The organism is Candidatus Thalassolituus haligoni, from assembly GCF_041222825.1.
GTDB classification, from domain to species: domain Bacteria; phylum Pseudomonadota; class Gammaproteobacteria; order Pseudomonadales; family Oceanobacteraceae; genus Oceanobacter; species Oceanobacter antarcticus.
The window spans coordinates 3,177,453-3,235,123 of sequence record NZ_CP139482.1 but is presented as its reverse complement, the minus strand read 5'-3'; the positions used below and the strand labels follow the sequence as shown (position 1 = coordinate 3,235,123).

Annotated in this window: 49 protein-coding genes, 1 pseudogene and 1 riboswitch (2 of these 51 cut by a window edge); of the genes and pseudogenes, 19 read left to right on the top strand and 31 right to left on the bottom strand. The window is 54.1% G+C overall.

Annotation, left to right across the window (positions count from 1 at the left end; translation table 11 throughout):
- From rplU to ispH, 12 genes are all read left to right on the top strand, one after another.
- Positions 1-116, top strand: the 3' end of a protein-coding gene (gene rplU, locus SOJ49_RS14430) for a 50S ribosomal protein L21 (RefSeq protein WP_369855195.1). Its footprint begins 196 nt before the window's first position; the window shows 116 of its 312 coding nt (coding positions 197-312); the start codon falls outside the window, past its left edge; the stop codon is at positions 114-116.
- 91 nt (positions 117-207) lie between these two features.
- The gene (rpmA, locus tag SOJ49_RS14425; RefSeq protein ID WP_369855194.1) at positions 208-465 is read left to right on the top strand and encodes a 50S ribosomal protein L27; all 258 of its coding nucleotides are present in this window, start codon (positions 208-210) and stop codon (positions 463-465) included.
- A gap of 99 nt (positions 466-564) precedes the next feature.
- Complete coding sequence (gene cgtA, locus SOJ49_RS14420; protein WP_369855193.1) at positions 565-1,767, top strand: Obg family GTPase CgtA; 1,203 nt, start codon at positions 565-567, stop codon at positions 1,765-1,767.
- A gap of 134 nt (positions 1,768-1,901) precedes the next feature.
- Entirely contained in the window at positions 1,902-3,050 is a 1,149-nt protein-coding gene (proB, locus tag SOJ49_RS14415) for a glutamate 5-kinase (protein ID WP_369855192.1), read from the top strand.
- Between the two features lie 88 nt (positions 3,051-3,138).
- Positions 3,139-3,978 carry a 3-deoxy-8-phosphooctulonate synthase gene (gene kdsA, locus SOJ49_RS14410; protein WP_369855191.1) on the top strand — a complete coding sequence of 280 codons (840 nt, stop codon included), beginning with the start codon at positions 3,139-3,141 and terminating at the stop codon, positions 3,976-3,978.
- 120 nt (positions 3,979-4,098) lie between these two features.
- Positions 4,099-4,365, top strand: a complete 267-nt coding sequence (rpsT, locus tag SOJ49_RS14405; protein ID WP_369855190.1) for a 30S ribosomal protein S20 — start codon at positions 4,099-4,101, stop codon at positions 4,363-4,365.
- A gap of 131 nt (positions 4,366-4,496) precedes the next feature.
- Entirely contained in the window at positions 4,497-6,092 is a 1,596-nt protein-coding gene (gene murJ, locus SOJ49_RS14400) for a murein biosynthesis integral membrane protein MurJ (protein ID WP_369855189.1), read from the top strand.
- Between the two features lie 152 nt (positions 6,093-6,244).
- Positions 6,245-7,261 carry a bifunctional riboflavin kinase/FAD synthetase gene (ribF, locus tag SOJ49_RS14395; RefSeq protein ID WP_369855188.1) on the top strand — a complete coding sequence of 339 codons (1,017 nt, stop codon included), beginning with the start codon at positions 6,245-6,247 and terminating at the stop codon, positions 7,259-7,261.
- On the top strand, positions 7,251-10,157 hold the full coding sequence (ileS, locus tag SOJ49_RS14390) for an isoleucine--tRNA ligase (protein WP_369855187.1): 2,907 nt from the start codon (positions 7,251-7,253) through the stop codon (positions 10,155-10,157). The genes ribF and ileS overlap by 11 nt, the downstream gene beginning before the upstream one ends.
- Positions 10,157-10,678, top strand: a complete 522-nt coding sequence (gene lspA / locus SOJ49_RS14385; RefSeq protein ID WP_369855186.1) for a signal peptidase II — start codon at positions 10,157-10,159, stop codon at positions 10,676-10,678. The genes ileS and lspA overlap by 1 nt, the downstream gene beginning before the upstream one ends.
- Before the next feature lie 65 nt (positions 10,679-10,743).
- Positions 10,744-11,202 (top strand): FKBP-type peptidyl-prolyl cis-trans isomerase, encoded by a 459-nt coding sequence (gene fkpB, locus SOJ49_RS14380; protein WP_369855185.1) that lies wholly within the window; start codon positions 10,744-10,746, stop codon positions 11,200-11,202.
- The gene (gene ispH, locus SOJ49_RS14375; protein WP_369855184.1) at positions 11,192-12,136 is read left to right on the top strand and encodes a 4-hydroxy-3-methylbut-2-enyl diphosphate reductase; all 945 of its coding nucleotides are present in this window, start codon (positions 11,192-11,194) and stop codon (positions 12,134-12,136) included. Before fkpB ends, ispH begins: the two co-directional genes overlap by 11 nt.
- Before the next feature lie 127 nt (positions 12,137-12,263).
- Here the strand turns inward: ispH and SOJ49_RS14370 are convergent, their stop codons facing one another.
- The 10 genes from SOJ49_RS14370 to SOJ49_RS14325 all read right to left on the bottom strand — a co-directional run bounded on the left by SOJ49_RS14370 (position 12,264) and on the right by SOJ49_RS14325 (position 23,150).
- Positions 12,264-12,710 (bottom strand): type IV pilin protein, encoded by a 447-nt coding sequence (locus SOJ49_RS14370; RefSeq protein ID WP_369855183.1) that lies wholly within the window; start codon positions 12,708-12,710, stop codon positions 12,264-12,266.
- Between the two features lie 39 nt (positions 12,711-12,749).
- Positions 12,750-13,589, bottom strand: a complete 840-nt coding sequence (locus tag SOJ49_RS14365; protein WP_369855182.1) for a PilW family protein — start codon at positions 13,587-13,589, stop codon at positions 12,750-12,752.
- A complete protein-coding gene (locus SOJ49_RS14360) occupies positions 13,586-14,194 on the bottom strand; it encodes a prepilin-type N-terminal cleavage/methylation domain-containing protein (protein WP_369855181.1) in 609 nt (202 codons plus the stop codon). Before SOJ49_RS14360 ends, SOJ49_RS14365 begins: the two co-directional genes overlap by 4 nt.
- The gene (locus SOJ49_RS14355) at positions 14,187-14,690 is read right to left on the bottom strand and encodes a GspH/FimT family pseudopilin (protein WP_369855180.1); all 504 of its coding nucleotides are present in this window, start codon (positions 14,688-14,690) and stop codon (positions 14,187-14,189) included. Before SOJ49_RS14355 ends, SOJ49_RS14360 begins: the two co-directional genes overlap by 8 nt.
- Positions 14,687-18,337: a PilC/PilY family type IV pilus protein gene (locus SOJ49_RS14350; protein ID WP_369855179.1), complete on the bottom strand. Its 3,651-nt coding sequence runs from the start codon at positions 18,335-18,337 to the stop codon at positions 14,687-14,689. Before SOJ49_RS14350 ends, SOJ49_RS14355 begins: the two co-directional genes overlap by 4 nt.
- A gap of 14 nt (positions 18,338-18,351) precedes the next feature.
- Positions 18,352-18,705, bottom strand: a complete 354-nt coding sequence (locus SOJ49_RS14345; protein WP_369855178.1) for a hypothetical protein — start codon at positions 18,703-18,705, stop codon at positions 18,352-18,354.
- Between the two features lie 20 nt (positions 18,706-18,725).
- Positions 18,726-19,175, bottom strand: coding sequence for a hypothetical protein (locus SOJ49_RS14340; protein WP_369855177.1), 450 nt, complete (start codon positions 19,173-19,175; stop codon positions 18,726-18,728).
- 365 nt (positions 19,176-19,540) lie between these two features.
- The gene (locus tag SOJ49_RS14335) at positions 19,541-20,095 is read right to left on the bottom strand and encodes a GspH/FimT family pseudopilin (RefSeq protein ID WP_369855176.1); all 555 of its coding nucleotides are present in this window, start codon (positions 20,093-20,095) and stop codon (positions 19,541-19,543) included.
- A gap of 155 nt (positions 20,096-20,250) precedes the next feature.
- Complete coding sequence (locus SOJ49_RS14330) at positions 20,251-21,615, bottom strand: sigma-54-dependent transcriptional regulator (protein ID WP_369855175.1); 1,365 nt, start codon at positions 21,613-21,615, stop codon at positions 20,251-20,253.
- Complete coding sequence (locus SOJ49_RS14325; protein ID WP_369855174.1) at positions 21,612-23,150, bottom strand: PAS domain-containing sensor histidine kinase; 1,539 nt, start codon at positions 23,148-23,150, stop codon at positions 21,612-21,614. The genes SOJ49_RS14330 and SOJ49_RS14325 overlap by 4 nt, the downstream gene beginning before the upstream one ends.
- 114 nt (positions 23,151-23,264) lie before the next feature.
- On the opposite strand from SOJ49_RS14325, the gene SOJ49_RS14320 reads away from it, so the two are divergent.
- Positions 23,265-24,899, top strand: a complete 1,635-nt coding sequence (locus SOJ49_RS14320) for an NAD+ synthase (protein WP_369855173.1) — start codon at positions 23,265-23,267, stop codon at positions 24,897-24,899.
- A gap of 132 nt (positions 24,900-25,031) precedes the next feature.
- On the opposite strand, the gene SOJ49_RS14315 is transcribed toward SOJ49_RS14320, so the two are convergent.
- Positions 25,032-25,853, bottom strand: a complete 822-nt coding sequence (locus tag SOJ49_RS14315) for an outer membrane protein assembly factor BamD (RefSeq protein WP_369855172.1) — start codon at positions 25,851-25,853, stop codon at positions 25,032-25,034.
- A gap of 128 nt (positions 25,854-25,981) precedes the next feature.
- Here SOJ49_RS14315 and rluD point away from each other — a divergent pair, with 128 nt between their 5' ends.
- Positions 25,982-26,947, top strand: coding sequence for a 23S rRNA pseudouridine(1911/1915/1917) synthase RluD (gene rluD, locus SOJ49_RS14310; RefSeq protein ID WP_369855171.1), 966 nt, complete (start codon positions 25,982-25,984; stop codon positions 26,945-26,947).
- Entirely contained in the window at positions 26,928-27,662 is a 735-nt protein-coding gene (gene pgeF, locus SOJ49_RS14305; RefSeq protein WP_369855170.1) for a peptidoglycan editing factor PgeF, read from the top strand. Before rluD ends, pgeF begins: the two co-directional genes overlap by 20 nt.
- A gap of 9 nt (positions 27,663-27,671) precedes the next feature.
- On the opposite strand, the gene SOJ49_RS14300 is transcribed toward pgeF, so the two are convergent.
- Positions 27,672-28,130 (bottom strand): DUF4124 domain-containing protein, encoded by a 459-nt coding sequence (locus SOJ49_RS14300; RefSeq protein WP_369855169.1) that lies wholly within the window; start codon positions 28,128-28,130, stop codon positions 27,672-27,674.
- Between the two features lie 388 nt (positions 28,131-28,518).
- Between SOJ49_RS14300 and SOJ49_RS14295 the strand changes: the two genes are divergently transcribed.
- Together SOJ49_RS14295 and ilvN are read left to right on the top strand one after the other, a co-directional pair.
- Positions 28,519-30,243 (top strand): acetolactate synthase 3 large subunit, encoded by a 1,725-nt coding sequence (locus SOJ49_RS14295; RefSeq protein WP_369855168.1) that lies wholly within the window; start codon positions 28,519-28,521, stop codon positions 30,241-30,243.
- Between the two features lie 4 nt (positions 30,244-30,247).
- Positions 30,248-30,739 (top strand): acetolactate synthase small subunit, encoded by a 492-nt coding sequence (ilvN, locus tag SOJ49_RS14290; RefSeq protein ID WP_369858076.1) that lies wholly within the window; start codon positions 30,248-30,250, stop codon positions 30,737-30,739.
- A gap of 99 nt (positions 30,740-30,838) precedes the next feature.
- On the opposite strand, the gene coq7 is transcribed toward ilvN, so the two are convergent.
- A complete protein-coding gene (coq7, locus tag SOJ49_RS14285; protein WP_369855167.1) occupies positions 30,839-31,492 on the bottom strand; it encodes a 2-polyprenyl-3-methyl-6-methoxy-1,4-benzoquinone monooxygenase in 654 nt (217 codons plus the stop codon).
- A 163-nt stretch (positions 31,493-31,655) separates the two neighbouring features.
- Between coq7 and SOJ49_RS14280 the strand changes: the two genes are divergently transcribed.
- Positions 31,656-33,143 carry an AAA family ATPase gene (locus tag SOJ49_RS14280; RefSeq protein WP_369855166.1) on the top strand — a complete coding sequence of 496 codons (1,488 nt, stop codon included), beginning with the start codon at positions 31,656-31,658 and terminating at the stop codon, positions 33,141-33,143.
- A gap of 9 nt (positions 33,144-33,152) precedes the next feature.
- On the opposite strand, the gene SOJ49_RS14275 is transcribed toward SOJ49_RS14280, so the two are convergent.
- The 7 genes from SOJ49_RS14275 to prmA form a co-directional block, all read right to left on the bottom strand.
- Complete coding sequence (locus SOJ49_RS14275) at positions 33,153-35,507, bottom strand: 7TM-DISM domain-containing protein (RefSeq protein ID WP_369855165.1); 2,355 nt, start codon at positions 35,505-35,507, stop codon at positions 33,153-33,155.
- Between the two features lie 94 nt (positions 35,508-35,601).
- Complete coding sequence (gene purD, locus SOJ49_RS14270; protein ID WP_369855164.1) at positions 35,602-36,903, bottom strand: phosphoribosylamine--glycine ligase; 1,302 nt, start codon at positions 36,901-36,903, stop codon at positions 35,602-35,604.
- Between the two features lie 95 nt (positions 36,904-36,998).
- Positions 36,999-38,627, bottom strand: a complete 1,629-nt coding sequence (purH, locus tag SOJ49_RS14265) for a bifunctional phosphoribosylaminoimidazolecarboxamide formyltransferase/IMP cyclohydrolase (protein ID WP_369855163.1) — start codon at positions 38,625-38,627, stop codon at positions 36,999-37,001.
- Between the two features lie 90 nt (positions 38,628-38,717).
- On the bottom strand, positions 38,718-39,032 hold the full coding sequence (fis, locus tag SOJ49_RS14260; RefSeq protein ID WP_369855162.1) for a DNA-binding transcriptional regulator Fis: 315 nt from the start codon (positions 39,030-39,032) through the stop codon (positions 38,718-38,720).
- Entirely contained in the window at positions 39,029-40,018 is a 990-nt protein-coding gene (gene dusB / locus SOJ49_RS14255) for a tRNA dihydrouridine synthase DusB (protein WP_369855161.1), read from the bottom strand. The genes fis and dusB overlap by 4 nt, the downstream gene beginning before the upstream one ends.
- Positions 40,019-40,149: 131 nt before the next feature.
- Complete coding sequence (locus tag SOJ49_RS14250; RefSeq protein WP_369855160.1) at positions 40,150-41,712, bottom strand: DUF3426 domain-containing protein; 1,563 nt, start codon at positions 41,710-41,712, stop codon at positions 40,150-40,152.
- A 47-nt stretch (positions 41,713-41,759) separates the two neighbouring features.
- Positions 41,760-42,653: a 50S ribosomal protein L11 methyltransferase gene (gene prmA, locus SOJ49_RS14245; RefSeq protein ID WP_369855159.1), complete on the bottom strand. Its 894-nt coding sequence runs from the start codon at positions 42,651-42,653 to the stop codon at positions 41,760-41,762.
- A gap of 263 nt (positions 42,654-42,916) precedes the next feature.
- Here prmA and SOJ49_RS14240 point away from each other — a divergent pair, with 263 nt between their 5' ends.
- A complete protein-coding gene (locus SOJ49_RS14240; RefSeq protein WP_369855158.1) occupies positions 42,917-43,468 on the top strand; it encodes a copper chaperone PCu(A)C in 552 nt (183 codons plus the stop codon).
- A 794-nt stretch (positions 43,469-44,262) separates the two neighbouring features.
- On the opposite strand, the gene yacG is transcribed toward SOJ49_RS14240, so the two are convergent.
- From yacG to SOJ49_RS14185, 11 genes and pseudogenes are all read right to left on the bottom strand, one after another.
- Entirely contained in the window at positions 44,263-44,496 is a 234-nt protein-coding gene (gene yacG, locus SOJ49_RS14235; protein WP_369855157.1) for a DNA gyrase inhibitor YacG, read from the bottom strand.
- A gap of 61 nt (positions 44,497-44,557) precedes the next feature.
- Entirely contained in the window at positions 44,558-45,214 is a 657-nt protein-coding gene (coaE, locus tag SOJ49_RS14230) for a dephospho-CoA kinase (RefSeq protein ID WP_369855156.1), read from the bottom strand.
- A gap of 112 nt (positions 45,215-45,326) precedes the next feature.
- Positions 45,327-46,214, bottom strand: coding sequence for an A24 family peptidase (locus SOJ49_RS14225; protein ID WP_369855155.1), 888 nt, complete (start codon positions 46,212-46,214; stop codon positions 45,327-45,329).
- A gap of 2 nt (positions 46,215-46,216) precedes the next feature.
- Positions 46,217-47,446 (bottom strand): type II secretion system F family protein, encoded by a 1,230-nt coding sequence (locus SOJ49_RS14220; protein WP_369855154.1) that lies wholly within the window; start codon positions 47,444-47,446, stop codon positions 46,217-46,219.
- Positions 47,447-47,498: 52 nt separating this feature from the next.
- Positions 47,499-49,196: a type IV-A pilus assembly ATPase PilB gene (gene pilB, locus SOJ49_RS14215; protein WP_369855153.1), complete on the bottom strand. Its 1,698-nt coding sequence runs from the start codon at positions 49,194-49,196 to the stop codon at positions 47,499-47,501.
- A 525-nt stretch (positions 49,197-49,721) separates the two neighbouring features.
- Positions 49,722-49,839: pseudogene (locus SOJ49_RS14210) on the bottom strand (prepilin-type N-terminal cleavage/methylation domain-containing protein); the annotation flags it as partial.
- A 316-nt stretch (positions 49,840-50,155) separates the two neighbouring features.
- Positions 50,156-50,647 carry a DUF1720 domain-containing protein gene (locus SOJ49_RS14205; RefSeq protein ID WP_369858075.1) on the bottom strand — a complete coding sequence of 164 codons (492 nt, stop codon included), beginning with the start codon at positions 50,645-50,647 and terminating at the stop codon, positions 50,156-50,158.
- A 77-nt stretch (positions 50,648-50,724) separates the two neighbouring features.
- The gene (locus tag SOJ49_RS14200) at positions 50,725-52,026 is read right to left on the bottom strand and encodes a hypothetical protein (protein ID WP_369855152.1); all 1,302 of its coding nucleotides are present in this window, start codon (positions 52,024-52,026) and stop codon (positions 50,725-50,727) included.
- A gap of 54 nt (positions 52,027-52,080) precedes the next feature.
- Positions 52,081-54,423: a TonB-dependent receptor plug domain-containing protein gene (locus tag SOJ49_RS14195; protein WP_369855151.1), complete on the bottom strand. Its 2,343-nt coding sequence runs from the start codon at positions 54,421-54,423 to the stop codon at positions 52,081-52,083.
- A gap of 145 nt (positions 54,424-54,568) precedes the next feature.
- Positions 54,569-54,826, bottom strand: a riboswitch (cobalamin riboswitch).
- Between the two features lie 152 nt (positions 54,827-54,978).
- Positions 54,979-56,934: a nitrogen regulation protein NR(II) gene (locus SOJ49_RS14190; RefSeq protein ID WP_369855150.1), complete on the bottom strand. Its 1,956-nt coding sequence runs from the start codon at positions 56,932-56,934 to the stop codon at positions 54,979-54,981.
- Positions 56,903-57,671, bottom strand: partial view of a ketopantoate reductase family protein gene (locus SOJ49_RS14185; RefSeq protein WP_369855149.1) — the 3' portion only. The gene runs 182 nt beyond the window's last position; 769 of the gene's 951 nt are visible here — the last part of the coding sequence; its start codon lies off the right edge, out of view — the gene reads right to left on this strand; its stop codon occupies positions 56,903-56,905. The genes SOJ49_RS14190 and SOJ49_RS14185 overlap by 32 nt, the downstream gene beginning before the upstream one ends.

Here is a 57,671-nt window from a genome sequence, read left to right as displayed (position 1 = left end):
ATGGTCGTCACAAGAAAGTGAAGATCATGAAGTTCAAGCGTCGTAAGCACCACATGAAGCAAATGGGCCACCGTCAGTGGTTCACCGAACTGAAAATCACCAGCATCGCTGGCTAATTTTTTTAAATTCAATTTGGGCCCGGGTGACTGTGAATGACGGTCACCGCATCCGCAGTGTTGTAGTGGTCCCTCAGAAGGAGAAAGAAGCATGGCTCACAAAAAAGCTGGTGGTTCTACCAAAAACGGTCGCGATTCCGAAAGTAAACGCCTTGGCGTCAAACTGTACGGCGGCCAAGCTGCAAAAGCAGGCGCTATCATTATTCGTCAGCGTGGTACTCGTGTACACGCCGGTGACAATGTGCGTGTTGCTCGTGATCACACTTTGTTTGCAACTGCCGAAGGCGTTGTCAAATTTGAAGTGAAAGGTCCAAAGAACCGCAAGACTGTTAGCGTCGTTCCTGCCTGATCGACAACCCTTTCGGGTTGTCGGCGGTTGGTTTGCCGTAAAAAGCGCCCCAGCTGCTTGCAGTTGGGGCGTTTTTGTATGTTTTTTTGAGGTATCGATATGAAGTTCGTTGACGAAGCACGAATTACAGTTGAAGCGGGAAAGGGCGGCAACGGCTGTTTGAGCTTTCGTCGCGAAAAATTCATCCCCAAGGGTGGGCCGGACGGTGGCGATGGTGGCGATGGTGGCTCGGTTTACCTTGAAGCCAACGACTCGATCAATACACTGGTGGATTATCGTTATACCCGCCGTCATCGCGCTCAGAATGGTCAGGGCGGCGCCAGCCGTAACTGTACCGGAGCCAAGGGTGAAGATACGGTGCTGCTGGTGCCGGTGGGCACGACAGCGATTGATGAAGATACCGGCGAGACCCTGGGTGATCTGACGGAAATCGGTCAGCGCCTGATGGTTGCTCGCGGTGGTTTCCACGGACTGGGTAATACCCGGTACAAGTCCAGCACCAATCAGGCACCACGTCAGACCAAGCCGGGGCAAATGGGGGAGTCGCGTAACCTCAAGCTGGAGTTGAAGGTATTGGCCGACGTTGGTCTGTTGGGGTTGCCAAATGCAGGCAAGTCGACCTTTATTCGCTCTGTCTCGGCGGCCCGTCCCAAGGTGGCAGACTACCCGTTTACAACGCTGGTGCCTAACCTGGGTGTGGTCTCTATTGAGCAACATCGCAGTTTTGTTATTGCCGATATTCCTGGTCTGATTGAAGGGGCATCGGAAGGTGCTGGCCTTGGCGTTCGCTTCCTGAAGCACCTGGTGCGCACTCATCTGCTGCTGCATATTGTTGATATGGTGCCGCCGGATGGTGCTGATCCTGCTGAGCGCGCCCGTGCGATTATCAACGAGTTGGAATACTTTTCTCCGGGCCTGGCCAAGCGTGATCGCTGGTTGATATTGAACAAGCTGGATTTGCTGCCGGAAGGCGAACGCGCAGCTGCTTGTCAGGATGTACTGGACAAGCTTGACTGGCAGGGGCCGGTTTACCAGATTGCCGCGATTAACAAGGAGGGTACCTTCCCGCTGAGTTGCGACATTATGGAATACATCGAAGCTCGCCGTCTGCGCGCCCAAGAAGATGAAGAGTTTGCCGATCAGATTAACCGCGAACGTGAAGTTGTGGAAGAAGAAGCGCGTGAGCGTATTGAAGAGCTGGAAGAGCGGTATCGGGCCGAGCGGGCTGCGATCAGGGCTGCTTCAAATGGTAACGACGATGACGATGACTACGATGTCGAAGTCGTTTATCTTAACGAATAGTCTTTTTCGTAACAGGCGTTAGGCTTCCCCGTCGCTGGTCGACGGCTCTACTGGTGTGATGTCAACACTGCAGAGTTGCTACCAGAATTCCAGTCACCGCTTCTGGCCGTGACATTGTATCAAGAGCTTTCGGAATGGCTTTGGACTCACAACAGCAAATTCAGCAGCATCGTACTCGTCTGGCGGGTAAAAAACGCTGGGTGATCAAGATCGGCAGCGCCTTGCTGACCAATGACGGTCAGGGTCTTAATCGTGAAGGGATGCAATCCTGGGTCGATCAAATGGCCGAGTTGCAGCGCCAAGGGCATGACATTGTGTTGGTGTCGTCCGGTTCGGTCGCGGAAGGCATGACACGTCTCGGCTGGAGTAAGCGCCCTGAAGAGCTACACCAGTTGCAGGCAGCAGCTGCGGTAGGGCAGATGGGTCTGGTACAAGCCTACGAAACGGCGTTTGGCAAGCATGATCGCCTGACTGCTCAGGTGTTGCTGACCCACGATGACCTCAGTAATCGCACTCGTTACCTTAATGCCCGCAGTACCTTGCGGACGCTGATGAATCTTGGTGTCGTGCCGGTGGTGAATGAAAATGACACCGTAGTGACCGATGAAATCTGCTTTGGTGACAACGATACCCTCGGTGCGCTGGTAGCCAATCTGGTCGAGGCGGATGTACTGGTTATCCTGACCGATCAACAAGGCTTGTTCACTGCGGATCCCCGTTCCAGCCCGGATGCCAAATTGGTGCTGGAAGGACGCGCCTCCGATCCTGCGATTGCTGCCATGGCGGGCGGTGGCGGTGTATTGGGTCGTGGCGGTATGGTGACCAAGGTGCGTGCGGCCTCTCTTGCTGCCCGATCAGGTGCAGATACCCTGATTGTGGGAGGGCGGATTGATGCGGTGCTGACCCGGTTACGTAATGGCGAGCTGCTGGGTACTCTGTTATTGGCCGATCGTGAGCCGGTAGCCGCCCGCAAGCAGTGGATTGCCGGGCATCTGCAAACGCGGGGTGATTTGATCCTGGATGAGGGTGCCGTTCATGCCTTGCGCAACGGCCATCGCAGCCTGTTGCCGATTGGTGTGGTTGCTGCCAATGGTCGCTTTGAGCGTGGTGAAGTGGTTGCCTGCAAAAATGAACGTGGTGAGCTGGTTGCCAAGGGCCTGGTCAATTACAGTCGCACGGAAGCAAACAAGATATTACGTACCCCGTCGTCTGGTCTGGAACTGGCATTGGGGTTTGTTGCCGAGCAGGAAATGATCCATCGGGACAATCTGGTGGTAATATAGCAGCAAGTAACAATATTTTTTCAAGTCTCATTCCTGCAGGATGTGTGGTTGAGACCCTGAACTTTCTATTAGAAATCTGAGGATCACTATGATTGAGTCGGTAGCCGTTGGGAACCTGGAAGTCAGCAACGACAAGCCTTTCACCTTGTTTGGTGGTATGAATGTGCTCGAAAGCCGCGATCTTGCCATGGCGATTTGTGAGCATTATGTTGAAGTCACGACCAGGTTGGGTATTCCCTACGTCTTCAAGGCGTCATTTGACAAGGCTAACCGCTCCTCAATCAATTCCTACCGTGGTCCGGGCATGGAAGAAGGCTTGAAGATCTTTGAAGAGATCAAATCGACCTTTGGTGTTCCAATCATCACCGATGTTCATGAGCCGCATCAGGCGGCACCGGTTGCCGAGGTGGCGGATGTGATCCAGCTGCCTGCCTTCCTGGCGCGCCAGACCGATCTGGTGGTGGCTATGGCAGCGACGGGTGCGGCGATTAACGTGAAGAAACCCCAGTTTCTGGCACCTCACGAAATGCGTCATATCATCAAGAAATTTGCCGAAGCCGGTAACGAACGCATCATGCTGTGTGAGCGCGGTTCCTCCTTTGGTTATAACAACCTGGTGGTGGATATGCTCGGCATGGATGATATGAAAGCCATGGCTCCGGTGGTCTTTGATGCCACTCATGCGCTGCAGCGTCCGGGTGGTCGTACTGATTCTGCGGGCGGTCGCCGTCAGCAGGCATTTGAGCTGGCGCGTTCAGGCATGGCACTGGGCCTTGGCGGGCTGTTTATTGAAGCGCATCCGAATCCTGCAGAAGCCAAATGTGATGGCCCTTGTGCGCTGCCGCTGGATAAACTGGAAGTGTATTTGACGCAAATGAAAGCGGTGGATGATTTGGTCAAGTCATTTGAAAAGGTTGTTATTGGTTAAGTTGCAGTAAAGTTCGCCTGTTTGCCGGAAAACGGTGACTTTGGGTTGACATGGAATAGGAGGGTCGGGATAATCCCTGCCCTCTTAGAATCCACTAACCCCATTATTGAGGAGCCGACTGTGGCAAATTCTGCTGGTTCTCGTAAACGCGCCCGTCAGGCTATCAAGCGTCGTGCTCGTACCGTAGCACTTCGTTCTATGGTGCGTACCTATATCAAGAAAGTACACGCTGCTGTAGCGACTGACAATTACGAACAGGCCCAGGCTGCGTTCGTTAAAGCTCAACCTTACATCGACAAGATGGTTAACAAGGGTATTCTGCACAAGAACACTGCAGCACGTACCAAGAGCCGTCTGAATTCGAAGGTTGTTTCGCTGAAAGGCTAATGCCTTTTAACGATAAAAAAGCCCGCTCTTGCGGGCTTTTTTGTGGCTGCTTTTCAGCAGCCTGCCGCCGGTATTCAAAAATTGTTGCTACGTCCGGGTAGCGACGAGTCAGGTTGCAAAAGGGTATAGCCATGGTGGACAAACAAAATGCTGCAGTTGAGGAAATAACGGAAAAAACAGCCAGGTCTGCAGGCAGCAGTTTGTTGCGCTCGTCGTCGGTGGTGAGTGTGTTTACCTTGCTCAGTCGGGTGTTGGGGCTGGTGCGTGATGTGGTGGTGGCCCAGTATTTTGGTACCCGTATTGATGCCTTTCTGGTGGCGTTTAAAATTCCGAATTTTTTCCGCCGTCTGTTTGCAGAAGGTGCGTTCTCAGTTGCTTTTGTGCCTGTCCTCAGTGAGTACCGCACCCGTCGTCCTCTGGATGAGGTGCAGCTGCTGGTATCGCGGGTATCTGGCACATTGGGGTTGGTGCTACTGGCAGTGACGGTGTTAGCGCTATTATTGGCGGAGCATTTACCCTGGTTGTTCGCACCGGGTTTTGCGGTGGATCCGGGTAAATTTGCCCTGACGGGCGATCTGCTGCGGATTACTTTTCCCTACCTGCTTTTTATCGCCATGACCGCATTTGCGGGCGGTGTTTTGAACAGCTACGGGCGTTTTGCCATCCCGGCTTTTACTCCGGTGTTGCTGAATCTGGTTCTGATTGCTGCCACGATATTCGCCGTCGACTGGTTTGAAGAACCGCTGTTTGCCCTGGCCTGGGGCGTGTTTTTTGCCGGTCTGCTGCAGTTACTGTTTCAGTTGCCGTTTCTGGCGCGCTTGCAGTTGCTGGTGCGCCCAACGGTAAAGCGCGATGACGAAGGGGTAAAGCGGATTGTGGGTTTGATGGTACCAGCGTTATTCGGCGTCTCGGTCAGTCAGATCAATTTGCTGTTGGACACGGTATTAGCGTCGTTTCTGGAAAATGGCAGTGTCAGCTGGTTGTATTACGCCGATCGATTGAACAACCTGCCGCTGGGGATTTTTGCCATTGCCATTGGTGTGGTGATTTTACCCGCGCTGTCGAGTAAACACGCGGCAGAACAGGCGGACGGTTTTGCCCGGACACTGGACTGGGCGTTACGCATGGTGCTGTTATTGGCGTTACCGGCGGCGCTGGCGCTGGCGCTGCTGGCGCAACCTTTGATGGCGACGATCTTTTATCACGGTGAGATGACAGCCTACGATATTGTACAGATGTCCACCGCCCTGCAGGCGTACGCCTCAGGTTTGCTGGCCTTTATGTTGATCAAGATACTGGCCCCCGGCTATTACGCCCGGCAGGATACTCGCACACCAGTGCGCATCGGTATTCAGGCAATGGTGGTGAACATGGTTTTTAACCTGATATTGGTGCTGCCGTTGGCTCATGTCGGGTTGGCGCTGGCGACGGCGATTTCGTCGTACTTTAATGCTCTGATGCTGTATCTGGGGTTGCGCAAGGCCGGGGTGCTACAGCATCAGAGCGGCTGGCCAGGCTTCATAGCCAAGCTGGCGCTGGCCAATACCGCATTGCTGGGTACGATACTCTGGCTGATGGGCGCGGCGGCGGATTGGCTGCTGTGGTCGGCAACCGAGCGTATGCTGCAAATGACATGGGTGGTGATCGCCGGTGTGGTGGTGTATGTACTGGTGTTACTCGTGGCCGGGCTACGGCCGCGACATGTGCGTGGTGCCTTGTTTGATTAACGGGGAGAGAAGGTTAAATCCTGTTGATACACGCTGTTTCCGGGGTTTGACTGTTCCCCGCGCAGTGCCTTGGCTATAATCCAGCCCCTTGTATTTTTGCCTGGTTACCTTTTATGTTCAGGTAACTGAACCACTGAGGACTGTCATCGCTCATGCGTCTGCTGCGAGGCTTACATAATATTCCAGCGGAATTCTCGGGTTGCGCCGTGACCATCGGTAATTTCGATGGCTTGCACCTGGGGCATCAGGCTATTTTGCGTGGTTTGCACGATGCTGCGAATGCGTTGGGCGTACCAACGCTGGTGATGATTTTCGAGCCGCAACCAAAAGAGTTTTTTGCCGCTGACAAAGCACCGGCGCGTCTGGCAAACCTGCGCGAAAAGCTGCTAGATCTCGATGCCGATCACGTCGACTACGTTTTGTGTCTGCCGTTTAATCAAGCATTACGTTCGATGTCGGCGGATGATTTTATCAAACAGGTACTGGTTGATACGCTGGGTATTCGCCATCTGATCGTGGGGGATGATTTCCACTTCGGTTGTGATCGTCGTGGCGATTACCAGGCGCTGGCAAGTGCAGGCTTGCAGTATGGCTTTGAAGTGCGGGATTCCTCGACCTTTCTTGTGGCGGGAGAGCGGGTCAGTAGTACCCGTGTTCGTAAAGAGCTCGAAGCTGACCGTCTGGGTGAAGTGCGCAAATTACTGGGGCGTGCCTATCGTATGTCCGGACGAGTTGCCCATGGACGGGAGCTTGGACGTACACTGAATACGCCAACCGCCAATGTGCTGGTCAAGCGTCATCGCCTGCCATTAAATGGTGTGTATGCTGTAGTCGCCCATATTCAGGAAACTGGTGAAGACTATCTGGGCGTTGCCAATATTGGTGTGAAGCCGACCATCAGTTCAATGCCAGAACCGTCACTGGAAGTACATCTGTTTGGTTTTTCTGGTGATCTGTATGGCCATCACCTGACCGTTGAGTTCTGGCACAAAATTCGTGGCGAACGCAGCTTTGATGGCCTGGAGGCGTTACGCGAAGCCATTGATGACGACAAACGCTCGGCCCAGCGCTATTTCGCCACCTTGCCACACTCTTTCCGTGATGCGGGATCGTCCCGGATCACCACGACCGAATTGAATTTCTCAGAAGCGACCCGTTATGAACGATAAAGTGGACAGCCAGTACAAACCGACCCTGAATTTGCCGGATACCGAATTTCCGATGCGTGGCAATCTGGCCAAGCGTGAACCGGACATGCTGGCGCGCTGGGAGAGCATGGGGCTGTACCAGCAGATTCGTGCTGCCCGTGCCGGGCGTAACAAGTTTGTACTGCACGATGGCCCTCCATACGCCAACGGCAAGATTCATATCGGCCACGCGGTAAACAAGATTCTGAAAGACATGATCGTCAAGTCGCGCACCATGAGCGGCTTTGATGCCCCGTATGTACCTGGCTGGGACTGCCATGGTCTGCCGATCGAACTCAAAGTCGAAGAACAGGTTGGCAAGGTCGGCGACAAGGTGAGCGCCAGTGAATTCCGCCGCCACTGCCGCGAATACGCTGCCAAACAGGTTGACGGCCAGCGCGAAGATTTCAAGCGCCTGATGGTGTTGGGCGACTGGGATAACCCTTACCTCACCATGGATTTTACAACCGAAGCGGACATCATTCGGACGCTGGGCAAAATCATCGACAAGGGCCATCTGCACAAGGGCTTCAAACCGGTGAACTGGTGTCCGGCTTGTGGTTCTGCCCTGGCCGAAGCCGAGGTTGAACACCAGGATAAAAAGTCGGTGGCGATTGATGTGAAGTTTGCCTTCCCGGATACCGCCAGACTGCTGTCTGCTTTTGCTGGGGATGCATCACTGGTGGCCAAACCGGCCAGTATTGTGATCTGGACAACGACCCCCTGGACATTGCCAGCGAACGAAGCGGTATCGGTACATCCAACGCTGGAATACTCGCTGGTATTGCTGAAAGAGCAGGATGAATTACTGGTGCTGGCCGCTGATCTGGTGAACGATGCGATGAGTCGTTATGGTCTCGATGCCACCGGTTTTGACGTGGTTGCCACCACCAAGGGCGCGGTATTGGGTTGGACCCCTGAACAGCTGGCCGCTGGCGACAGTGCCCCGTTTGTGGTTCGACATCCCTTTATGCCTGCGGCCGATAGCGCAGAAAAATACGTACCGATTATCACCGGTGAGCATGTGACGGCTGACTCCGGCACTGGCTCTGTTCATACCGCTCCGATGCATGGTGCCGACGACTATAACGTCTGTCAGGTTTTTGGTATCACTGCCGCCGAGATGCTGGTTGACAGCCATGGTCATTTTATTGATAACGCGGCCTTGCAAGCATTGGAACTGACCGGGCTCAGCACGGCTGACAAGGGTAACTTCCGCGTCTTGGGGATTCTCAACGAGTGCGGTGCATTGCTGAAAAAAGCCAATATCACGCACAGTTATCCGCATTGCTGGCGTCACAAAACCCCAATCATCTTCCGCGCCACCCCACAGTGGTTTATTGCCATGAACCAGAATGGCCTGCTGGAACAGGCGATGCACGAAGTGGAAAATGCCGTTGAATGGCGTCCGGGTTGGGGCAAGGCCCGTATTGAAAGCATGATGACGGATCGGCCGGACTGGTGTATCTCGCGGCAGCGTACCTGGGGTGTACCAATCGCCTTGTTTGTGCACAAGGACAGCAGCGCACTGCACCCGCGCACAGCGGAGCTGATTGAGCAGGTGGCACTGAAAGTGGAAGCCACTGGCATTGATGCCTGGTTCGAGCTGGATGTAGCAGAATTACTGGGTGATGAAGCGGCGGAATACGCCAAGGTTACCGACACGCTGGATGTCTGGTTCGACTCCGGTGTAACACATACCTCGGTATGCCAGCGGCGCGAAGAGCTGACCTTCCCGGCGGATATGTATCTGGAGGGTTCTGATCAGCACCGTGGCTGGTTCCAGAGTTCCTTGCTGACCAGTGTGGCAGCTTATGGACAAGCTCCGTACAAAACCGTGCTGACCCATGGTTTTACCGTGGATGCCAATGGTCGCAAAATGTCGAAATCCTTGGGTAACACCGTTGAGCCACAAAAAGTGCTGAACAGTCTGGGGGGCGACATCTTGCGCTGGTGGGTTGCCGACACCGACTACAGCGGCGAAATGACCGTCTCCGACGAGATTCTCAAACGTAACGCCGATGCCTATCGTCGAGTGCGCAATACCTGTCGTTTCTTGTTGGCCAATATTCATGGTTTTGATCCACAGACCGATCTGGTCGCGGGCGAACAGCTGCTGCCATTGGATGCCTGGATGGTGGATTACACCCGTACGCTGCAAGAGAAGGTGATTGCCTTCTATATGGATTATGACTTCAAGGGCCTGACCAAAACACTGATGAACTTCTGCGTCAGTGAACTGGGTGGCTTCTATCTGGATGTCATCAAGGATCGTCAATACACCTGCAAGGCCGACGGCCTGCCGCGCCGCAGTGCCCAAACCGCTCTGTTCCATGTACTGGAAGCCATGGCTCGCTGGATTGCGCCGATATTGTCGTTTACCGCCGAAGAAATCTGGGACAACCTGCCAGGCGAGCGTGATGCGTCGGTGCTGCTGGCAGAATGGTATACCGGCTTTCCTGCACTTAATGACAACGGCTTTGATAACCACTACTGGCAAACCATTCTCAGGGTCAAGGAAGCGGTGAATGGTCAGCTGGAAAAAGCCCGTGGTGACAAAATCATCGGTGCCAGCCTGGGTGCAGACCTGGTGTTGTATGCCAGTGACGAACTCAAGCCAGCACTGGAAAAACTGGGCAACGAATTACGCTTTGTGCTGATGACTTCAGCAGCCAGGGTTGAGCCGTTCACCAATGATATGGGCGACGCTACCGAGCTGAGCGGCTTGCGTATCAACGTTACGGCATCAACCGCCGAAAAATGTGAGCGTTGTTGGCACCACAGCGACACAGTCGGTCGTCACATCGAGCACCCGACCTTGTGTGGTCGTTGTATCGACAACGTTGAAGGAGAGGGCGAAGTTCGCCTGTACGCCTGATGCCATCTATTAAAACAAGTGCACTGGTCTGGGTCTGGCTCACCGTGTTGGTGTTTGTGGTCGATATTGCCACCAAGCAGGTTGCTGAAGCCTGGCTGATTTATGGTGATCCGATCTACTTGCTACCGGTGCTGGATTTTACCCTGCTGTACAACAAAGGGGCTGCATTCAGTTTGCTGGCCGACCAACCGGGCTGGCAACGCTGGTTCTTTACGTTTATCTCGGCCGCCGTCAGTGTCATGCTGGTGGTCTGGATGAGCCGATTACCTCGACATCAACGCTGGCTTGGCATTGCGCTGGCGCTGATTCTGGGTGGGGCACTGGGTAACCTGTTTGACCGTGTCCTGTTCGGACATGTGATTGATTTTATCTCGGTGCACTGGCAAAACGCTTATTTCCCAGCGTTTAATATTGCTGACTCGGCGATTACAATCGGTGCCATCATGATGGCTATCGACGTAATTCGCGACAGTATCAATAGTAATAAATCAGCTGCTGTAGCTAAAACGCATGGCGATTAAATCAGCGCTGCAGCGTTGTAAAAGCAGCACAAAAGCCGCACAAAAGCATAACAAAAGGTGACCCCATGGCTACAGACATCATTTCCAGTGGTAGTACCGTATCTCTTCACTTTGCCCTGAAACTGGCGGATGGCCAGGTGATTGATTCCACCTTTGAGGCCACTCCGGCACAGTTGGTGATCGGTGACGGTAATCTGCCAGAAGGTTTTGAAAGCCTGCTGCCAGGATTGGCAGTAGGGGATCACAAGACTTTCAGTGTCGCCCCGGAGCACGCTTTTGGTCAGCATAATCCGAACAATGTCCAACGTATGAAACGTTCAGATTTTGCTGCTGATCTGCCGATTTCTCCAGGCTTGGTGGTGTCATTTGCCGATGCCTCCAACACCGAACTGCCGGGAGTGATTGCCAGTGTTGAAGGTGACTGGGTGGAAGTGGATTTTAACCATCCACTGGCAGGCAAGATTCTGACCTTTGAAGTACAGATTCTCGACGTCAAGGCCGTAGAGAACGCCCATGCAGATTAAGCTCGCCAACCCGCGCGGGTTTTGTGCCGGAGTTGATCGTGCCATTGATATCGTCAACCGGGCGCTGGAGTTGTTCGATCCACCGATTTATGTGCGCCATGAAGTGGTGCACAACAAGTTTGTGGTGAACGACTTACGTCAGCGTGGGGCCATTTTTGTTGATGAGCTGGATGAAGTACCGGATGGCAGCATTGTTATCTTCTCGGCTCATGGTGTTGCTCAGACGGTGCGCAAAAATGCCACGGATCGGGGCTTGAAAGTCTTTGATGCCACCTGCCCGCTGGTGACCAAGGTGCACCTCGAAGTGGCCCGTTACAGCGCCGATGGCAGTGAATGTGTGTTGATTGGCCACAAAGGGCACCCGGAAGTGGAAGGCACCATGGGCCAGTATGATCACCGTCGGGGAGGGGGCATCTATCTGGTTGAAAATGAGCAGGATGTAACCAATCTGGTAGTCCGGGATGCCTCACGCTTGTCGTATGTCACCCAGACGACGTTATCGATGGACGATACCGCCAAGGTGATTGACGCTCTGAGAGAGCAATTTCCCCAGATTCAGGGGCCGCGCAAGAACGACATTTGTTATGCCACCCAAAACCGTCAGGACGCTGTCAAGCAATTGGCTGCAGAATGCGAAGTTTTACTGGTGGTTGGTTCCCCCAACAGTTCCAACTCCAATCGCTTGCGAGAGCTGGGCGAGCGTATGGGTGCCAAAGCGTATCTGGTGGATAACGCCAGTGAAATTCGTGGCGAATGGCTGCAAGGTATCCATAGCGTTGGCGTAACCGCCGGGGCATCAGCACCGGAAGTACTGGTAAAAGAAGTGGTGCAGTGCCTGGTGGATCAGGGTGGCCAAGCACCACAAGAAGTGCAGGGCACCGAAGAAAATGTGGTGTTTTCGCTGCCGCAAGAACTCAGATTGAAGGAGGTCTGAGTGGTGGTTGTGAGGTTTTTGCTATTGTTTGTTTTATATTCCGGTAGTGAAACCTGAATTACCCATCAATGCTGATAATCCCCGTCACCTGGTTGGGCCATAACGGGGCGATTGATTACTCCTGACTCTACCATTCGTACACATCGGCTCCTACGGTACGAGTCTGGCTTCCGGTTGAATCCATCAACAGAGTCCCGTCGGCTGCTTGTGTGCCTTGAGGCGTGGCGGTTATCTGGACACATTGAGTCAGAGGGGCACCATTGCAGCTGGCGGCGGCGACCTGGTATATCGTGCTGCCGTTGCCGCTATCCTTGATCAGGTAAAAACCGCCATTCAAGGTCAGACCCAGCTGGCTCAAGTCGGCGCTGTACGTCAGTTCATCAGAGTAGTAGCGCTCTTGTGCTGCCATGATACGAGAGAGCTCCTTGATCGTATCGGTTCTAAGCGCACGACGTACATAATTGTGATAGCCCGGAATAGCGATAGCTGCCAGAATACCGATGATGGCAATCACCACCATCAGTTCAATCAGGGTAACACCGCGTGTTCTGGACGTTCTCGAAGACAATCTCATAAGTACTCAGGTTTCCTGTTGTCAGTCTGAATATAAACGTTAGCGGTTAGGGAAAAACACGGTCGTTGCCAGAATCTGGCGCGGTGTGTTGTCTTCCAGCGTAATCGGATTGGCATCCAGTACAATATAGCTGCGTTTTCCTTGTACCCTGGCAGCATCACTGAAGGCTCTGGCCAGGATGGCAATACGGATCGTTGTTACGTCAGTGATGGTTGCCTGGTCGGCCGGTACATAACGGGTGGCATTGGTGCCACCTGCGCCAGGGTCTGCGTACAACACCTGAAAGGATTCGATACCGGAGGCGATGGTTTGAACACCGCCACTGAGGATGGTATCCGCACCGCTGTTCTCGAGATAACTGGCACAACGCAGTACGTCATCGTATTCGTCATCCGTGCCTCCGCTGGTATTTAATGCAACCCAGTAGACGTCAATAATAACAGACTCATCATCGACACCCGGCAAGCCTGCCAGGTCAACGCCGCTGCAGGTAAACTGATCCCAGGTGTTATCTGTTGTATCTCTAAATTTGCGACGGATTGCCAGTCGGTCTCCGGCCTGATCTGTCGCTTCCCAGGTGCAAGCTGCATCGTTGGCTGGCGGCACAACGCCAGCGCCAGCGCAAAGGTCAGCCACTGGTTGAATCGCAGCGCCAAACAGCTCTGGGTTAAAACCTGCATGGCGAACCTGTTTGGCCAACCAGGTCAGGGTAAAACGGGCGTTTTCTTGTGCTTGTGCCATGCCGTCAATACGGTTCGATGCGCGATTTGAACCTATCATTAATTGCATCACGACCAGGCCAATGATGATCGAGATAACTCCAGCGATCATCAGCTCGATCAGTGTCATGCCCTGTTGTTTGAAACGAAAGGTTTTCACAGATCTATTTCCGTTGAAAGGGCGTCAGTACGGCTGGTGATATTGCCTTCATTCAGGTAGTTGGTGCTGCCATCGGCTTCTCTGCCTGAGGTTCTGACATCCCAGGTCATGGTGATAGAAACCTGGGTGGATAATGCACCAACCCCCAATCCTGTCAGTACGTTGACATACAGCTTGGGAGGCGCCATAAAATCGGTATTGCCCGCTCGGGTAAAGTCCGAGCCTGGCACGGTAACGTTAGAAGGGCAGGCAACGTTCCATAAATCGAAAGCGGCCTGTTGATCGCCGCTGCATATGGCATTGTTAACGTGTGCCGTACCGTTGTGATAGGCCGCACACATGGTTGGCTGAGCGGAGCAATTGACCGCAGCTCCCCCCGTGTCGTAGCTGGCAACGGCATCCTGATTGGCCATAATACGATTGGTCAAGTCATCAATCATCCAGGATGCCAGTGAGCGACTGGTGGAATCCTGGGCGGAGCGGTCAGATTCCAGTAACAAGGCAACCAGGCCGACCAAACCGACGGTGGTAATGGCGACCGTCACCATGATTTCAATCAGGCTGAAGCCTTTTGAAGACAATGCGCCACTGCGTAATCTAGACACAGCTACTCTCCGATCGAATGATTTGGCCAATAGACAAGATCTCAATGCGGTAGACCCTGTCTCCTGTACATCCGGTAATGGTAATGGTTAGCGCGCCAACGGCGGTTGCGCGTCCAGCACCGTTGAAAGCTAATATATTCCCCGACGACATCGACGACGCGGATACCGTCCCCGCAGTGGGATCCAGTGTCGCCTGACGAACGAGAATGTTGGACGAGGCCTCCCGAACTTCCCAGCCATTACTCCAGCTGCCGGATTTGGGTTGGATGTTAACATCCAGCTTGTAGGCCAGTGCATGGTTGCGAGCAAACTGGATATCCGTATTCAGCTGCCGCACTATCCGGTCTGCGGTCTGGTTATTAAAGTAGCGGGTCATAGAGGGGGTGCCCACCGCCGCGAGAATAGCAAACACAGCGATGGTGACCATTAACTCGATCAGGGTGAAACCGGGTGGCGAGGCTCTCCTTGGTTCGGGAACCCGCTTGACCAGTATCATTGCTCCAGTTCCCTCCAGTAGGCCTGCTCTACGGGGTCATCCCCACCGGTTACTTCAACCGTTGTTGTGCCATTAACGATCGAGGGTGATGAAATTATCGAACCGCCACCGTCACTATCATTGCCACTGCCACTACTATCGTCACTGCCACTACCATCGGTTGTGTCGCAATTACTGCTGCAGTCCGTTAAGTCTGTGTCATCAGTACCATCAGGGCCATCAAGTAAATCAGCAGGACAAACCCCGCTATCAACAAGGTGCGTCAGGTAATCAAAATCCGTAATCGATTGGCAGTATTCGGTCTGATCATCGGTTGAATTATCGCCATTGCTATTGCCATCGCCATCCACCTCTTTTTCCTGATACACCACAACAGGAGTGTCCTGGATGCCGGGGAAGTTGGACTCAATCGCTTCCTTGTACAGCGAAGCAGCCCCTGCACTGTATTGCAATGACAGAACATACAGGGTGCTCTTTCCGGTATCCGGCTCGCAACCTGAGCGGTAGGACGAATCCGATGGCTGATAACTGTTGATATAGCTGTAGTAGTTTAAAGTGATGGCATTTGACAGCACTTTTTCACCACTGCCGGATAAATCGAGGTATACACCATTTTTTAATTTGTCGGTGTCGGCAGTGGCAAGTTTGTTGTACTCCACCAGATCATCCAGCGTAACACTGGTATAGGTCTCGGGCGCGGTATCAACATTAAAGTCGTTGATAATATAAATCCGATCCTGGGTGGCGGTGTTTAATGGGTGAGCACGATAACCGGAGCCAATCACCAGTTGGTAACGACCGGCGGAGTAGCTAGCCCCGGTGGTTTTGTCCAAAAAGGTATCGCGGGAAGAATAGGTCAGATCCGGGGTAGAGAAAAACCGCACGTTGTTGGCTTCGGTCTCGTCCTTGCCCAAGTCTGCTATCACCCCACCTGTGGCAAAGGTGGCGGGACTATTGGATAAATCATCTTCCTGAGCCAGGTCGAGGCGCCAGATACGACCTCCCAGATCGGCGGCATACAAGGTGTCTACATCGCCATCACCGTCGTTATCGGCAGGTACAAGGTCGCCGACAATACCGCTGGTCATCTCGCTGAGCTTCAGATTGCCACTGGAGCTGGATGCTTTCCAGAGCAGCTTGCCGGTTGCCGGTTCCACCATATAAATCGCATTCCCCATGCTGTGAGTCGTGCGTTTGGCATTGTCGTCTTCGGTTGCATCATAGCCACCGGCAAACATCAGGACATCGGTTTGTTTGCCTTTCCACAGTACGGTAACCGGCAGCATTTTGGACCAGGTTTGTCCCAGTTCTGCAAAATCGCCACTACCGCCCTTGATGGTCCAGGCCAACTTTGGAGCATCCAGATCGCTGACGTCGAGAGCATAGTAATTCCGTCCGCCGCGGCGCATCCCGGTATACAGGTAGGCTTTTTCACCCGAGTCGATAATATTATTGCCATTAGTATCAATGTGATATTTGGAAATATAGCCATCCAGTCCGTAGCTGCGCTCTGCACTCTTGCTGAAGTAGGCATAGGCGCTGTCAAACAGATCAGAAGGGATAAAGGCAAAATATTCCTTGGGGTTATCTTCATCGGTATTAAATGCATGCAGGTAACCGGAGTTGGTACCGACAAACAGGGCGGTTTTGGTCGTGCTGCCGGAGCTATACGAGAGCAGTACCGGGCGACTGTGCAGGGCATCTTCCATTTCTCGTCGAGGAGCGCTGGTACTGGCAGAGCTGGGGTCGTAGCCAGCCAGCCAGCGTATAAAATCAGCCTTGTCATCAGCTGGTACCGTGGTAGGCAGGTTGCTGAGCAGTGTCGTATTGCTACTGGTAATCCGATTCGCCGCGCTGCTGATGGTGCTACCGGAGATATCGGTCATGATTTTGCGGTTGGCCGGGTCAGACAATCGACGGGCTATGCCACCCTTGTTGACGGTTTCGCCATCGGGTGCATCTTCGTCGAGCGTCCAGTAGCTACGGGCATTATCGGCAAAATAGCCGGTTGTCGAATCGACAGCCAGGTCGCCATCGGCATCCATAATATCGCCACTGGTATCCAGTCGGTAACGTTTGATATTACCTTTCCAGTTGGCTGCTGTTGATGGACTGAAGACGGAATAATACAGTTGATCGAGGTGCTCAAGGTTGTTGTAGGCATTAACGGCAACCGCAGGTGCGGCAAATGTGCCGGAGGTTTTGGAAATATTCTCAAAAATCTTGGTCAGTGCCAGGCGTAACGACGCAGAATCGGAGCCGTTACCGGACACGCCGCCGCCATACGATGCCATATCATCGAGACGTTCCTGGGTGCTGCCACCAACAAAACCACCAATTGTGTGTACATAAATTGCCTGCCTGCCTTCGAAGGCATCACTATTGTCGGCGTTATAAAGGTAGTAGGAGATTTCTTCGGCGCAGCCACCATTACCGCTGCAATTAGCGCTGAAGTCACTGTCATTGGGGAAATCGGCGCTGGGCAGTTCTTTTAACAATGATTGCACTTTTGAATTGATATCCGTATCACTGTTGGGTTCTCCATCAGTGAAAATAACCACATGGTTTGTTTGGCATTCTTCGGTGATAGGGGAAACATAGTTGCCATGACCATCGTGGGTATCATCAAGATTCAAATATTCGGTACACACCAGTACCGTTTCAGTCTCTGGGTCTGGGTCGTCACCAGGGTCATCGCCTGAGTCGTCAACAATGGATGAGGCGGTATAGGAAATGTAGGTGGCTTTATCAATACCATAGGTGTACTGAAGTGCGTTGGTACGAAACCATTCAGGTATGTCATCCCAGGCGGTATAAAGACCAGTGCTGGTATTAACGACATAGGACCACATCCAGGCATCCATAACCATAAACCAGGCCGGTTCACTGGCTTCGTATTCGGATTTGGTTACGCCATAACTATCAAGCTTTTGTTTGCCGGAGTAGTTTTTACGGGCTTTGTTCCAGGATAGCCACTCCAGACTGTTTTTCTTGCTTTTGATGTAATAGTTTTTGACGGCCCAGGCGTCGCCATTCGCCATCATACGGAACCACCAGAGATTGGTATCAACGCCGCCGTAGGCTTTGGCGGAAGCATTGGATTGCGCCAGCCCTCTGGTTGATGCTGACTGAGAACTGAAGCTGGAAACGGGTACTTCCTGCTCTTCCCACACCATGCACAAGTCTGAGTTGGCTGTGGTGGTTTTACCGTACTTCATGGCATCGCCGCGCAGATAGGCAGCAGCCTCGTAAATACTTTCGGTAATGGGTGTGCCGCCGCCGGGCGCGTAGGAGTAGAGGATGTCCTTGACCATGTTACGGACGCCTTCCGCATCAATCGATAACATGGGGCTGCTCATCCAGGCACCCTGGGAGTTGGAACTGTTAAAACGGAACAGCGATATATTGATATTGGATGTACTGTTGATGACTTCGACAGCGGCTTCTCTTACCACGTCAAGGCGTGAGCCGACGTATTTGCCATCTTCGTAGACGTTGCCATTCATGCTGCCGGAGGTATCCATAATAAATACCACGTTGGGAGAGGCGGCAGTGGTACGCTGAACGTAAATTTCAGTATCGTCGGCCAAGGCGGGAAGATGACTAAACAATCCCAAGGCAATCAGGGTGAACCAGTAGAGTTTCATAATGGCGCTGCTCCTTAATATTCGCTCGACGCATGGCCGCCAAAGTTAATGTAGTCCACCTGGTTCTGCTGCCTGTCGATGCCCAGAAAAATAACGGGTATGTTTTTGCGCAGGTAGAGCTCTGACGCTCGCTGGAGATCAATCGCTTGTTCATATTCGAACAGCGCGGTTTCACTTTTCATGGTGAATGTTTCGGTCTGGCATTCATCACAGGGTTTTACCGTTATTGCGCTACCAGAGAAGGTAATCAGCTCTGCAGGCAGAATGTGGAATTCTGCATGTCGCATCAGGTTTGCAGATTCTGCTCTGCCAAGCGGACTGATCAGTAAGCCAAGCAGGGAAAACAATATAAGGTGTCTGGTGTTCATGATATTGACCTCGAATAGCTTTACTGAGCGGAAGCGCCTTTTCTCTTAATGCCGATTTGCTGCGTCGACGTAATATTGCCGTGTTCGCTGGCGGTTGTTGCAGTCAATACAAAAGGATAAACAGAGCTGGCAGCACTGGAAGAACCTTCGTTATCTTTGGGATTAACGGGAGTCGTGTTGCTCTGTTGTACCTGTTCTGCAGGATAGGTGATAACCACTTGAGTATCCCCAACACTGTTGAGCAAGGCACTATCCGGTTGCTGCCAGCCAAAGTCCGTGTAGGCATCAATCGTTGCAGAGTTATATATAATATCCGCATCATCAATACCGGCCGCTTTTTGTGCTGCAATACTGGCATTTTGTCGTGTAATAAGATCGGTTAACAAGGCACCACTGGAGTTGCCCAGGTTTTTGACTGCACGGGTCAAATGGCTATAAGAAGCTGCGAAGGTTTGTTTTTCAACGTTCATATTGGTCACCATGCGGACTTGCGTGGTCGACTGCTGCATGGCCACGGTTGCGCCGACCGTAATAGCGGTGAGAACTCCCAGGCTGATCAGTAGTGTTGAGCCACGCTGACGCGATGTGTGCGTGATCAAGTTGGCATACATGAAAAACCTCGGCGGAACGATAGCTGATGATCTAAAGGGGACATCTATTTAATCCTGCAACCTCGCGCAGCGCTCTGTGCAAGATCAAACAGATTATCCCTGAAGATACCGGTATAGGCTGTCTGACCCCAGTGGTGCTGGACTAACGGAGTCAGGGAAACGATAAGTGGTTGCTGGTTGTGCTGGTTGTGCTGGTACGGCCCGGTCAAGCTCAGGAATATCTGTCAGGGACACTCCACATCCTGACCGTTGGCGAGTTCCACCTGACCGTTATTGTCGGAATCTTTGCCCGGACGCAGGCGGCCAATTCTGGAAAGAATAAAAGCGGCACTTTTGTGTTGACCCATCGAGGTGGTGCGACAGTAGCTGAATGAGCCGTTGTAGCCCCCTGCGAAGCCATTGGCACCAAAGGAAATGGCGCTGCGGTTGTAGCTGCGCAGCACGGTGTTATCTGCGTCCGTGATGCGCTGCACAACGGTATCGTCATTGTCCAGGGTTCTGTTGCGATTGCGGTCGGCAAACAGGGTCAGTTCGTTATTCCAGTTGCGGCTGCAGTGTTTGCTACTGTCGAGCGGGCACAAGGTGTGCGGGGTTTGTGTCAGGATGGCACGGCTTCTGGCAGTGGCTATTGCCATGTGAACAAGGGATACGTCCCGGTCTGCGAGTTGCTTCTGGATAATACTGGTAGTTGCGGGGGTAATGGTAAAGGCAGCGATAGCTAGAATGGCGATAACCAACATCAATTCGGTCAGGGTCGTTCCGTGTGCAAACCGTGTCATAGCCTGTCCTCCCTGACTGGCGATTCTGATGTTGTTGGCGGGCTATCATTACTGCTGGGGCGGTGTCTGTCACTCGGGCATATGGCTTAGTTTGTCAGGGTTTGCTTTCAGACAAAATTCTGAGTTCACTTCCGGGTACAGGCTCCTGGCAGGCGTTAATCGATATCCAGCTTTTTGCAACGATAACGCAGTGCCCGGAAGCTGATTCCAAGCTTTTCGGCGGCGGCGGTCTTGTTCCAGCGGGTAGCCTCCAATGCCTGGGTGATGGCACTGCGTTCAATGTTTTCCAGATAGTCTTCCAGATTGCTGGTTTCGATGGCGGCGGCCGGGTCGATGGCGGGCATCAGTAATCGGGTGGCGGGGTCTTTATCATGCACGGGCAGATTCAGATCGAGCTGGTTAATCTCATCGCCTTCCGCCATGGTGACGGCTCGTTGGAGGATGTTTTCCAGTTCCCGGACGTTGCCGGGGTAGTTGTAGTCCATCAGGGCTGCCATGGCATCACGACCGACGCTGGCTTCCGGCATGCCCCATTCGCGGCTGTATTTACGGATAAAGTGATTAATCAAGGTGGGAATATCTTCCTGCCGTTCACGTAGCCGGGGTACGGCAATCTGGATCACATCAAGGCGAAAAAACAAATCCTGGCGGAAGCGTTCTTCTTCTACCATTTTAGCCAGATCCTTGTGGCTGGCGCTGAGAATGCGGACGTCGATCGGAGATTCATGCTCGCTGCCGACGGCTCGGGTGGCTTTTTCTTGAATCACTCGTAGCAGTTTGGCCTGCATGTCGAGGGGTAATTCAGCGACTTCATCAAGGAACAGGGTGCCGCCTTCTGCCGCTTTGAAAAAACCATCCTTGTCAGCACTGGCACCAGTAAAGGAGCCACGTTTATGGCCAAAGAATTCGCTTTCCATCAGGTCTTTTGGAATGGCGCCACAGTTGACCGGAATAAAGGGATTATCGGCGCGAGAGCTCTGATGGTGGATCAGTCGTGCGACCAGTTCCTTGCCGGTGCCGGATTCGCCGTGGATAAATACCGGTGCCTGGGTTCGGGCGACTTTCTGGATCTTGTCCTTGAGCGCCATCATGGCGCCAGAACGTCCGAGCAGGGCATCGCTGGAAGGCAGGGATTCCAGATGTACCGGTACTCGGGTCAGTTGTAATGCCGCTGCAACCAGCTCACGCAAACGGGCAATATCCAGCGGTTTGGCAACCACGTCAAAAGCACCGGCTTTTAACGCCTCAACCGCCATATCCATGCTGCCATAGGCGGTGATCATGGCGACTGGCATATCAGCATAGCGAGCATGGCACAGCTGGATAATCTCCAGACCGTTGCCATCCGGCAGTTTCATATCGGTGACGCAAAAGTGGTAAGGCCGCTCGGCGAGCAAGGCTAATGCCTCACTGACGTTGGCGGCCTGGTAACACTCCATGTCCATGCGACTCAGGGTCAGGGCGATCAGCTGGCGTATATCCGGCTCGTCGTCGATGATCAGGGCGGAGTATTTTTTCATAGGATAATGTCCGTTCTTAATGTCAGGCGGAAACAGGAACCCGACCGGGTGCGATGATACTGGATGTTGGCCTGGTTGGCTTCGCACAACTCGCGACAGAGGTAGAGTCCCAGCCCGGTGCCATTGTGTTCCGTGGTAAAAAAAGGTTCGAACAGCTGTTCGATTTGTTCATCGGCAATCCCCGTGCCGTTATCCAGCACATCAAGTAGAAGCCGGTTATGTTCCTGGGCTTGTGCTGAGAGAACCAGGCGGGCGTTGTCAGGTTGTTGCCTGATTGCATAACGCAGGCCATTGGCGCACAGATTGTGCAATATTTGCTGCAAGTGGTCAGGGTCAAACGCCACTTGCTGGTGTTCATGACAGCGAATCACCAGCTGGAACGATTGGCCTTTTTGCATGGCCATAAACTGTTCACGAAAATGCTCGAGCCAGGGCTTTAGCCGTAATACTTCGATGGCTGGTTGGCGCTTGCGGCTGAGTTGCAGGATGTCTTCCACCGTACGGTTGATACGCATGCAGTGCTGCTCGATGACCTGGCTGAGATACAGTTCTTCTTCCTTGAGATACGGGGTTTCTGCCAGCAACTGGCTGGCCTGGCGCAAGGCACTGAGCGGATTACGTATTTCGTGGGCGATACTGGCGGTCAGACGTCCGAGTGAGGCCAGCTTGAGTTGTTGCGCTGTTGCGGCAATGCGAGACTGGTCTTCCATAAACACCAGATAGTCGCCTGGCATGGAATCCGGCAGCGGCATCTTGCTGACCAACAGGGATTCACCGTATATCTTGAGTGCGTGTTTGCGGCCTGGCTCCGTCAGAGCGATGAGCAGGGGCTGGGGCAGTGATTCTTCATCACTGATACCAAGCCAGCGTTGCGCCTGCTGGTTAAAAAACAGAATACGGTTATCGCGGTCGCAGGCAATAATGCCATTGGGCAAGTCCGCCAGTGCCTGCCAGCTGATCTTGCTGAGGCGGCGTAATCGTAATGACTGGTCTCTGGCCAGCTCCAGGGCGCTGTTCAGACGTCGGGACAACGCCTGGGTCAGGGCCGCGAGTAAAAAACATAAAAAACCGTAAACACCGGAATTAACCAGTTCGCCTGCCTGATAATGTTCTGGCCAGAAATGCTGGATTACCAAAATGGCCAGGGTGGTCCAGGCGGCGACTGCAAACCCGAGCACTCCGGGTGCCAGCAGGTTGGCGATCACTACACAGATAAGAATCAGACTGGAAAAACCAGTATCAAGCCCGCCGGAGGCAAACATCAGTACCGAGAGAATCGCCGTTTCGAGAAAGAAATAACTGGTTGCTAGTTGAACATGGGGGCCGAGGCTGGCAATGGCAACAAAGCTGGCCGCGACCATGACATAAAGTACCGTCGCAATCAAACTGGCATTAGGCGCGTCGTGGCCAATCAGAGCGGTACCACCGGTGGCATGTACCGCCATGATCAGCAAGGCCAGGAGCAGAGAGTAATAGCTGTAAATTTTTAGCAGGCGCTTGCCGTTGACAACCAGATCGCTCACGTTAGACGACATGTTAAATATCCTTTCGGCCACTGGCGTTCACCTGGCCTGGCGCTAATGTATTTGCCTAACCGGCGGAATTTCCAGACAATACTGCGGAAAAATAGCAGAAGGTAACGCGACAGCATGACAGAGTCACTTCACATCGCCATGGCGCAATGCAATTTTCTGGTTGGCGATATTACCGGCAACTGTGATCTGATGCTCAGCGAAGTGGACGCAGCACGTAACCGTGGCGTCGATCTTATCCTGTTTTCCGAGCTGGCGCTGACCGGTTACCCACCAGAAGACCTGTTGTTGCGACCAAGTTTGCAACTTCGTGTTGAAACCGCCATAAAACGGCTGGCGGCTGCCAGTCACGACATTGCCATTGTGGCTGGCTTTCCCTGGCGCGAGGACGAGCGTCTTTATAACTGCGCTGGCGTCTGGTATCAGGGCGAATCACTGGGGCGTTACGCCAAACAATGTTTGCCAAACTATCAGGTGTTCGATGAAAAGCGTTATTTCAGCATTGGCGACCAGCCACTCGTTGTTAATATCGCTGGCGTACATCTGGGTTTAACCATTTGTGAAGATATCTGGTACACCGGACCGGCAGAGCAATCCGTGGCCGCTGGAGCGGAGCTGATTCTTAACCTGAACGCCTCGCCCTTTCATATTGGCAAGCAAACCGAGCGCCTGACCGTCTTGCGTGAGCATATTGGTCGCTTGGGAGTGCCGATTGTGTACGTCAATCAGGTGGGTGGGCAGGATGAATTGGTCTTCGATGGTGCCTCGTTTGCTCTGGATGCCACTGGCCTCTGCGTTGCCCAACTACCGGAATACCAGGCAGCAACGGCTGACGTCCGGTTTTCTGCCGGTGTTTTGCAGGCTGCGAATGCGGCACCGGTGGTGGAAGCCCACGAACATGAACTGGCCAGTCTCTACAACGCGCTGGTGTTGGGAGTGCGTGACTACGTCAATAAAAACCATTTCAAGGGCGTTATTCTGGGGCTGTCAGGCGGTATCGATTCAGCGCTGACACTGGCCATTGCCGTGGATGCTCTGGGGGCTGATCGGGTTCAGGCTGTGATGATGCCATTTGCCTATACCTCGGATATGAGCAAAGAAGACGCCGCGCAGCAGGCGCGGGTGATGGCGGTGCGTTATCAGTCGATTTCGATTGCTCCGATGTACGAGCAATTTATGGGTGCTCTGGCGCAGGAGTTTGCCGGTTTACCGGTTGATACCACGGAAGAAAACCTGCAATCCCGCTGTCGTGGTGTGCTGTTGATGGCGATCTCGAACAAGACGGGCTATATGGTGCTGACCACCGGCAACAAAAGCGAAATGGCGGTGGGTTATGCAACCCTGTATGGCGATATGGCGGGTGGTTACGGGGCGCTGAAGGATGTCTATAAAACACGGGTATTCGCACTGGCACAATATCGTAATTCGATCGGTGAGGGTGAGGTAATACCGCAGCGAGTGATTGATCGTCCGCCATCGGCGGAACTGGCGCCCGACCAGGTGGACGAAGACAGCCTGCCGCCTTACCCGGTGTTGGACACCATACTGGAAAATTATATTGAGCAGGACATGAGTGCCGAGGCGATTATTGCCAGTGGCTTCGACCGCGATGATGTGATGCGGGTGCTGCGTCTGGTTGACGTAAACGAATACAAACGCCGTCAGGCACCGGTTGGCGTACGAGTAACTCGGCGTGGTTTTGGTCGTGATCGGCGCTATCCGATCACCAGTGGTTGGCGGGCTGGTATCTGAAATCTGTCAGATGAAGTGAATAACCGGGCCCCGGATGTTGGTTGGACGTGTATTCCGGGGCCGGTTGTGTTCAGTTGCTTGTATTTCGGCCATCGCCACAAAAGTGGCCTGAAAATGTGGTCTGGTATCGGGTTATTTACTCAAGCCAAAGGAGAGGATTTCCAGCCAGCTGCGCCGATCTGTTTGTGCCAGACCGCTGTTCTTGAACTCGCCATTCCGTAGTTGTGGGTGCTGTGGGAAGTTATATTTCAGCAGTGCCAAGGCGTCATCAGCTTCTGCTGTCATCGATAGCTCCTGATAGGCTTCCGTCATCATCACCAGGCCATCGGCAACCGCAGCGGTACCTGGATACTCAGATACTACCTTGTTGGCCCGGTTGGCAGCTGCCATAAAGGCGTGACGTTTCATATAGTAGCGCGCCACGCCAATCTCGTAACTGGCCAGGCGTTCACGCAGATAGACCATACGTGCGCGGGAGTCGGCGGTATAAGGGCTGTCCGGGAAGCGGGTCAACAATTCTGAAAAATACTGGAAGGCATCGCGCAGCGGTGTCGGGTCACGCTTGGCAACATCGTCGGAAAAACGCCGTTCCACCATGGAAAATCCCATTTCATAAGTGGTCAGCGCGCGAATGTAGTAGGCGTAGTCGATTTGTTCATGCAGCGGATGCAGGCGGATAAAGCGTTCGCTGGCTTCCAGGGCGGTTTCCAGATCGCTGGTTTTGAAATAGGCGTAAATCAGCTCCAGTTGAGCCTGTTCGGCGTATTCCCCAAAAGGGTACTGGGACTCCAGCGCCTTGAGCTTTTCAATGGCAATAACGTTGCTGTTTTTATCCAGCGCGGTTCTGGCTTCTTTATATAATTGTTGCTCGGTTTGTTCTTTGGGTTTGTCCGGATTTCCGGAGCAGGCGACCATCAAGACAGATAATAAAATCAACAGCCAGCGGCACGTCATGGAGCGGATTCCTAATTGTGGATATACTTCGCTAAAGCGCGGTATTAAAACACAGTCACAGCACAGTCCCAACCGATTGGCGGTTCTGACGTCTGGTATCGCATCGACCCTCCCCGATTTGGCAGACTATGACCAATCAGATCTCTAGCAGTATTCAGGTTCCCTTTGATCAGGGCAACAAACGACTCGACCAGGTAGCAGCGCAACTGTTCCCTGACTATTCACGCTCACGGCTGCAACAATGGATCAAAGAGGGACAGTTGACGGTTGATGGCAAGGCCTGGCGCGGGCGTGACAAACTCACCGGCGGTGAGACGTTGGTACTGGAAGCGGAGCTGGCCCCCGAAGGTGACTGGCAGCCAGAGGCCATCGACCTCGATATCGTCTACGAAGACGATCATATTCTGGTGCTCAACAAGCAGGCTGATCTGGTGGTGCATCCGGCGGCGGGCAATCGTGAAGGCACCTTGCTGAATGGCTTGCTGCATCATTGTCCGGCGCTGGCCAATATTCCCCGTGCCGGTATCGTACATCGGCTCGACAAGGACACCACAGGACTGATGGTGGTGGCCAAAACCCTGCAAGCCCAGGCGCATCTGGTCGCACAACTGCAGGATCGCACCATGGGACGTGAGTACGAAGCGGTGGTTCAGGGGCACATGACCGGCGGCGGCAAAGTAGATGAACCGATCGGTCGTCATGGTACCCAGCGCACCCGTATGGCGGTCAATCCGATGGGTAAAGACGCGGTGACCCATTACCGGGTATTACACAAGTTTCCTACCCATACCCATATTCGCTGCAAACTGGAAACTGGCCGTACTCACCAGATCCGCGTGCATATGACGCACATTGGCCATCCGCTGGTGGGTGATGCCACCTACGCTGCCCGTACTCGCCTGACCAAGGGTATTGGCCCTTCCTTGCGTACCATGCTGCAAAACTTTCCACGTCAAGCGCTGCATGCCAAGGCGTTGGGATTATTGCACCCGGTTGAGCAGGAATGGATGGAGTGGGAAGTGGACTTGCCAACCGACATGATCGAATTGCTTGAGATGCTGGAGGCTGACCGGCGTGGTGCGCACGACATTTGAACTGATCCGGCCAGACTGGCCCTTGCCTGCCGGGGTGCAGGTGGCATTCAGTACGCGCCGGTTACTGAGTGGGCCGGTTTCTGCAGCGCCCTGGGATGGTGCCAATCTCGGGCTGCATGTCGGTGATAATGCACAGCAAGTACGGCAGCACCGTATCCGCTTGCAACAGCAGTTACCCGCTGTGCGTGCCATTCAATGGCTTGATCAGGTGCACGGCACTGAATGTCGGCACGCTTGTGGGAACGAGATTGTGTTGCCAGCAGATGCCTGCTGGACAGCAGAGCCAGGCCTGGCCTGTGCCGTCATGACGGCAGATTGTTTGCCGGTGTTGCTGGTCAGTGCAAATGGCCAGCAGATTGCAGCGATACACGCCGGATGGCGTGGTCTGGCTGCCGGTGTGCTGGAACAGGCCCTGACCTGTTTTAGTGGTAGCGTCATGGCCATGCTGGGTCCCGCCATTGGCCCGGCAGCGTTTGAAGTCGGGCCAGAGGTCAGGGCAAGCTTCGCCGGGGCGCCGGCAAGTTGCTTTTATCGCGGTCACGGCGATCGTTATCATGCCAACCTGCATGCACTGGCGCGCTGGCGGTTGGAGCAGGCGGGCGTCGAGTGGATATTCGGGGAGGAATGGTGTACTTATCGGGAAGCGACGCGGTTTTATTCCTTTCGTCGGGATGGCCAAACCGGTCGGCAGGCCAGCCTGATTTGGCGCGAGTAGCGCAGGCGGTTATTGTTTTTTGCAATAGGTGTCCATTATCTTGCGGGCTTTCTGCTGTTCGCGCTCCCGTTCAGCGTCCGTCAACGGACGGTATTCACCGGTCTCCTGGTCTTTGAAGCGACGGCTGTAATTACTGCTGAGCTTGCCCATATAGGTCTGGCCCTGCTGGCAATACGCGTCGGCCTCTTCGTTGGGCACTGCGGGTTCGTCGGAGTCTGGCTGTTTTTCCTCATCCTTTTTCGGATTGGCAGTGTCCACCAGGGATCTGCCTGTGGCAGGGGGTGTGGCGGGGCGCGAAACCTGCACATCATAGGTTTCTGCTGTTGCCTGTTGCTCACGGGGAGGCTGTGAACCAAAGTGAACCTGGCCGCTTTCATCTGTCCAGCGGTATACCTGTGCTTGCACCGGGCTGGTTACCAAGGCTGGCCATAGCAGTAGCGCCACTGCTGTCGAGAGCAAAAATTTCATAATCACCTGCGATATCAACAGAACCGGGATGCAGCGAACACTATGGCAACGAGCTGATAAGTCAAGGAAATAGCCGTTATTCTGGCATCCCGCAGGCCGCGTGTTCTCTGGACAAACAGCGCTATGGTGCTAAAATTGCACAGCTTTTGCCGGATTGAGCAGCCAACACCCCCGTGCTGATCTCTGGCAGCCATGGCCTCTGGACCAGGGTTATCCTCCGATCCAGTTCCAACCCGCAGTTTATGACCAGACTCCGGGACTCTGATGAGCAACTACAAGTTATTCATCCTCACCGGGATCCATCCGCCTTCAGGGCGTGATGACGCTGATCCCGCAATTTTTATTTCACTCATGCTCTGACAAGAGCTTGTGCAAGAGGATAAGTACGGTGGAATTACTTTCCGGCGGAGAAATGTTGGTTCGTGCTCTGCACGAGTCAGGCGTTGAATATATCTATGGCTACCCGGGCGGCTCGTTGCTGCACATTTACGATGCCGTCTATAGACAAAGTGCCGTCAAACACGTACTGGTCCGCCACGAGCAGGCCGCAGCCCATATGGCTGATGGCTATGCCCGTGCGACCGGTAAAGCCGGTGTTGTGATGGTGACTTCCGGCCCTGGAGCGACCAATACCATTACAGGTATTGCTACTGCGTTTACGGATTCTATTCCAATGGTTGTCATTTCTGGTCAGGTGATGAGCCATTTGGTCGGCGATGATGCCTTCCAGGAAACGGACATGCTGGGGGTTTCTCGCCCAGTGGTGAAACACAGTTTCAGCGTTCGCCGCCCGGAAGAAATTCCAGAGCTGGTGGCGAAAGCGTTTTATATCGCCAGCACCGGTCGTCCCGGCCCGGTACTGATTGATATACCGAAAGATATGACCATGCCGAATGAGCGTTTTGAATACGTTTATCCGAAAAAGGTCAAACTGCGCTCTTACACACCGCCTCAGCGTGGCCACTCCGGCCAAATCAAGAAGGCGGTTGAATTGCTGTTGAGCGCCAAGCGTCCGGTTATCTACAGCGGCGGTGGTGTGATCATCGACGGCAGTTCAGATAAGCTGCGGGCATTGGTGGATCGCCTGAACTTCCCATGCACCAGCACATTGATGGGGCTGGGGGCTTATCCCGGCACGGCGGATCGTTTCCTTGGTATGTTAGGGATGCACGGCACCTACGAAGCGAACGTGGTGATGCACCACGCCGATGTGGTGTTGGCGGTAGGCGCTCGCTTTGATGACCGAGTGACCAATGCCACGACCAAGTTTTGTCCGGACGCCAAGATCATTCATATCGATATTGATCCATCGTCTATTTCCAAAACCATCACCGCCGATGTGCCCATTGTCGGGCCAGTGGGTACGGTGCTGGACGAAATGATGGCGCTGCTGGATGAAGCTGGTGAAACGCCGGATGCTGATGCGATAACCTCCTGGTGGAAACAGATCAACGAGTGGCGTCCGCGTCATGGTATGCGTTACGAAAAAAATGAAAACGGCTTGATGAAACCACAGGAAGTCATCGAAGCGCTGTGGACTGCTACTCGGGGAGATGCCTACGTCACCTCCGATGTTGGCCAACATCAGATGTTTGCCGCTCAGTACTACAAGTTTGACAAGCCCAATCGTTGGATCAACTCCGGTGGCCTGGGCACCATGGGCTTTGGTTTTCCGGCCGCGATGGGGGTGAAGATGAACTTCCCCGATCACGAAGTGGTGTGTGTCACGGGTGAAGGTTCGATCCAGATGAACATTCAGGAAATGTCGACCTGCTTGCAGTACGGTATTCCGGTAAAAATCGTCTGTCTGAACAATGGTTCGCTGGGTATGGTACGTCAGTGGCAGGACATGAACTACGAAGGGCGACATTCCCATTCCTATATGGAATCACTGCCTGACTTCGTTAAGTTGGCCGAGGCCTATGGCCATGTGGGTATTCAGGTAAAAAGCCGCGATGAATTGCCGCAAGCGCTGGACGATGCCTTGAATAAATACAAGGATCGCCTGGTATTCCTCGATGTAGCCGTTGACCCGGAAGAACACGTTTATCCAATGCAGGTGCCTTTGGGCTCCATGCGCGACATGTGGCTGAGCAAGACGGAGCGTACCTGATATGATGCGACATATTATTTCTATCCTGCTGGAAAACGAACCGGGTGCCTTGTCGCGTGTGGTCGGACTGTTTGCCCAGCGTGGCTATAACATTGAAACCCTGACGGTTGCGCCTACCGAAGACCCGACCTTGTCGCGTCTGACCATGACCACCCATTGCGATGATCGCAAGATCGAACAGATCACCAAACAGCTCAATAAGCTGATCGAGGTGGTCAAGCTGGTGGATCTGTCTGAGGGTCAACACATCGAGCGCGAACTGATGCTGATCAAGGTGAAAGCCGTGGGAGCCCAGCGTGCTGAAATCAAACGTACGGCGGATATCTTCCGTGGCCAGATCGTCGATGTGTCACCCAGTGTGTACACCATCCAATTGACTGGCGCGACTGATAAACTGGAAGCCTTTATTGAGGCGATTGGTTCGACTGCAGTGCTGGAAACCGTGCGCAGTGGGGTGTCGGGTATTTCTCGTGGTGAGAAAGTCCTGAGCCTGTAGCCTTCGCTCTTTGCCCTTCGCGTCAGTCTGGCCATAAAAAACCCGTTGAATACTCGCGCTTCAACGGGTTTTTGTTATGGGGTTAACCAGTGATTGGGCTTAAACCCGATACGTTGCACTGGTCATGACCTTGGAAATAGCAGTCATCACCATTTTTACCGGCAATGGAAATTTCTGGCCACCAGCATCCAGTGCGGTAGTGGCGTGTTTGGCCTCGTCTTCCAGCATTTGCAACAGCACCGCCTTGCTGCGTTCATCCTGAACGGGCAATGAACTGATATGAGAGGTCAGGTGCTTGCACACCTGTTGTTCTGTTGCGGCAACAAATCCCAGGCTGACCTTGTCACCAATTTTACCCGCTGCGGCACCGATACCCAGAGATAATCCATAAAACAGCGGATTCAGCAGGCTGGTACGGCCGTCCAGCTCCTTGATGCGAGCTTCACACCAGGCCAGGTGATCAATTTCTTCTGCGGCGGCTTCTTCCATGGCACCACGCACATCAGGCAATCTGGCCGTTAACGCCTGCCCCTGATACAAGGCCTGGGCACAGACTTCACCGGTATGATTAATGCGCATCAGAGCGGCGGCATGTTGACGTTCGGCGTCGCTCATCTCATGTTGCTCGCGCTGGAGAGCTGGGGATGGGCGAGCGGCTGAGGCAACACCGGGAACGAGGGTGCGGAGGGCTTGGTCGGCGCTGCCAATCAGGCGATCTAACAGGGAAAACTGGCGAGTATTTTGCTGGCTCATAACGGGTCTCTCCGCAACGCGGGCATAGCAGGCCATACCCGAAAAACTGAATCGGCTGACAGTTTACGTTTTTCTGCGTTCTGATGCATGATCCGTATCATCGCTATTCAGCCATAACCATAACACTCCTGGCGTCAGCCAGTCTGACAGAGAGAGCCAAAGAATGCAGGATGTACACGACCTGGCACTGATGCTGGAGCGCCATACGCCGATTCTGGTGATTGAAACCCACGAAGAACCCCGAGCGCTGGACTTGCTGACTCGTCTGGCCATCAAGCGCGGTGCAGCATTGCAACAATGGACTCTGACCGACGGCTTGCGGCGGCTGGGTTTTGGTGAAGAACCAGGATTGGAGCAAAGTGAGGTGCCCGAACGGGCGTTACTGCATATCAAGCAGCAACAACAGGGCGGTATTTTTGTCTTTTGCGATCTGCATCCATTTATCGCAGAACCACAGATAGTACGGCTGCTCAAGGATATTGCCTTGCAACATGTGCATGCCGGAAAAACCCTCGTTTTACTCAGCCACCGACTTGAGGTACCTGATGAACTGATGCGCCTGAGTGCCCGTTTTCAGCTGCAACTGCCGAATGAACAGCAATTGATGACCCTGGTACAGGAAGAAGCACGGCGTTATGCCGCCCAAAGTGGCACACGGGTAAAAACCGATGAACCAACACTCAAGCGCCTGGTGGCCAACCTTCGTGGTTTGACGTATTCCGATGCCCGCCGACTGATTCGTGGTGCGATAGTCGATGATGGTGCGATCACGGCAGAAGATGTACCGGAAGTCAGCCGGGCAAAACTCCAGTTGATGGATATGGACGGCGTGATGGGATTTGAGTACGACACTGCCCGTTTTGGTGATGTGGCCGGTCTGGATACCATGAAGCAATGGCTGCAACAGCGTCAGCAGGCGTTCCTCGAAGCCGATACCGATATGCGACCCAAAGGAATGTTGCTGTTTGGTGTGCAGGGCAGTGGTAAAAGCCTGGCGGCAAAGGCGGTGGCTGGCAGTTGGGGAGTGCCCTTGTTGCGTCTGGATATGGGTGCCTTGTACAACAAGTTTTTTGGTGAGACAGAACGTAACTTGCGGGAAGCGTTGCAGCTTGCCGAGCTGATGGCGCCTTGTGTTGTGTGGATTGATGAAATCGAAAAAGCACTGGCCGGTGATAGCCAGGACAATGGCGTCAGCCAGCGTTTGCTGGGTACCTTGCTGACCTGGCTGGCGGAGCGTAAACAGCCGGTGTTTGTGGTGGCGACTGCTAACAATATTCATGCTCTGCCACCGGAACTGATGCGCAAGGGTCGTCTGGACGAAATCTTTTTTGTTGATTTGCCCGATGCCAGCGTGCGGGAAGCGATTTTCCGCATCCACCTGGGCAAGCGCGGGCATGATGTCGATGCAGTCGACCTGGGGCTACTGGCCGCCATGACCGAAGGGTTTTCCGGCGCAGAAATTGAACAAGTGGTGGTCGCTGCCTGGTATGCCAGTGCGGAAGCCGGTAAGACAACGCTTAATGACCAGCCACTGACGACCCAACAACTGGTCGCAGCAGCTAATGCAACGCAGCCGCTGTCGGTAACCATGGCTGAACCGCTGCAGCGCCTCCGGTTATGGGCCGCCGGGCGTGCGGTGTCCGCGAATTAGCAGGTTACGTCAGTGGGTACTGGACGGTCGTTGCGGACGATACTTGAGTTCCAGCAGTGCCCGCTTCAGGCGTTCGCCACTGGCAGGCTTGGCTAACAGATGATAGATTTCAACCGCATGGGCCTGTTCTCTGACCGAGCTGATGCTGAGACCCGTGAGCATTAATACGTTGGGCTTGGGGCTGATCGAGGCGTCATCCTGAATGCGTTGCATCAGTTCAAGCCCGTTCATGACCGGCATATCCTGGTCAATGATGGCACCATCAAACGCATGTCCGGTAGCTGCCTGATTACGCAGCATGGCCAGGGCTTCCTTGCCGCTGTAGGTGCTTTCAACACGCACTCCCCAACGTCGGATCTGCTTTTCAATTACTTTCCTGAGCGAGGCGTTATCGTCAACGATCAGGATGTGCATACCAATCAGACTGTCATCGTGGCCCGGCTGCACCGATGTTTCTGCGCTTTCAGGCTCCAGTGGCAGGTACAGGGTAAGAGAACCCGCCTGGGTCGTCAGGCTTTCCATTTCCAGCGATGCCTTCATAAAGCGGATCAGATGACGGCTGACGGTCAGATTCCAGGGCGTTTCGCCGTTTGTGTGATGGGTGCTGCAGAGCAGATCCAGCATGATTCTCAAATCGTCGCGATTGGTGATGGTGCCATGTAACTGAATCTGGATCGACACACCATGAACCTGGCCCCGGTTGTTGCGTAGCGGGCTTAAGTGCGTGCTGATTTCACCTTGTTCAGTGTAGGCCAGCAGTCGGGCGTAGAGGTTATGCAACAGGGTTTGCAGACGATTACGGTCACCCACCAGTCGAGCTGGCAGATCTTCTTCCTGGTCAACCATCAGTTCAACCTGTTTACGGTTGGCTTCCAGTTGAAAATGCACCAGTACCTGATTGGTCAGGGAGACCAGATCAAAGGCACGGGTGTCCAGCTCCAGATGATCATCCTGAATCTTGGCCAGTACCGAAATTTCGTTGGCGACGTGCAGCATTTCCCGCCCGGCCTGAGCAATGGTTTCGGTGAAATCACGCTGGTTATCGGTCAGTGGGGTGTCCGACAATAATTCATTCATGCCGAGCACGCCGTTGATAGGAGTGCGCAGTTCGTGGCTGATTTGTGACAGGATCGCGGGGTTGATCGCAACGCCACGGTTGGGCGATTCCAGAAACTGGTCACTCTTGCGGGTCAGGCGCAAAACGGCCATGACCATACAGGCGGTCATAACGGACGGTAACAACAATGCCATCCAGTTATTGATGGAATCAAACTCCAACAGGTTATTGCTGATGAACAGGATCAGTAATACACCGCCAAGATTGGCCATGGTGCCAGTCAGGAACCAACGCTGTGCTGATGGGTGGCGACTGCTGCCGATGCCGAGCAAGATCGCCAGGATCAATTGCATCAAGATCACCAGGAGGGGGGCCAGAGTTTCGCTATAGCTGCCGGACAAGGACGTTAGCAGTATGGTGCCGAGGATTGATAAGCCGGTACTGCCCAGTAATATCTGACGGAACAACCGGGCATGCTGGCCTTTCCAGCCAAGGAAGTAGACCGCCAGAGATTGGCTGGCAATGGCGGCACCGGTGGCCAGCTCGGTAACAATTTCCGAATGCTCGAGGTCAATATTCAGTAACAAACCCAACTGGCCCAGCCAGCTAACCATAAATACTGTTGATGCCAGACAGTAGCCCGATGCACACCAGGCTAGCCAAGAGCGGCGCGTTAAGGCCAGATTGATAAAGTAAGCTGCGGTTGCCATTAACCAGCCAGCGACCAAGCCAATCAAAATGGATTGACACTGTTCGTTTTGCAGAAAACGTTGTGGTGTCATCAGCCGTACATCGGTATTGATCAGGCCGCCGCTCGACAACGACAGCAGATAACTTTGTGTTGTCATTGCCGGTAACGTTAACAAGAACGGGTGGGCCTGCTGATAACTACCGGAAGGGGCGGTAAAACCATTGATAACAGTGATAGCATCACTGCGACTGATATCAAACATGGATACTGACGGAATATGGTTATTGGACAGCGCCAGGATGACCTGCTTATCTATCGGAAACGGATTATAAAGACTGATGCGTAGCCAGAAGGTGGAATGGCTGACCCCAAAATGGAGGTTCTCGGAATGGCTTGGAGTAAAGCGCAATTGGACTTGCTGGGTCAGTATATCGTCAATGGATAACGACGATTCCGGGTCTTCCAGGATCGAGACGTAGCTACTGATCGAATGATTAAAATCACTTTCCGGAATCAGCACCGGACTGCTGGCCCAGCTACTGTTGCTTAGGCATAGTAGCCAGAGCAGTCCCGCTAACCATGATGAATCAAATAGCCTTTTTGCCAGATCTGCCATGGGAATCCCTTGCGAGTCTGACAGGGCAGCAATAAAAATCTGCCCTGCCACGCGTTGTGGTACAGAATTGTGGTACCGGATGGGTTGTATTGGATTATAGTGCCGTGTTGTTACTGTTTTCCCGTGTAATGGCACGATAGCCAATGTCGGTACGATAAAACATATCTTGCCAGCTAACCCGCTGCGCCAGCTCATAAGCGGCCTGTTGGGCCTCACCGACGGTGTTACCCAGTGCGGTGGCACAGAGTACACGTCCGCCTGCGGTCAATACATCGCCATTGTCCGCAGTTTGGGTTCCGGCATGGAATATCTTGCGATTGGTGCCGTCGTCGTCGGGCAGTGAGATAACATCGCCCTTGCGGTAGTCGGCCGGATAACCACCGGCAGCCAGTACTACGCCCAGTGCCGGGCGGTCATCCCAATCGGCTGTTTCGCTATCCAGCTGGCCTTCCAGCGCAGCCAGGCAATGAGCCACCAGGTCGGATTTCATCCGCAGCATGATTGGCTGGGTTTCCGGATCACCAAACCGGCAGTTATATTCAATCACCTTGGGCGTGCCGGTGGCATCAATCATCAGGCCAGCATAGAGGAAGCCGGTGTAATCGTTGCCTTCTGCGGCCATGCCCTGAACGGTCGGGTAGATGACTTCTTGCATAATGCGATCGTGAATGGCTGTCGTCACAACCGGGGCCGGGGAATAGGCACCCATACCGCCAGTGTTGGGGCCAGTGTCGCCATTGCCAACCCGTTTGTGATCCTGGCTGGTGGCCATGGTCAGTACATTCTTGCCATCAACCATGACAATAAATGAAGCCTCTTCACCACTGAGGAATTCTTCAATCACCACCCGGCAACCGGCATCACCAAAGGCATTGCCGGACAGCATGTCCTGTACGGCCGCTTCGGCCTGAGCCAGGGTTTCTGCGACGATCACGCCTTTGCCGGCCGCCAGGCCATCCGCCTTGACCACAATCGGTGCGCCCTTTTCACGCAGATACGCCAGCGCTGGTTCAAGCTCGGTGAAGTTCTGGTAGTCTGCGGTGGGGATCTGCTGCCGAGCCAGGAAGTCCTTGGTGAAAGCCTTGGAACCTTCCAGCTGGGCTGCTCCGGCAGAGGGGCCAAAGATTTTCAGGCCTGCTGCCTGAAACTGGTTAACCACTCCGCCAACCAAAGGCGCTTCAGGGCCAACGATGGTGAGGCCGATATTGTTGGTTTGCGCAAACTGCTGTAAGCCATCGAAATCCATCACGTCAATGGCGACGTTTTCCATATTGGCTTCGCGTGCGGTACCGGCGTTACCCGGCGCCACGAAAACTTTTGTTACCTGCGGCGATTGCAGGACTTTCCAGGCTAACGCATGTTCGCGGCCACCCGAACCTATGATCAATACTTGCATATTGGTACTCCGAACAGCCAGTCGTCGGAAATCCGACGGCTGGCACAATGATGTATTCTGATATTTGCCGCTGATGTCTGACATCCGGCTATTTATCAATGACGGAAGTGGCGCATCCCGGTAAATACCATGGCGATGCCTGCTTCGTCGGCAGCCGCAATGACTTCGTCATCACGGATCGAACCTCCGGGCTGGATGATGGCTTTGATGCCATTGGCCGCAGCATTGTCGATGCCGTCGCGGAACGGGAAGAATGCGTCCGATGCCATGACTGCCCCTTCGACCGGCAGACCGGCATGTTCAGCCTTGATGGCCGCGATACGGGCAGAATTTACCCGGCTCATCTGGCCAGCACCCACCCCGACCGTCTGGCGGTTTTTAGCGTAGACAATGGCATTGGATTTAACAAACTTGGCCACTTTCCAGGCAAACACCAGGTCGTTCAGTTCTGCTTCGGTTGGGGCGCGTTTGGTGACTACTTTGAGGTCATCGACGTTGATCATGCCATGGTCGCGCTGTTGCACCAGCAAGCCACCGTTCACCCGTTTGAAGTCCAATGCCTGGACGCGTTCGGTTGACCACTGGCCGCACTCCAGCAGGCGGACGTTTTTCTTGGCTTCGATGATGGCTGCGGCTTCGGCACTGACCGATGGCGCGATGATCACTTCGACAAACTGACGCTCGACAATGGCTTTGGCGGTGTCGGCATCCAGTGCGCGGTTAAAGGCAATAATGCCACCAAAGGCCGATTCGGTATCCGTAGCAAATGCCAGATCGTAGGCTTTACGAATACCACCGTCGTCTTCCGGCACAACCGCTACCCCACAAGGGTTGGCGTGCTTGACGATCACACAGGCGGGTTTGGTAAACGACTTGACGCATTCCAGGGCGGCATCGGTATCGGCAACATTGTTATACGACAGCTCTTTCCCCTGCAGCTGTTTGGCGGTAGCGATAGACGCTTCTTGTGGATTGGCTTCCACGTAGAAGGCCGCTTGCTGGTGCGGGTTTTCACCGTAACGCATGTCCTGCGCCTTGATGAACTGGCTGTTGAAGGTCTGCGGGAAGTGCAGGCGGTTTGCGACGCCAAGTGTTTCTTCGGACTGGTTGATGGTGCCGAGGTAGTTAGCAATCATGCCATCGTAGGCCGCTGTGTGTTCAAACGCTTTTAATGCCAGCGCGAAACGGGTCTTGTAACACAGGCCGCCGGACGTGAGTTCGGCGAGTACACTGTTGTAATCCGTTGCGTTCACCAGAATAGCGACGTGTGCGTGATTTTTGGCGGCAGAACGCACCATGGTCGGGCCGCCGATATCAATATTTTCAATCGCCAGCGGCAGGTCGCAATCCGGGCGGGCGACGGTAGCGGCGAACGGATACAGGTTGACTACCACCATATCAATGGCATGGATGCCATGCTCAGTCATAACGGCATCGTCCTGTCCGCGTCGAGCCAGGATGCCGCCGTGTACTTTCGGGTGCAGGGTCTTGACGCGACCATCCATCATTTCCGGGAAGCCGGTGTAGTCAGAGACTTCCACTGCCGCTACCTGGTTGTCACACAGCAGTTTGTAAGTACCACCGGTGGAGAGAATTTCGACTCCCAGCTCGACCAGGGACTGGGCAAATTCAACAATGCCGGTTTTATCGGATACGCTGATCAAGGCGCGGCGAACAGGCGTGTTGCCTGACTGGGACGGTGCGGTTGGAGTGCTGTGGCTCATGGTATTCCTGGCAACGGGTTGGCTGACATTAGTCGAAGTCTGAAAAACAAAAAGCGGCCTTGCAGCCGCTCTTATCTGTTCATGCGCGTATTAGAGCATGCCGTACTGCTTGAGTTTCTTGCGCAGTGTGCCACGGTTCAGACCAAGCACAACAGAGGCCTTGGTTTGATTGTCGCGGGTGTATTTCATGACGGTTTCGAGTAGTGGCACTTCCACCTCCGACAGGACCATGTCGTAGATACCGGCCACTTCCTGGCCATCAAGCTGGTCGAAATAGTTCTGTAACGCTTTTTCGACACTGTCACGCAGGGTCTGGTTTGACGCCACGGGTGTTTCCAATCGGATGTGCTGTTCTGCTGGTTCGGTCACCGTATCAACCTTCTTGATATATGCTTGGGTGTTCATGCTGCAATCTCCCTCGAGTTCCTGATCCCCAGGAAAAACTGACGAACGGCGTGTCCTTGTTCGTCGATGGAATTCAACTGATTGAACTGGCGGCGAAACTGTTCACCACCGGGTTGGTTGGCGAGATACCAGCCAACGTGCTTGCGGGCAATACGTAGCCCAAGGTAGTCGCCATAAAAGGCGTACAAAGCCTGCAGGTGATCCCGCAGGGTGTTGTAAATCTCATCTGGCCGAGGCGCTTGCGGCTCTGCTCCGGTGGCCAAAAAATGATTGATTTGCCGAAAAATCCAGGGATTTCCCTGGGCTGCACGACCGATCAAGACGCCATCGGCACCGGTATAGTCCATGACCTCAACCGCTTTCTGTGGAGAGGTAATGTCACCGTTGGCGAACACCGGAATGGACACCGACTGCTTGATTGCACGAATGGTGTCGTACTCGACGGTGTTCTTGTAGCCGCAGGCACGGGTACGGCCATGAATCGCCAACGACTGGATACCGAGTTCTTCCGCCAGCGTTGCGATCACGTCTGCATTACGATGTTCAGGTTCCCAGCCAGTACGCATTTTCAGCGTTACCGGGACATCAACGGCTTCGACAACGGCTTGTAATATGTCTCGTACCAGGCCTTCATCTTTCATCAGTGCCGAGCCAGCGGCCTTGTTACACACTTTTTTGGCCGGACAGCCCATGTTGATATCGACAATATGGGCTCCGTGCGCCACGGAGTAACGAGCACATTCTGCCAGTGATTCCGGATCCCCCCCGGCAATCTGGATAGCAACCGGCTCTGGTTCGCCGCTGTGATCCAGTCGTTGCCGTGACTTGCGGGTAGCGCGCAGGTCGGGGTTGGCAGCAATCATTTCGCCGACAACAAGGCCAGCGCCGAGATGTCGACACAGGCGACGAAATGGAAGGTCAGTCACCCCCGCCATCGGTGCCAGCACGGCCGGGCTGGTTAGCGTGTATTTACCAATTGTGGGCATGAATAATTATGAGCTGATCAAAAAGTGTGCGGAAAAAAGTGGCGCTATCATACTCGGATGAATCGGTTGAATAAAGACCACTTTGCCAACAAATATGTCATTTTTCTTACAGTTGGCCACCCATCTGCCGGTTATTGATTATCCACCAGTTGCACGGCATAGCTGACAGCATTTTGCCCTGGATCAAGAATTTCGAGCGCGACGTGTACTGGCGTTTTGCTGGGCATGCTGCTTTGACCGGCAACTTCTCCGGCGAGGTATTCCGCCGGCGTAAACTGGCGGCTGGCAATAACATTTTCGTTCAAATCCCTGAATATCAATGCCAGGTCAGGAAATGGCTGGTCAAATTCAGAGTTGTTCAATATCAGTGTATCGACCACCAAAGCATTGGCAATGGCCGGGTGGGAGCGCACCACCAGGTTACGGGTCGACATGGAACGCACATCCTGAACATGTGGCAAACGGCAACCAAATACGGAACAGAGCGACTGGTATACCGGACGCCAGCTCGGAGTTCTTGCCCACTGGTCAAAATTGAAATACAGCACTTGACCGGCCAGCAACACCAGCAACGCTACGGTGGCGACCAACCAACCGGTTTTGGCCCGTTTTTGCTTTTCAGCATCCAGTTGCAGCGGGGTTGCCTGAATGTTACCTGTCAACTGCTGGTGACGAGGCGGTTGTCCAAAGCCGGGAGGCAAGCCATTGTCAGCGCGGTAATCGGTATTGCTCTGGTCTTCTGGTTGCTCGTCAGCCAGGGCGAAGCTGATGGGTGTTTTGTTTGCGGAAGGAGGTTCGTCGTCTTCCGCATTTTCTGGTATGGCGACGGTGGCGGCGGGGCGTTTGAATTGTGCTTCCTCGCTGCGAGTGGTAACCAGACCAAGCTCACGGGTAATTTCTTCCGGTGGTGAGTCGTCATCAAGCAGCGCTCTGGCCCAGGCTTCGTCGTCATCTTCCTCTTCCTCGATGTTTTCCGGTTTGCTGACGTCGTAACTGAGCGGATGGTTATCCATGGAATCGAGGTTGATCAGCGAATCGTCAATTTCAAGACCGGATCCGGGGGCTGGGCGATCAATATGTTCGGGAGCACGTAACCCCAGATCCGCAAACGGATCGTCTGAGATGCTCTCGTCGCCATCGTGTGGTTCGCCGATGCTGTCCATTTCGTCGTGGATCAGCAGGTCATCGTCATCAAGCTGGCGGTCTTCCGCTTCCGGGGGGCTGGTGTCGTCGCCATTCAGACTGTCGAAGATAGCCTTGTCGAGAAAACCACTGTTGTTATCGTCCAGATTATCATCGTCGGCACTGCCAAACAGGTTATCGAACAGCTCGTCGGAGGATACTTCCTGCTGGGATTCAAGATTGACGGAATCAAAATCATCGTGAACTTCGGCTGGTATGGCTGTGGCGGGTGGTGGGGTGTTTGTACTTGTCGCTGTTGAGGACGTCGGAGCCTGAGCGGTGGGCTTGGGACTGGCTGGTTTGGCAGCGATTGCCGGTTCGGCTGGCGTCGGCTTGTGCGTCGGAGCCGCTGTATTTGTCGCCCCTGCAACTGGATTCACAAGGTGATTCAACGCATTAAAGACTTGCAAGCAAGAGCCGCAGCGGACATTCCCCTTCGCAATCGCGAGGTGTTCGTCGCGGACGCGAAAGCTGGTCTGGCAATGTGGGCAGCGAGTCACATGCGTGGCCATGATGAATCCTCAGAATTATCCAGGTTGCTCATAAGTCCGACAGCTCCCTAGCGACGGGTTCCAGAGATAATAACCCAATCTTCCTGTTGCTTTGGTGTATCCATCACAAACCACTCGTTATAACGCTGAATAACGTCGTCTGCCTGGTGGGAGAGCAACCCGGAAAGGGCCAGCTTGCCACCGGAGCGCGTCAGTTGGGCCAGCTGAGGGGCCAGTTCGTTGAGTGGCCCGGCCAGAATATTGGCGACCGTTATGTCGGCCTGAACCGCAGGTGTGTGTTGTGGTAAATACACCTCGAAACGGTCACTACGGATGTCGTTACGCTGGGCATTGTCGCGGGTGGCGGTCAGTGCCTGGGGATCGATGTCGATACCTGTCATTGTACGGGCACCCAGTAACAGCGCTGCCATACCAAGAATGCCGCTGCCACAACCAAAATCGACAACCTCTTCACCACCTTTTATATGCTCATCCAAATAGCGCAAACACAGCGCGGTGGTCGGGTGCGTACCGGTGCCAAAAGCCAGGCCAGGGTCAAGCAGCAGGTTGACGGCATCCGGTTGTGGTGGCTGACACCAACTTGGGCACACCCACAAGCGCGGGCCAAACTGCATGGGCTTGTAAGTGTCCATCCAGGCTCTGACCCAGTCCTTGTCTTCGACCTGTTCCCATAACAAATCGACGCTTCCAACACCGCCTTCAGCGGCAAACATCAAGGGAAACTGCTCCACGATTGCAGCGGTATGAGTGTCGGCATCAAACAGGCCAATGAGCTGGGTGTCATCCCAGAGGGGGGTGGTGCCCAGTTCAGGCTCGAGAATTGGTTGGTCGGCATTGTCTTGCAGGGTAACGGATAAGGCACCCAGAGCCAGCAGGGCGTTTTCACAAGCATCTACTTGCGCTGCTTTGGCTTGAATTCGTAATTGAACCCATTGGCTCATGATATGTCTCCGATGCTCTGGTAGTGAATGGTCTGGCTGCCGATGATCTGGCAGTGCAGGCGTGCCGCAAAGCGCGGAGTTTGCCGAAAATATCAACAAGCGTCCAGTTGACTGATAAGACGGCGCGTACAGTGGCCAGAGTCTCACGGGATCTCTCCTGATACACCCTGCGGCATTTAGCCGCTGTACGGCGGCTATCAGCAGCTGCGACAATCCCGTACATACTCTTTGATCCGCCAATAGATTCAGCCAAGGATAGTGTTATGAGCCGTCGCGACTTGATTCGCCCGTTATCGACCCGAAGTCAGCCAGTACCTTTCGTCCGTTGTGGTTTTTATTGGTTACGGTTAGTCAGCCTGGTGTTGGGGGCGGCACTGGGTGCTGTGAGCGCATATGGACAGACTGAGACCGGTAGTGGGACTGGCAACACTGGATCCGTCAGCACTATGAAAATCAGCGATGCCATTGTGCGTGCCCCGATTCCTGGACGTAGCATGAGTGCAGCGTTTCTGACCTTGAAAAACAGCGGCTCCGGGCCGGATCGCTTGCTGTCGGCCAAGGCTGACTGGGCGGATCATATTGAAATTCACACGCATACCCACGCTAACGGTGTGATGAAAATGCGTCAGATCGACGGCCTGGATGTGCCTGCAGGGCAAACCGTCACCTTGCAACCGGGTGGTCTGCATCTGATGTTGTTCGGTTTACAGCAACCCTTGCCTGCAGTCATCGGCAAAGAGCTGCCACTGACGCTGTGTTTTTTACACAGTGGTTGTTTGTTAACCGCAGCCACTCTGGTGGATATGCGTCAATAAAGCCGAACGGCTCGGGTTGATAGGGAGCGCCAGCTGCCATTAGCGGGCGTAGCGGCCCGCCTTCCCGGATGCTTGGGAGTGCCAGCTGCCACGCTGGCCTTAACGTTGGCTGTCAGCCTCGCATATTGATCGCAGCCATTAGTGGGCGCAGCGGCCCGCCTTCCCGGATGCTTGGGAGTGCCAGCTGCCATGCTGGCCTTAACGTTGGCTAAACGCCTCGCATATTGATCGCAGCCATTAGCGGGCGAGTGGCCCGCCTTCCCGGATGCTTGGGAGTGCCAGCTGCCATGCTGGCCTTCACGTTGGCTTCGCGTAGTGATCGCAGCCATTAGCGGGCGCAGCGGCCCGCCTTCCCGGATGTTTGGGAGTGCCAGCTGCCACGCTGGCCTTAACGTTGGCTATCAGCCTCGCGTAGTGATAGCAGCCATTAGCGGGCGCAGCGGCCCACCTTCCCGGATGCCTGGGAGTGCCAGCTGCCACGCTGGCCTTAGCGTTGGCTATCAGCCTCGCGTAGTGATCGCAGCCATTAGCGGGCGCAGCGGCCCGCCTTCCCGGATGTGTGGGAGTGCCAGCTGCCACGCTGGCCTTAACGTTGGCTAAACGCCTCGCATATTGATCGCAGCCATTAGCGGGCGCAGCGGCCCGCCTTCCCGGATGCCTGGGAGTGCCAGCTGCCATGCTGGCCTTAACGTTGGCTATACGCCTCGCGTAGTGATCGCAGCCATTAGCGGGCGCAGCGGCCCGCCTTCCCGGATGCTTGGGAGTGCCAGCTGCCATGCTGGCCTTGTTCGTAATCAGTACTGTGCGTCTTCTGACATCAGGTCGTTGTCGTCATCATTACCGGTAATTCGGTGCGATTCGCTGGCCCATTCGCCCAGATCGATCAGTTTGCAGCGCTCACAACAAAATGGCCGAAACAGACTGGCGGATGTCCAGGGAACGGATTTCTGACAGGTGGGGCAGTTGACTGCGAGTACCGCATCGTTGGCGGCCGACTGGCCTTTGGTGGTGATATGGGATTCACTCATGCTGGATCGCCTTTCATAACAAATAATTTAAACGGTTAACAGGCAGAGCGGGTGCGTTCTGCTATTTTGGGCTTGGGCTTGGGCTTGGGCTTGGGCTTGGGCTTGGGCTTGGGCTTGCTTGTGCTGCCAGAGCCAGATACTGCTGGTGTAAATCGTCAAGCTGTTGCTGCAGGTTAGCCAGTGAACCAGCGTTGTTTACCACATCATCTGCCTGTTGCAGCCGTTCTTCGCGGCTGAGCTGGGCGTTCATGATACGACGAATTTGTTCCTCAGAATTACCATCCCTCTGGCTGGCGCGTTGTAATTGCAGCGATTCTGGCAAATCAATTACCAAAGTGCGTTGCACTAACGCCTGTTGACCGCTTTCAAACAACAATGGTGAGGCCAGAATGGCGTACGGGCTGCTGGCCTGGGCCAATTGCTGTTGAGTTTGTTGGCGAATAGCGGGGTGAGTTTGTTGTTCGAGCCAGAGACGTTCTTCCGGCTGTTCGAATACTCGGGTGCGCAACCAGGCACGGTTCAGTTGTTGATCCGGCAGCAGTACCTGATGGGCACCAAAATGATCGACAATCGCTCGCCAGGCTGGTTGGCCAGGTTCGACAACCTGTCTGGCGACCTGATCAGAATCGACCACGATAATACCTTTCGCCGCCAGGTAATCTGACGCTGCGGTTTTACCGCAACCAATACCGCCGGTAATACCCACGACCCAAGTCATTTAACCACTCTCGCATTGCGTCGATTCTGATACGCCCATTTCGGTAAAAAAATCCCTTGGCGTGGATTGAGTGAGTTCGACAGGCCCCAGCCCGAAAGCTGACGTACCACAGTTACATGCCACCCAAATACCAATGGATCAGCTCATCACCCCATAGCGCCGCAATCCATCCGGCCATGGCGAGGTAAGGGCCAAACGGGATTGGCAAATTTTTGTCGCGCCCGAGTATGATCACACCGGCAATACCCACTACCGCACCAACGGCAGACGACAACAGGATAATCAACAGAATACTCTGATAACCCAGCCAGGCACCGAGGGCAGCGAGTAATTTAAAGTCACCAAAACCCATACCTTCCTTGCCGGTGACCAGTTTGAACAGCCAGAACACCGACCACAGGCTCAGGTAACCGGCCGCAGCGCCCCATACCGCCGAATACAGATCGGTAAATAATCCCTGGGAATTAACCAGCAGTCCCAACCACAACAGTCCCAGCGTCAAGGTGTCCGGCAGAATCTGGTGGTCGATATCGATCACCGACATAGTGATCAGCAACCAGGTGAACACCAGCATGGCGGCCAGTTGCCACCCCCAGGGAAAGGCAACGATCAGGGTCAGGCTGAACAGCGCCGTTACCAGCTCGACAATGGGATAACGCCAGCCAATGGGGCTATCGCAGCCTGCGCAGCGGCCTTTTAATAATAAAAAACTGACCAGCGGAATATTCTGCCAGGCTTTGACCGGGGCCTGACATTTTGGGCAGTGAGAATGGGGGGTGACCAGATTATAGGGCTGACTCAAGTCGTCCAGCGCCGGATGGGGTGGCAGTTGGTCGATATCCTGACATTCCAGCTTCCAGGCCCGGAACATCATTACCGGCAGCCGCAGAATCACCACATTCATAAAGCTGCCAAGTAACAGGCCCAGCAGGCCAATAAACATCACCTGCAACAACCAGTGGCTGCCAATCAGGGTAAATAATTGCGATAAGCCTTCCATGGTTACATGACCGATCCCATCTGGAAAATCGGCAAGTACATGGCGATGATCAAGCCACCAACGACAACCCCGAGAAACGCCATAATCAAGGGCTCCATCATGGCGGTAAGGCCATCCACCGATTCATCCACCTCGGTTTCGTAATAACTGGCGGCCTTGTCGAGCATGGTGTCCAGCGCGCCGGATTCTTCGCCGATACTGGTCATCTGTACCACCATATTGGGGAATACGCCGGTAGCTCGCATGGCAAAATGCATCTGCTGGCCAGTTGCTACTTCCTGACGCACGTTTAATACCGCATCCCGGTACAGCTTGTTACCTACGGCACCGGCTACGGATTCCAGCGCTTCGACCAGGGGTACACCAGCGGCAAAGGTGGTCGACAATACCCGCGCAAAGCGGGCCACCGCCGCCTTATGCATAATATTGCCAAACACAGGTAGTTTCAGTACCAGGTAATCCATCTGGTCGCGGAATTTTTGCGAGGTTTTCATCAATTGTTTAAATACCGCCACCGCAACCACCACCACTGCCAGTGCGTACATCCAGTTCGCCTGCATTGCGGCGGAGAGATCAACTACAAACTGGGTCGGCGCTGGCAGCTCGGCACCAAAACTTTTGAACATGCCCTCAAAGGTGGGCACCACCTTGATCAGCAGGATAGCCGTGACGATGGCGGCCACCACCAATACGGTAATCGGATAACCCATGGCTTTTTTGATTTTGGATTTGAGCGCTTCCGACTTTTCCTTATAAATCGCGACTTTATCGAGCATGGTTTCCAGAGCGCCGGATTGTTCGCCGGATTCCACCAGGTTACAGGTCAGCTCATCAAAGTGCTGTGGATGCTCTTTCAGTGCCGAAGCAAAATCATTACCGGCGGACACCGTATCGCGCAGTTGATAAATCAGATCTTTCATACTGGGGTTATCAACCCCATCGGCGACAATCTCGAACGACTGTACCAACGGCACCCCAGCCTTGATCATGGTGGCCATCTGGCGGGTAAAAAAGCTGATGTCGGCGGGTTTGATTTTTTTGCCTTTCGACGCTCCCCCCAGACCAAACATCGGCTGAGATGCCCGTTTTACCTTATCGGGCTGAATCCCTTGCTTGCGCAGTTGGGCCTTGACCATGGCCATATTCTGGCCAGACAGGGAGCCGTTCATTTTCTGGCCGCGTTTGTTGACGCCTTCCCAGACAAAATCAATATTTTTCGCTTGCTTGGCCATAACTGCTGGAACGCCTCTGCAAAATCATTGGCCACAAGGTAGCCGCCGCTGGTTAATCGGTGGTAACTCGATTGGCTTCTTCGAGGCTGGTAACGCCCTGAGCAACTTTTTGTAATGCTGAGGTACGTAAGTCGTTGAAGCCTTCTTGACGAGCAACATCGGCAATTTCAATCGAGTTGCCGCCCTGCATGATAATACGAGACAGGGCATCGGTTATTTTAACCACTTCGTAAATACCAACACGACCTTTATAACCCTGTTTACAATGTTCGCAGCCGACTGGCTGATAGATTTCAGCGGTTTCAAGCATTTCCTCGGTAAAGCCGGTCTCGAGTAAGGCTTCCTTGGGGATGTCTGTCGGGATTTTGCAGGATTTACACAAACGGCGGGCCAGTCGCTGGGCAATAATCAAAGATACCGAAGTGGCAATGTTAAATGAGGGGATGCCCATATTGGCCAGGCGGGTAATGGTTTCCGGGGCGTTGTTGGTGTGTAAAGTGGACAACACCAGGTGACCGGTCTGGGCGGCCTTGATAGCAATTTGGGCGGTTTCGAGATCGCGGATTTCCCCCACCATAATCACATCTGGATCCTGACGCAGGAAAGAGCGTAACGCTGCGGCAAAGTCGAGGCCGACACGGGCGTTGACGTTGCACTGGTTAACCCCTTCGAGATTGATTTCGGCCGGGTCTTCAGCGGTAGAAATATTGGTGCCTTCGACGTTGAGAATATTCAAGCCGGTATAAAGTGAGACGGTTTTGCCGGAACCGGTGGGGCCGGTAACCAGAATCATCCCCTGTGGCTTCGACAGGGCGTGCATATACAGCTCTTTCTGTAACGGCTCATAACCCAACATATCGATACCCAGCTGGGCTGACGAGGGGTCGAGAATCCGTAACACGATTTTTTCGCCAAACAGCGTCGGCAAGGTATTGACGCGAAAGTCGATGGCCTTGCTTTTGGAAAGCCGCATCTTGATACGGCCATCTTGGGGAACGCGGCGCTCGGAAATATCCATCTGTGACATCACTTTGAGGCGGGCAGCAATTTTACCAGTCAGCGATACTGGCGGACTGGTGACCTCATGCAAGATACCGTCGGTACGATAACGCACCCGATAGCGTTTTTCGTAAGGTTCGAAGTGAATATCGGACGAGCCCAGTTTAATGGCATCCAACAGCATTTTATTAACAAAACGCACAATTGGAGCGTCGTCTTCTGCTGCGGTCGCTGTTTTTTCCTGAGCCTTGTCGGCAGCGTCCGGGTCTTCCAGATCAACGTCTTCCAGCTCACTGTCGAGATCGCCCATGCTGGTGTCGTTGGCGGCCAGCATTTTATCGACTAGCGCCTGTAGCTTGTCATGTTCAACAATGACAGGTTCAACCATCATGCCAGTATTAAATTTGATCTCGTCGATGGACTGAATCAGCGACGGGTCGCTTTGGGCAACAAACAAACGATTACCGCGTGAAAACAACGGCAGTACCCGGTGTTTTTCAATCAATTCGTTGCTCACCAGCTCTTTGGGAATTAATTCCTGATCAAAGGCACCGAGATCGAGCACCGGTAAACCGAACTCTTCTGAAGTCAGAATGGCTAATGCCTTGGCTTTTACCTTGCCGGATTCAACGGCCATCGCAATAAAGCTTTTTTTGGCCTCTTTGGCTTGAAGCAGCAGATCGTGGGCTTGTTGAGCATCGAGCAGCTTGTGTTCAACCAAGCGTCGGGGAGTGCCTGTGAGGACGGCCATGCATGGAGTTCCGTTTAGGTACCGAATTGAGCAGACAATATCAAATTAGTAACCGCTAGCGAAACTACTTTAAAATACCAAGACGTAAGAAAATAGACCCCTTTCAGGGTCTATTATTAATATTACCACTAGCTACTACTTAGTTAAATCGTGGTTCATAAGGTGTGTTATCAAGAGAACCACCGGTAATCAGCCATGCAACGCTTTCGTTTGCTACTTGAGCTCCGACCTTAATAGGCTTTGGAGTTCCAGTTAATTCATAAGTACCTGTTTGAATAGGACCAGCGGCACCTGTGGTGAATGTTACTGTGTAAACAACGCTACCAGTGTCGGCTGCAGTTTTTGCATCTGTACCCTCGGTAATGACTGAAGTTATGTTGTACTTGGTCGTTGATTCTTCAGGAGCGTCAATTTCAGCACCGGTATAACCTTCCATAGCGCCTGCGGTGCCCATTAGTGTATAGCGGTTAATATAGTCTTCAATTGCGTTCATAGCACCTCGCAGGTCAGACAAGCTCGTTTGAACTTCTGTACGAGCGATGTAGTTTTGGTACTGAGGAATAGCCACAGCAGCCAAAATACCGATGATCGCGATCACGATCATCAATTCAATCAGGGTAAAACCTTTTTGCATTGTCTTCATGGGAAATCTCCACTCTCAAATTTTAGGGTTGTGCAACGTTTCAAGTGTCCTGCGAACGCAGTTTGAGGCGTCTTGACGACATCTCAGTCAAAGCACCGGGTAAACCCTGGAAGTCGAAGAGGGGGGTGGCTTCCTGGAATCTGACCATCTGCTTCTTGTTCATAAACTATTAAGCGAATAACGTGCCAGGTATTGATTTCTGTGGAATGAGGGGGTTTATGTGACCAGGTTCTCGTTTCTTTTGCCCGGTTGTTGGTTGCTTAACCCGTTTTCAAAAGAGCGGGTTACCGGATCGGATATAAAGTGACAAATATTGTCACTCTGGTGCGTGATTGTCAGGGTATCTGGCCATGTCTGTGGTTGTGCCTTTTGCGGTTTTTATGGGCACGGACGGAGCCGGTTGGGCACGGACGGAGCCGGTTGGGCACGGACGGAGCCGGTTGGACACGGACGGAGCAGGTTGGACACGGATGGAGCCGGTTGGACACGGACGGAGCCGGTCCCTACGGGGGGTGCCGTTGGACACGGACGGAGCCGGTTGGGCACGGACGGAGCAGGTTGGACACGGATGGAGCCGGTTGGACACGGATGGAGCCGGTTGGACACGGACGGAGCCGGTTGGACACGGACGGAGCCGGTTGGACACGGACGGAGCCGGTTGGACACGGACGGAGCCGGTTGGACACGGACGGAGCCGGTTGGACAGGACGGAGCCGGTTGGACACGGACGGAGGGGTTGGGCACGGACGGAGCCGGTTGGACACGGACGGAGCCGGTTGGGCACGGACGGAGCCGGTTGGGCACGGATGGAGCCGGTTGGACACGTGCGGAGGGGTGGGGCGCCGGGCAGAGCCGGTCCCCACGGGATGGGTGATGTGGGCGGGGTTATTGCGCGGTCAGTTCGTCAGTCAGGAAGACGATGGTATCAGGTACCAGGTCGAGGCTGATGACGTCGCCGTTTTGGCTGTTGGTGTCGGTATCCAGTACCAGCAGGCCGGGTTGGGTGGCGTTGGTGATAGCAATCCACAGGCGCTGGTTGTTGTCGATGGTGATGTCGCCGAGGCTGTAGCTGTCTTCCGGATTGCTGACGCTGTTGGTCATCAGGCTGTTAACGTCGATGGCGTTGGCTGTGGTTGTGATGGTGGCTTTGTCGCTACCGGGATTGATCTCATAGAGGTAGCTGGCGACACTGCTCCATCCGGCTTCGACGCTGATGTTAACATAGGCTTGCTGGTGGCTGACCACGGCGATGTCTTTGACATGGTAATACTGCGGTGCTGCGGCGCTGGTGTCGTTCAGGTCGGCAAAGGTGGTGCCGTCGATCAGGTTGCTAACGGCATAGGTGGTGGTGTCGATTACATCCAAGCCACCGCTGTTGCTGCCGTAGTCACCACGGGCGGCAATGTACAGTTGGCCATTGAGCAGTTCCAGCGTGCCAGGGTTGGTAACGGTGAGAGGAATGCCCTTGAGGCCGTCGGTCTGGGTATCAGTATCGACTTCTGTCAGGGTATCGAGATCGTAGACCACCACGTAGGCAGTGTTATTGCCGTCAATGCCATAGCGCTGGGTCAGAATAAACAGCTGGTTGTTGTCGATGGCGGCATCGACCATGTTGGGTTCGGTGCTGTAGCCATCCAGCGCTACCCGGTAGTCGGAGAGGTCGATTTCAGCCACTTTGAAGTCAGCTTCACTGGTGGCTGTGGTATCTACTTTCCAGGCGCTGTTGGCACCGTAACGAAGCAGCCAGCCGTATTGGTCATCCTGATGTACCAGAGTATAGGTATTGGCGCTGCTGTCACCATCGTCGTTGGTGGTGTAGGTCCATTCCGGGGTGCTGAGACTGCTAGTGGCATCGTAGCGGCTGATGGTGTCGATACCATATTGGCCAATACGATAAAGCCAGTTGGCGTCGCTGGCGAGGGTGTAGCTGGTGCTGGTGGCACTGAAGAGCTGTTGTTGTACCGAGCGGTCGCCGGTGATATTGCCGATGGCGACCTGGCTGCTGCTATAGTCGGAAGCATGGGTTTGCACCGCGTAGGCACCTTCAACAATCGCTTGTCCATTACTGTTATTGTCATCGCTCATACAGCCGCTCAGGGCCAGAGTGAGAGTACTGGCGAGCACCAGGTTAGTGCTGCTAATAACGTGTGTCAGGGTGGTCGGGTGGTTGGGCTGTTGGGTGAACATGGTGGATTTCCTTAGGGGTGATCTTATGGGGTTACTTGCAATAATCAGTGAGCATCAGAGCGAATAGCTCAGGTACAGCGTCCATTCCCGGCCGCGTGCCGGGCGACCGCTGAAGTCGCTAAAGGCGTTGTTAAACAGGTTGTGAATCCGTAGACCGGCGTTTGCCGGAGCCATTAATGGCTTGGATGCGTTTGAGTTGGCTGGCCACTGGTAGCGATAGTTGATGTTCCAGAGGCGGCGCTGGTCGCCGGGGACGCTGTTGTAGCGGTCGAGATACAGATCGTCGGCCAGTTCTGCATGGAGGTCGACACTGTGATGCCGGGCTGCCATTGAGGACTGCCAGAGCAGTCCGGCGGTCAGCCGCAAGTGATAGATGCCGGGCAGGTATTTATGATCGAAGCCGACAATATCGCTGCGGGTTTGGCTATGGTAGTGGCTGCCTGCCAGCTGCAGCTGCCAGTAGCCTATGGTTGGTTCGAAACGGGCTGGTTCGACATTTGCTGGTACGGAAGTGGTTGGTGCGGAAGTGGTCGATGTGGCTGTATGGCTGGTGTCTCGGCCCAACTGACTCTGCAGTTGCCACTCCAGCCCGGTCATGCTGGCAGCCGTGGTATTTTCATAACGACCGGCACCGGTTGCCGGGTCGTATACCGGCACGATGGCGTTTTCCAGCTGGCGCTGAAACAGAGTCAAGCTGAACTGCTGTGAGCGCTGCTGCCAGCGTCCGTTCCAGCTGCCAGTCAACGTGGTGGTGCGGCTTTGTTCTGCTTGCAGCTCGTCGTTGCCTCGGGTCAGTCCGCGATTACCAAAACGTTCGTACAGACTGGGGATTCTTAACGCCTGCTTCCAGCTCAGTTGCAATTGGCCGCTGCTGTTATCGCCAATCCAGTATTGTTTGGCGCTGATCAGCCCGGATGGCCAGGATTGCTGCTGGTGGGAGCTGTCGCTGCTGTTATCAGCACTGTCGCTAGTCGAACGATCGACTGTTTTTAACAGGCTGTCTTGCTGGTGATGACTGCCGCTGAGGGTGACTTGACGGGTGCTGGCGCTGTTTTGCCATTGTGCCCGGCCACTCAGTTGCCTATGTCGCAACCAGGAGTACTGGTTGCAGTTGCTGCTGAGGGAATCGCAAGCGCTGGCTTCGCTGTCATTCAGGTAACGGCTTTGATAGTGCTGTTGGCTGATATTGATACTGCTGCCGAGATCCCAGGACTGCCATTGAACCTGACTGCCCAGTCTGGCTTCGCTGTGCTGGTAACGATAACGATTGTTACTGTCGACATAGCCAAACACGGCAGAGGGGTCGTAAAACCCCTGGCGGTCGAGTGAATGCCAGAGTTGCCAGTGTTGCCGAAAGCGTTGTCCCCAATTCCCCGACAATTGCATCCCCAGTTGCTTGCTGTCCAGGCGGGCACTGTTAATAGAAGAATTACGTGAATATTGAGGCAGTTGTTTGTGTTCGTCTTGCCAGTAAAGGCTGGCAAACAGGCCTGTTTGTTGATACTTCAGCGTCAGTCGATCACGGCGATAAGCGGCGTTATTGAGCGCTTGTTGCTGTCCGGACGGTTGACGGGTGTCTTGCGGACTGGTCACCGGGTAGCGGTAGTTGTTATCGCTTTGCTGGTGGTCGAGTAACAGGTCGGCGGTGCGGTTGTTGGGGCGATGATTGTTGGTGCGATGATTGTTGGTGCGATGATTGTTGGTGCGGTTTGATAATGACGAGAATAACAACGGCTGTTGCAGGCTCAGGGTGGCCGTGCCGTAGCTGCCTGCAGCGGCAAATATTTTGGTGGCGTTGGCTTGGTGGCTGCCGCTATGGCGAGTGATGATGTTAATCGTACCACCAATGGCTTCGTCGCCGATCAAGCCGCTGTCGTCGGCATCGCTGCTGCTGGTGAGAATATCGACCCGTTGAATCGCAGCCAGTGGTACGGCATTCAGATCGTACTGACCGTACTGTCCATTGTTCACTGCGATACCGTCCACCAGCAAGCGGGTCTGCTTGGCGTCGGCCCCTTGCATCGATACCAGCACCGGATCTCCCAGGCCGCCCAGCGACTGGATTTGCAGACCGTTGATACGCCCCAAAAATTCACCGAGATTCTGATAGCCAGCCGAGAGTGCCTGTTGGTCATAGAGCTGGTAGCTGGCGTCGTCAGCGGGTTCTGTTTGGCCATAGACGACCAATTCGTCGTCTGCGGTAACGGTGTTTTCGGCGTATCCATGCAGGGAGAAAAACAGCAAAATCAGGGCCAGGCTCAACGGCCACGTCGTGATCCGCCACTGCCAGAGACGGTGGCTGATGCCGCTGCGGACATAGTTACAGCGGACGGCATAGTTACAGCGGACGGCATAGTTGCTGCGGACATAGTTGCAGGAAGGCAAAATCAATGTCATGGGAGTCCTGAATGCCGGGTCTAAATAAGACGGCAAGGGCAGGCAGGAGCAGACAGGGCAATAAACAACTCCGCTGAAAGCGGAAGACACCGTAGTGGTACAGCGGTTACGGATTTGCGCAAATCCCTCCCGCTGCCCTCCGCAACGTCGGTTGATTGGAACAGGCCGGTATCCGGGCTGACGACCTGAGCACCATGTACTCGTCAATAACGCCTTCCCACCCATGCAATCGGTATTGCTCGGCAGTGGCTGGTTTCCTGCTGTGGGCGGAAACCGGTTATTGAGTGGGTCGATCACCGTTGCGGGGGCAGCGCCGGTTTTTGCGTAAACGCATCACCGGTCTTCCCGTTTAACCCGAGGCTGAATGATTCAGCGGGCGGGCACCTGATTCTGAGCGCAGAGTAGCGGCGAGGGTCGCAGGCGTCAAGAAGAGAAACAACGGGCTCCCACGCTTCGTGTGGGAGCCGATCCGGGGGTTCCGCTCTGCGCCGTATTTTGACGCTGGAGCACAGGTGCACAGGCATGAGAGCTCAAGAAGAGAGCAATGGACGGGTTTTACAACGGCAGTTTGATCACAAAACAGGCACCATGGGGATCAGCGGGACGGTAATACATATCGCCCTGATGGTGGGTGGTGACAATAAAGTAAGACACCGACAGCCCGAGGCCGGTGCCAGTGCCGACTTCTTTGGTGGTGAAAAACGGTTCAAAAATGCGACCGATCTGGTCAGCATCGACACCAGAGCCGTTGTCTTCGACAGAGATGCAGAGGAAGTCGCCTTCGCGCCAGGCATTCAAGCGGATGGTCGGTTGCCAGTTCGCTTCGGCAGTAGCCGGTTGCGCCAGCGACTGTTGCGCATTTTTGATCAGATTGACCAGTACCTGCTCAATTTCCCCCGGAATACAGGAAACATCCGGCAAGTGCTTCAGTGAGGCGGTTGATATATCTATATGGTGCAGGCCAAGGTCGTTGCGGGCAACGGTCAGGGCATTGTTAACCAGTTGGCTGACCGGCGTTTTTTCTTTGTGCTCATGGTTGCGGCGGGAGAAATTCAGCATGGTGGCGATAATCGCCGCCGCTCGTTCCCCGGCTTCACGCATGTGCTCCATCAGTTTGAAAACTTCCCGTTCTTCCAGGTACTCCTCCACCGCCCGGAGGTCGAGATTAAGCTTGGTGGCGACCTCGTGGTTGGCTTTTAACCCGGTACCCAGACGGCGTTTGATATTTTGCAGGTTTTGCAGGATGGCACCGAGCGGGTTGTTGATTTCATGGGCCATGCCTGCAGCCATGCCTCCGACGGTGAGCATTTTTTCCGAGTGCACCATCATTTCTTCCAACTGCAGTCGCTGGCGAATGTCATCAATGCGCACAACAGCAACCGCAGCTTGTTGCTGATCCAGCGCATACACCAGTGAGTCGGTGACCAATCCGGCTTCCAGGCTATCGAGAGACAGTCGTCGCTGCAGAATCGGGGTGTCCAGATCATCGCCTGAGGTCAGCCGCTGTCTAGCCCGTGTGAGCAGTGGTGCCAGTTCCGGGATCAGTTCATTTAATAAAAACCCGGCCAGTTCCTGACGACGCTTACCGAGCCAGATTTCGGCCTGGCGATTACACAATAACAACCGGCCTTGCTGATCAAGGGCAAACAGGGCGGATGGCATGGCATTGATAATGGCATCCATCAAGGCTTTGGTTTGTGCCAACTGGCGCTCCATCGCGCTGCGAACGGTAATTTCATGTTCCAGGTCGCTGTTGATACGAGCGCTGTCACGCGCCAGTGTGGTGGCCCGATGGCGAGCACTTTCCGCCTGTTTATGGGCTCGTTCCAGGTCGGCATGGCGTCGATGCAAGTGCCAGTGGAGATCATTGAGACTGTTGACCAAGGGTTGTAAATCCGGATCCTGACACTGGAACGGTGTGGTCGGGTCGTGATTATGTTGTTGCGCGATCTTGATCTGATCGCGCAGATCGGTGTACGGCTGCTGTTGCCAACGTCGAATCAGCACGTACATGGCAAACACCAAGAGTGCGCTCAGGGCTGCGACGATCAGGCTGGTGCTGATGGTATCGGCCAGGTAATAGCCGGGTAGGGAGACACCGTTGAAGATATGAATCTCGAAATCGCCGTTAATGGTGCTGAGCTGTTGCCGATACATGCCATTTTGGAGTAGCTCGTGGCTGGTATAACGGTCGAATGGCACTTGCATCACCAGCTGACTGCTGTCTTGCGTCAGACGAATGGAGTCCACTTGATGATGATGGGCAAAACTGTCGAGCAGTGCCTTGACGGCCATCAGATCCAGCGGTTGCTGTTGTAGCTGAATGGTCAGGGTTTCAATCAGCAGTTGATTAATCTCCGGCACCAGATAGTTGCGTCCGATACGATCTGCTGTGGCCACGTAGGCCGTGGCGGCGAGAAACAGGATCAAAATGACGGTGGTTATCACCGCGGCCATGGCTTTCTGGCGCGCCAGCAGGTTAGAACCGTTTGCCGTGTTCTGTACTGTCATTAATTTGATCCATCAGTGCGCGGGTAAGCGGAAGTTCGATAGCTGCCGTGCTTGCCTGGGTTAAAAGGTAGCCGGAAATATGACGTAACTCGGTGGCTTTGTTGGCCAATACGTCTTGCAAGCTGGATGAACGATTCTGGGCGGTAGACAAGGCAATCTGAATGACACGAGCAAACAAATTTTCTTGCAGGGGCCAACCTTGCTGCAAGAAAAACTGCTCGACTTCGGTTGCCAGAGCTTGCAGCTGCGGGCGGTATAAAGCGTTGCTTGCCAACTCGCCGTTAAGACAACGGTAGTGTGCCGTGAGTGGGTTGATCACCGCATTAATAGCCAGCTTTTCTCGTTGGCGGGTCAATATATCTGTAACGACCTCGGTATGAGGTAAACGACAGTCTGTCGGCAAGGTGCATAGCCTGGCTGGATTCGAACGGTGCTGGCCGACCCAGACATGACCCAAGCCAGCATACATCACCCTGGTTTTGTCGAGGCGGTAGGCACCATCGGTCGAGATTCCGCGCCATAGCTCACAGGGCAGTCCTTGCTTCTTGAGCCAATGTGCCAATTGCTCATGCTGACCCATGCCGTTTTGCAGCAATAAAATACGCTCAACCCGGTGCAACTGACTGGCGTAGGGCAACAGGGCTTCCTGAGTATCACCGGCCTTGGTAGTGACGACCAGCCAGTCAAGACGCTGGTGATTCCATTGCGGTAGCGATAGCGTTAATGCTTCCGGCCAT

Bases quoted from the DNA above. Each gene is read 5' to 3' on its own strand.
- rpmA (WP_369855194.1), top strand. From the start codon at position 208: ATGGCTCACAAAAAAGCTGGTGGTTCTACCAAAAACGGTCGCGATTCC.
- cgtA (WP_369855193.1), top strand. From the start codon at position 565: ATGAAGTTCGTTGACGAAGCACGAATTACAGTTGAAGCGGGAAAGGGC.
- proB (WP_369855192.1), top strand. From the start codon at position 1,902: ATGGCTTTGGACTCACAACAGCAAATTCAGCAGCATCGTACTCGTCTG.
- kdsA (WP_369855191.1), top strand. From the start codon at position 3,139: ATGATTGAGTCGGTAGCCGTTGGGAACCTGGAAGTCAGCAACGACAAG.
- murJ (WP_369855189.1), top strand. From the start codon at position 4,497: ATGGTGGACAAACAAAATGCTGCAGTTGAGGAAATAACGGAAAAAACA.
- ribF (WP_369855188.1), top strand. From the start codon at position 6,245: ATGCGTCTGCTGCGAGGCTTACATAATATTCCAGCGGAATTCTCGGGT.
- ileS (WP_369855187.1), top strand. From the start codon at position 7,251: ATGAACGATAAAGTGGACAGCCAGTACAAACCGACCCTGAATTTGCCG.
- lspA (WP_369855186.1), top strand. From the start codon at position 10,157: ATGCCATCTATTAAAACAAGTGCACTGGTCTGGGTCTGGCTCACCGTG.
- fkpB (WP_369855185.1), top strand. From the start codon at position 10,744: ATGGCTACAGACATCATTTCCAGTGGTAGTACCGTATCTCTTCACTTT.
- ispH (WP_369855184.1), top strand. From the start codon at position 11,192: ATGCAGATTAAGCTCGCCAACCCGCGCGGGTTTTGTGCCGGAGTTGAT.
- SOJ49_RS14370 (WP_369855183.1), bottom strand. From the start codon at position 12,710: ATGAGATTGTCTTCGAGAACGTCCAGAACACGCGGTGTTACCCTGATT.
- SOJ49_RS14355 (WP_369855180.1), bottom strand. From the start codon at position 14,690: ATGATACTGGTCAAGCGGGTTCCCGAACCAAGGAGAGCCTCGCCACCC.
- SOJ49_RS14350 (WP_369855179.1), bottom strand. From the start codon at position 18,337: ATGAAACTCTACTGGTTCACCCTGATTGCCTTGGGATTGTTTAGTCAT.
- SOJ49_RS14345 (WP_369855178.1), bottom strand. From the start codon at position 18,705: ATGAACACCAGACACCTTATATTGTTTTCCCTGCTTGGCTTACTGATC.
- SOJ49_RS14340 (WP_369855177.1), bottom strand. From the start codon at position 19,175: ATGAACGTTGAAAAACAAACCTTCGCAGCTTCTTATAGCCATTTGACC.
- SOJ49_RS14335 (WP_369855176.1), bottom strand. From the start codon at position 20,095: ATGACACGGTTTGCACACGGAACGACCCTGACCGAATTGATGTTGGTT.
- SOJ49_RS14330 (WP_369855175.1), bottom strand. From the start codon at position 21,615: ATGAAAAAATACTCCGCCCTGATCATCGACGACGAGCCGGATATACGC.
- SOJ49_RS14325 (WP_369855174.1), bottom strand. From the start codon at position 23,150: ATGTCGTCTAACGTGAGCGATCTGGTTGTCAACGGCAAGCGCCTGCTA.
- SOJ49_RS14320 (WP_369855173.1), top strand. From the start codon at position 23,265: ATGACAGAGTCACTTCACATCGCCATGGCGCAATGCAATTTTCTGGTT.
- SOJ49_RS14315 (WP_369855172.1), bottom strand. From the start codon at position 25,853: ATGACGTGCCGCTGGCTGTTGATTTTATTATCTGTCTTGATGGTCGCC.
- rluD (WP_369855171.1), top strand. From the start codon at position 25,982: ATGACCAATCAGATCTCTAGCAGTATTCAGGTTCCCTTTGATCAGGGC.
- SOJ49_RS14300 (WP_369855169.1), bottom strand. From the start codon at position 28,130: ATGAAATTTTTGCTCTCGACAGCAGTGGCGCTACTGCTATGGCCAGCC.
- ilvN (WP_369858076.1), top strand. From the start codon at position 30,248: ATGCGACATATTATTTCTATCCTGCTGGAAAACGAACCGGGTGCCTTG.
- coq7 (WP_369855167.1), bottom strand. From the start codon at position 31,492: ATGAGCCAGCAAAATACTCGCCAGTTTTCCCTGTTAGATCGCCTGATT.
- SOJ49_RS14280 (WP_369855166.1), top strand. From the start codon at position 31,656: ATGCAGGATGTACACGACCTGGCACTGATGCTGGAGCGCCATACGCCG.
- SOJ49_RS14275 (WP_369855165.1), bottom strand. From the start codon at position 35,507: ATGGCAGATCTGGCAAAAAGGCTATTTGATTCATCATGGTTAGCGGGA.
- purD (WP_369855164.1), bottom strand. From the start codon at position 36,903: ATGCAAGTATTGATCATAGGTTCGGGTGGCCGCGAACATGCGTTAGCC.
- purH (WP_369855163.1), bottom strand. From the start codon at position 38,627: ATGAGCCACAGCACTCCAACCGCACCGTCCCAGTCAGGCAACACGCCT.
- fis (WP_369855162.1), bottom strand. From the start codon at position 39,032: ATGAACACCCAAGCATATATCAAGAAGGTTGATACGGTGACCGAACCA.
- dusB (WP_369855161.1), bottom strand. From the start codon at position 40,018: ATGCCCACAATTGGTAAATACACGCTAACCAGCCCGGCCGTGCTGGCA.
- SOJ49_RS14250 (WP_369855160.1), bottom strand. From the start codon at position 41,712: ATGGCCACGCATGTGACTCGCTGCCCACATTGCCAGACCAGCTTTCGC.
- prmA (WP_369855159.1), bottom strand. From the start codon at position 42,653: ATGAGCCAATGGGTTCAATTACGAATTCAAGCCAAAGCAGCGCAAGTA.
- SOJ49_RS14240 (WP_369855158.1), top strand. From the start codon at position 42,917: ATGAGCCGTCGCGACTTGATTCGCCCGTTATCGACCCGAAGTCAGCCA.
- yacG (WP_369855157.1), bottom strand. From the start codon at position 44,496: ATGAGTGAATCCCATATCACCACCAAAGGCCAGTCGGCCGCCAACGAT.
- coaE (WP_369855156.1), bottom strand. From the start codon at position 45,214: ATGACTTGGGTCGTGGGTATTACCGGCGGTATTGGTTGCGGTAAAACC.
- SOJ49_RS14225 (WP_369855155.1), bottom strand. From the start codon at position 46,214: ATGGAAGGCTTATCGCAATTATTTACCCTGATTGGCAGCCACTGGTTG.
- SOJ49_RS14220 (WP_369855154.1), bottom strand. From the start codon at position 47,446: ATGGCCAAGCAAGCGAAAAATATTGATTTTGTCTGGGAAGGCGTCAAC.
- pilB (WP_369855153.1), bottom strand. From the start codon at position 49,196: ATGGCCGTCCTCACAGGCACTCCCCGACGCTTGGTTGAACACAAGCTG.
- SOJ49_RS14200 (WP_369855152.1), bottom strand. From the start codon at position 52,026: ATGTTCACCCAACAGCCCAACCACCCGACCACCCTGACACACGTTATT.
- SOJ49_RS14195 (WP_369855151.1), bottom strand. From the start codon at position 54,423: ATGACATTGATTTTGCCTTCCTGCAACTATGTCCGCAGCAACTATGCC.
- SOJ49_RS14190 (WP_369855150.1), bottom strand. From the start codon at position 56,934: ATGACAGTACAGAACACGGCAAACGGTTCTAACCTGCTGGCGCGCCAG.